This is a genomic window from Gordonia sp. AC31, from assembly GCF_031844505.1.
GTDB lineage: Bacteria > Actinomycetota > Actinomycetes > Mycobacteriales > Mycobacteriaceae > Gordonia > Gordonia hongkongensis.
This window is the reverse complement of record NZ_JAUZVK010000007.1, coordinates 173,015-230,685: the sequence shown is the minus strand read 5'-3', so window position 1 is coordinate 230,685 and position 57,671 is coordinate 173,015. Positions and strand designations below refer to the sequence as shown.

The window sequence follows — 57,671 nt, the reverse complement described above, 5'->3', positions numbered from 1 at the left end:
CGCAGCGAGGTTGGCGATCTCCCGCTCGCGCGACGTCAACGGCAACGGTTGCGCGGCCGAGATCAGCGCCGGCGTCCGCAGGCCACCGCACTGCGACGCGAGTCGGTTCGCCACCGCGGCCGACGCCACGGTCGCGGACCGTCTGCCCGCCGCGTCGTGCAGGACACTGGCCTGCGCGGCCGCGTCCGCGGCGGACAGGCACACCCCGGAGTCCTCGAACGCCGTCGAGCACAGATCGAGTTCGACCGCATCACCGTCGCGGAGGGCCGCGGCGTGGCGCGCGTACAGATCCGAGAGCGGACCGTCGACGCGCTCGGCCAGTTCGGTGAGCCGGTCGGCGACGCCGCCGTCCCCGAACCGGGCGGCGGTGTGCAGGGCCTCGGCCTCCACCGCGAACTGACCGGCGGCACGGGCGGATGTGGCCGCGGAGTGCGCGAGTTCGACGGCGGGCGTGACGGTTCCGGCGGCCGCCGACTGCCAGGCCGCCGCGATGGCGAGCATGGGCCCGAAGACGGCCACATGCTTGCCGGAACGTTTCCGCGCCTTGGCCAGCGCGGCCGCGGCACGATCGGCCTGTCCCAGCGCACTCAGGGCCTGCACCAGGAAGATGTGGGCCGGGAAGTTCCACGACTCGGAGAACCGGCCACTGTCGAGGATGGCGAGGGTCTGCTCCATCCGCCGGGTCACCGAGGCGCACGATCCGCGGGCGAGTTCGACTGCGGCGACGAGTATTCCGGACATCGCCCAGCCCAGGTACTGCGCGGTCTGCGCGGCGGACACGAAACGCCCCGCGGCACCGTCCGCGTCGTCGAGTCGGCCGGTGAGGGTCAGCGCGAGGGTCTCGCCGAAACCGGTGGGGAACCGGAGCAATCCGTCCACCTCGACCTCGCGCGAGTGTTCGGCCAGCGCCCCGACCTCCGCTCCCCGACCGGCGACCGCACGGGCGAGGCTGCCACCGAAGACCGCCCACTCCACCGCCCACGGCAGCGCCCTGGATTCGGCGAGGACGGTGTCGGACAGCGTGATCGCCTCGTCGATCCGGTTCTCGAAGAGGGCGCACGCCGAGGCGATTCCGGTGACGATCGGCGTGAGTGCCGGGTGGGTGACCCGCTCGGTCAGCAACCGCAGGATCTCGTCGGCCCGATCAGCGTCGCCCAGAGCCCAGAACGTGTTGCCGATGATCGAATTGCCCCACAGCACGAGTCGACCCTCGTCGAGATCGTCGGGCGAGAAGCGGGACAGGATGTCCCGCGCCTCGTCCGGATGCCCCTGCCACATGACCGCCCGCGCGAGCAACTCGGCCTCCTCGAGTCCACCGCCCTCGTCGAGCGCCGCCCGCGCGAATCGTTCGCCGAGCGGCGTCTGCGCGAGGTTCAGGGCATCGCGTGCGGCGGTCCGTACCAGCGCGAGGTCGATCTCCACGTCGCTCTCGATCGCGAGATCGGCGAGCCGAATCCGCTCGGCCGGGGTGTTCGTGGGCCGTGACTGCAACGCCTCGACGAGCCGGCCGCGCAGCCGCCGCGACGACACGAGACCCAGGCGGCGCCGGATCACCTCACCGAACAGCGGATGGTGGAAGGCGACGTCGAGACGCCGCCCGTCGCGGGTGATGCGCACCAGCCCGGCGATCTCCGCCTCTTCGACGGCTTCTTCGCCGGCGAGCTCGGCGAGGACGTCGATGTCGAGGGGTTCGCACAGACTGAGGTATTTGAGGGCCCCGAGAACCGGCGCGTCGAGTTGCTCGATCCGCCCCTCGAGCAGCGATGCGAGCTCCGAGGTGATGGCGGCGCGTCCGCGTAGCTGCCACACGCCGTTGACCTGCCGCAGCGTGTCGGCCTGCCGCGCACCGTCGACGAGATGCCGTAGGAACAGGGCGTTCCCACCGGAGGCCTCCCACATGAGATCGGCCGAATGCTCCTCGAGCTGCCCGCCGAGCACCGACTCGATGAGGTCGACGCTCTGCTCTTTGGTGAACGGCGACAACGTGATCCGCGTGAGGTGATTGTCCTTCCACAGCGAGGTCACCGCATCCGGGACGGTCTCGCCGCTGCGGACCGTCGCGACGATGTGCACCGCACGGTCGATCGCGAGCTGATGCAGCAGTGTCGCCGACAGTTCGTCGAGCAGGTGGGCGTCGTCGACCCCGATCACGACATCGCCGTCGGCGAGGAGCGATTCACGGGCCGCCGCAAGGTAGGTGACCGGATCGCTCGACGTCGCCGGACCGACGAGATGCGCGAACACACCGAGCGGGATCGAGCGCGCGGACTCGGTGCCCGCCACCCAGCGCACCCCGGTCGGCAACTCGGCGGTGACGTGCCGGGCGAGGGTCGTCTTGCCCACGCCCGAGTCACCGGTCAGGACCACCCCACAGCCGGTCGTCTCACCCCTGAGGGCCGCCTGGATCGTGCGGAACTCCCGATCGCGCTCGACGAGCGGCCAATTCGTGGACATAACCGCGAATTCTAGTCTGCTGGGCCCTACAATGGGCCGCCCGGAAGCACCAATGTGGTCCGACCGGATGGCCCTGTCGACACGCGGCCAATCCCGGATTTGACATCGGCGGAAGAAAATCCGCGAACTACGCATCCCGGGCATTGGTCACGGCCACTGCCGCCGCCAGCAACACGATCGTGAAGCCCGCGAAGTAGGCCAACGAACCGTAGGCGTTCCAGTGGAACGTGTCGCTCCCGCCGGCGAGGAAGTTCCACCCGTTCAGGAACGGCAAGAACGACACGATGTGCTCGCCCACCCGCGGGAGCACCGACACGATGCGCTCGAGGGCCAGCATCCAGACGAGCACGATCGCCACCGCACCGGCCGAATGCCGCACCAACGCACCCACCGCGAGGCCGATCAGCGCGCACAGCATCGCGAAAACCGGCGTCCCCCAGAGATGCCGGACGGTCTCGGGTCCGGTCAGCGAGACTCCGACGCCGGCGAGCACCTGCGCCGCCACGACCGCGACGACGGACACGATGGCCACCACCGCGAACGAGAGTCCGCCGAACACGACCGCTTTCGCGAGGAGGACCTGTGGCCGACGCGGGATCGCCGCGAACGTCGGTCGGATCGTGCCGAAGCGATATTCGGTGGTGACGCCCAGGATCGCCATGATCGCGAGCACCGCGACCCCGAACTGGTTGACGCCGAGCAGGAAGTCGTCGGTCAGGGTGTCGGTCTCACCGGGACTGCCGTAGGAACCGCCGGCGATGGCGCCGAGCAGCACCGCGAAGCCCAGGCCCAGCACCACGACGACGCCGAGGCACCAGTACGGCGACCGGGTGCTGGCGAGTTTGATCCGTTCGGCGTTGATCGCGGCGATCACCGGTTCACTCCCCCGTGGTTCCCGACGGCCCGGTTGTGGGCGTCGGGGTCGTGGACGGCGCGGTTGTCGACGGCGGTGTAGTCGACGGCGTGCGCCGTCATCGACATGAAGACCTCTTCCAGTGACGCCGACTCGGCGGCGAGTTCGTGCAGGGTGATGCCCGCGGCGGCGGCGAGGTCGCCGACCCGATCGGTCGTGGTGTCCGGCACGCGCATCACCGGGCGCCCGTGGGCATCCGGGTCACCCGGCGCGGGATTCAGCCCCGCCGACGCGAGCGCGGCATGCAACTGTTCGAGCTGCGGGCCGCGCACCCGCACCGACTGCCGTGCCCGCCCGGTGAACTCCGCCACCGAACAGTCGGCGATCAGCCGGCCCCGCCCGATGACGACGAGATGGTCTGCGGTGAGCGACATCTCGGTGAGCAGATGGCTCGACACCAACACCGTCCGCCCCTCCGCGGCGAGCTTGCGCATGAACCCGCGGATCCACACGATGCCCTCCGGGTCGAGGCCGTTGACCGGCTCGTCGAACAGCAGTGTGTGCGGGTCGCCGATCAGGGCACCCGCCAGCCCGAGCCGCTGCGACATACCGAGCGAGAAGCCGCCGGCGCGCTTCTTGGCCACCGAGGTGAGCCCGACCGTCTCGAGCACCTCGTCGACGCGGGCGGCCGGGATCCGGTTGCTCGCCGCGAGCCACCGCAAGTGGGACCGCGCACTGCGATTGGGATGCACCCACCGGGCGTCGAGCAGCGCACCGACCTGCCGCAGCGGATGCTCGAGGTCCCGGTAGCGCTGCCCGTTGATCGTCGCCGTGCCCGATGTCGAACGGTCGAGTCCGAGCATCATCCGCATGGTCGTCGACTTACCCGCACCGTTGGGGCCCAGGAAACCGGTGACCCGTCCCGGCCCCACCTCGAAGGTGAGGTCGTCGACCGCGCGTTGACCGCCGAAGTCCTTCGTCAGATTCGCTACCTGCAACACGACTCGACCATAGCCGCCGAACCCCGAGCGGCCCGGTCTGTCATTCGGACGGCCTGCCGCGGGACCGCGGGTCAGTCCCGGTCGCGCCCGGGTGAGGACGCGTGCGCCCAGAAACGCTTGGGGATCCGGCCCGCACGCGCGGCCAGGCGGCCCGCGGTCACCGCGTGCCGCATCGCCGTCGCCATCAGTTCAGGGTTCTCCGCCCGGGTCACGGCGGTGGCCAGAAGCACGCCGTCGCAACCGAGTTCCATCGCCAGGGCCGCGTCGCTCGCCGTGCCGATGCCCGCGTCGAGAATGACCGGCAGCGGGTCGTCGAAGCGGGTGTGGCAGTCGTCGACGATCATCTCGATGTTGTGCGGGTTGAGGATTCCGAGTCCGGTCCCGATGGGCGATCCGAGGGGCATCACCGCCGCCACCCCGAGATCGGCGAGTCGCGCGGCCAGGACCGGATCGTCGTTGGTGTAGGCCAGCACGACGAAACCGTCGGCCACCAGTGCGGCCGCGGCGTCGACGAGTTCGATGGCGTCGGGCATCAGGGTGCGTTCGTCGGCGACCACCTCGAGCTTCACCCAGTCGGTCTCGAACGCCTCGCGCGCCAGCTGGGCGGTCAGGACCGCCTCGGCGGTGGTGTGACAGCCCGCGGTGTTGGGCAGGACGGCGATGTCGAGCCGGCGCAGCAGATCGAAGACCCCGGTGCCCGAGGCCGCGTCGACGCGCCGAACCGCGACGGTGGTCAGCTCGGTCCCCGACGCGACCAGCGCGCGTTCCAGGGTCGCGAGATTCGACGCGCCGCCGGTACCGGTGATGAGTCGCGACGAGAAGTCGCGACCGGCGATGCGCAGATGGTCCGCATCCGGGATCGTCTCGTCGCCGGACTTCTGCTCGGTCCGCGAGGCGTCGGGCTTCAGATCGGCGAGGTCAGCCACCCTGCACCGCCGTGACGATCTCGACGACGGCACCGTCGGTCATCGTGTGCCGGTCCCAGCGGCCGCGCGGGACGACCGCGCCGTCCACCGCGACCGCGATCCCCCGGTCCGGCAACCCCAGCCCGGTGACGACGTCGCGCACCGACGTGTCGGCGCCGACGTCGACGCTCTTGCCGTTGACGGTGATGCTGGCGGTGATACTCATTCCTCTGCTCCTTCCAGAATCGACAACACGCGGGCGGCGGTGCCCGGGGCGAGGACGATCCCGTTGCGCCCGTGCCCGGTCGCCACGACCGTTCGTGTGTCCACACGGGTGACGATCGGCAATCCGTCCGCGGTGCACGGCCGCAGACCGGCCCCCGCTTCGGTCAGTTCGTAGGTCCGCAGCCCGGGGAAGACCTCGATCGCGTCGGCGAGCAGATCCGCGACCCCGCCGGCCTGCGGCGCGCGGTCGGCCGTCCCCTCGGCCTCGTACTGGGTGGCGCCGACGACGACTCCGTCCTCGCGCGGCACCAGGTACACGGCCCGCCCGTGGAGGCGTGCCCGGACGACGTGACCGGGCGGCGGCACCGACCAGCGCGTGCGGTGCAGGCGGAGGATCTCCCCCTTCGCCGCATGCAGGTCCACACCCGGCCAGAGGGCCGCGGTGCCCAGTCCAGCGGCGAGCAGGATCTGGGTGTCGGAACCGAGGTCGTCGAGGTCGGCCAGGGATTCGACGCGCGCGGAGACCAACTCGGCACCCGCCGACGTCGCGGCGGCGCGCAACGCCTCGAGCAGCCGCCGGTTGTCGACGGACCACTCGCCGACCGCGCGGTAGCCACCGACCAGTCGAGAGCTCAGCGACGGTTCCAGGGTCCGGATGTCGCGGCCGGTCACCGACTGCAGCGCGGCATCGGTGGCGGGCTGCCCGGCCCAGACGAAATCGGCGAGATGCCGCAGGTATTCGATGTCGGTGGCCGAGGCCGCGACGAACAGCGAGTCGGTGGCGGTGACGACACCCGGGTCGTCGAGCCGCTTCACGAGCGCCGGCCACAGCCGGACCGATTCGACCGACAGGGCCAGGGACGCGTCCTCGCCGGGATGACCCTCGCCGAGTGAACCGAGCATGCCGCCGGCGACCCAGGACGCGCGCTCGTCGGTGCCGGCGTCGAGGACGCGAACCCGCCATCCGGCGTCGGCCGCGGTGAGCGCACAGGTCAGCCCGATGACACCGCCCCCGACGACCGTCAGGGCGCGGTGGGCAGGGCGCTGCGGTGGGGAATCCACGCTGGGAATCACCTTCCTTCGCCGGAATGACCCGGATCAGGTTCGACGGTCAGCGGAATCTGTCCGCACTCTCAGCCCGGCCGATCCGGACTCCCGTGTGTTCGTGCGATCCACCCTACGCCGGGGCGTCGGGGGTCCGGTTAGCCTGGTCGGCGTGACGACCCCGAACCGCACCAGCTCCGCGTCGACGGACCCCGGCTCCGCGACGGACCGTCGCCGGCGGCTCTCCACGGCCCGCCTGTACCTGTGCACCGACGCCCGGCGCGAACGCGGTGATCTGCTCGACTTCGTCGACGCGGCGCTCGCGGGCGGCGTCGACATCGTGCAGCTGCGCGACAAGAACTCGCCGGGCGAGCGCGAATTCGGGACCCTGGAGGCGGGCGAGGAACTCGAGATCCTCGCGGGCATGCGGACGGTCGCCGACGCGCACGGTGCCCTGCTGGCGGTCAACGACCGCGCCGACATCGCGGCGCTCTCCGGGGCCGATGTCCTGCACGTCGGACAGGGCGACCTGTCGCCGTCGGCGGCCCGCCGGATCGTCGGACCGGACGTCGTCATCGGCGCCTCGACCCACGACCCCGAGCAGGCTGCCGCCGCGATCGCCGACGACGACGTCGACTACTTCTGCGTCGGTCCGTGCTGGACCACCCCCACCAAACCGGGCCGCGCCGCCGCCGGCCTCGACCTCGTGTCCTCCACTGCCGCAACACAATCAGCCAAGCCGTGGTTCGCCATCGGCGGAATCGACGCCGGCCGCGTCGGGGAGGTCACCGCGCTCGGGGCGCGGCGCATCGTCGTCGTGCGGGCCATCACCGCGGCCGATGACCCGGCCGCCGCAGCCACCGACCTCGCCGGGATGCTCTAGCGGTTCCCCTGGCGGAAACACGTTTGCCCGGTCGGTGTCGCGGGTCTATGGTGGACCGATCATGTTGTGCATCACGAGCGTTCTCGTAACCCGCCGCAGCGGGGTCTGAATCTGACCGACCCCCCGCTGCGGGTCGGTTGCGCTCTCCAGTCGGTCATCCGTTCTTCGACCGAAATCGGTTTTCGAGATGCACCCTCTTCATCTACCTCGTCGATCCTGTTCGTGGACCGAGCGCGACGACCGGCACGACGGCGACCAGTTCGCCGCACGTTTCGGCCGCCCGCTTCCCCCTGGGATGCACGAGGAGGCCGCCGGGATGACCTGGCAGGAATTCACCGACGAGTACTCCCGTGGCGGCACGATCCGGCTGGGCTCCTTCTCTGCCGTCCCGTACTCGGGCGACCTGGTCGAGTGCCGCGCGACGCTCGCGATCGCCGACCGCATCATGTCCCGCAGCGCCGTCGCCGCCGGCCCCGTCGGTGCGATGACCTCGATCCTCTACGACGTCGGCGCCCCGGTTCAGATCGTCCGGCTGCACCAGCGGGTCGTCGACGGCATGGTCACGACGTTCCTGCTGTGCGAGCACGACGGCCGGCAGGCCTGGGCCGTCGGTGAGGGCGCGAGCAGCGACGAGGCGAACGTCCACGCGCTGGTCGCCGGGGCGAACCGACTGCTGGAGTCCGACCGCGCCGGGGTGTGACCCCGGGCTCCTCAGGGAACGGGGCCTCAGCTCTGCGGATCGAGCATCGCGATCCGGTCGCGGAGGACGGGCCACGCGACTCCGAACGCGGGGTGCAGTGGGAGTTGATCGACGCGCTTCTCGTCGACCCATCGCAGTTCCGTGGATTCGAAGTTGGCGACCGTGCGGACCGGCGAGTCCGTCTCGGCGATGACCGTCGTGTAGGTCCATCCGCCGGGCGCCTCGAGGGTGACGACCGCTGCGACGACGCGCAGGTCGTCGGCGGTGATCCCGGCTTCCTCCTCGGCCTCGCGGATCGCGGTGTCGATGGCACCCTCGTGCGAGTCGCGGGCCCCGCCGGGCAGCGCCCACGTGCCGCCCTGATGCGACCACGCGGCGCGGTGTTGGAGGAGCACCCCGGTCGATCCGTCCGGCAGCGGCGCCCGCAGCAGCAGACCTGCCGCGCCGTGGATACCCCAGTATCGAGAACCGTCGGGATCGATCACCCAGCCGTCGCCGTCGCCGCGCACCACGCCTCCTCGCATCCCGGTCGCCCCGACCGGGTGCCTCCACCGTAAGTGAGATGCGCAACACCTGCCAGGGAGACCGCGAAGCCCTCTCATCGCGGCTCGGAACCTCGAGGTGCCGTCGGCGAGCACCCGGCACGCGCGAACCGCCGAGGTCGGCGGCGCGGCGCCGGTCGACTCGGGAGGAACCCGGCACGATGACATAGGGTGAAACACGCACGACCCGGTGAACGATGACCCAGATGACACAACCCTGACGTTGATCGCCCGGTCACGCGAATCCGGAACGGGGAACCGGTGACCGTAGGACCGCACCGGAGACGATCCAGCGTTTGAGAAGGGATCAGGTAGGTGACCGGCGACGCGTCCTCCGTGCGGACGGCGCTGACGCGTGGCGGTCGCACGATCCGTCCGGCACAGGCCTCACCCCCGATCCGCCAGGTGCTCGCCGACCGACGCGAACTCGTCGCCACCGCCCGGGAACGCGCCCAGTCCCCGTTCCAGACCCTGCGCCACTTCGCCGTCACGACCCCCGGCAAGCTGATCATCATCTGCGGAATCCTGGCGCTCGGCTGTCTGAGCACCGGCCTGTACGCCTCGACGGTCCTGGAGGACCGCACCCAGACCCTGCAGCGCCTCATCGATCGGACCGAACCGCTCGCCGAGGCCGCGCAGGTTCTCTACAGCTCGCTGTCGATCGCCGATGCGTCGGCGAACGCGGCCTTCATCTCCGGCGGACTGGAGACCCCCGATCTGCGGCAGCGCTACTCCGACGCGCTCGCGACGGCGTCGTCGTCGCTGATCCTGGCCACCGGTACCTCCAGCGAACCCGGTTCCGGCATGGTGTCGGACCGAGCCGAGCAGGCGGTCAGCGCCGATCTCGAGACCCTGTCCACCTCGATCCCGGTCTACAGCGGACTCATCGAGACGGCGCGGACGAACAACCGGCTCGGCAACCCGGTGGGATCGGCGTATCTCGGCCAGGCGTCGTCGATGATGCAGGACCAGATCCTCCCGGCCGCCCAGCGCCTCTACGAACGGCGATCGATGGCCATCGCCGACCCCCAGCAGACCCTCACCCGTCCACCCTGGACCGTGTACGCGCCGCTGCTGTTCCTGCTCGCCGCGCTTGTCCTGACGTCGCGCTACCTGGCGCGGCGGACCCGGCGGCGGTTCAACATCGGCATCGTGGCGGCCATCTTCGCCCTCAGCGTCGGGACCCTGTGGTTGCTCGCCTCCGGTCTGATGTCGGTGGCCGCCACCAGCGACGCCCGCACCGAGGGCGCCGACCCGCTCCGCGACCTGACCGCCGCCCGGATCCTCACCCAGCAGGCGCGGTCGGCCGAGACGCTCTCGCTCATCCGCCGCGGCGATCAGGGCGGTCTCGAGCGCAGCTTCTCCGCGGCGACCAGCGAGATCGGCAACATCGTCGACGACGTCCGCGAGGGCACCGAAGACGGCGACAGCGCGGTCACCGGCGAACAACTGGACACGGTCACGGCGGCGCTGACCGAGTGGCGCCGCACCGACGCCGCGGTCCGCCGCTACATCCAGACCGGCAACTTCGGTCTCGCGCGCCTGCACACCGTCGGCGACGGACCGGACAGTTCGGCGCGCGCCTACACCGCGGTGGACACCGCGCTGGTCGATGCGATCACGACTGCCCGGAACTCCTTCCGGGACGACATCAACACCGCGCAACGGGTCCTCGGGTTCACCGGCACCGGCATCCTGCTGCTCACCGTCTTCGCCGGCGTCGCGGTCGTGGGCGGTCTCATCCCGCGCATCCGGGAGTACCGATGACCGTCCCCTCGCCTCGCCGCCTGCTGACCGTCGTGGTCCTGCTCGCGCTCACCGGCCTCGTCGCCACCGGCTGCGTGCGTTTCCCCGCACCCGACTCACCCCCACCGACGGCGACCGCCGGGCAACCGATGCTGCCCGGCGTCCAGTTCGACGTGCCCGTCGAACCGCCGCCGAGTTCCGAGGCCTGCAACGCGACCCTGACCCTGCGGCCGCCCGCCCAGATGCCGCCGCCTGCTCAGATGCCGATCAATTCGACGATGGCCGGCATCCTCGAGCGGGGCCGGCTCATCGTGGGGCTCGACATCGGGTCCAACCTGTTCAGCTTCCGCGATCCGATCACCGGCGACATCCAGGGCTTCGACGTCGACATCGCGCACGAGATCGCCGGCGCCATCTTCGGCGACGACCGCCGCGTCGAGTTCCAGGTGCTGAGCTCGGCGCAGCGGATCGACGCCCTGCGGGACATGACGGTCGATCTGGTGATCAAGACGATGAGCATCACCTGCGACCGGTTGCGCGACATCAGTTTCTCGGCTCCTTATTACGTCGCGTCCCAGCGCATCCTGTCGTTCCGGAACTCGAACGTGACCGGTCCGGCGCAGCTCGCCCACAAGCGGGTCTGCGCCGCGCGCGGGACCACCTCGATCGGTCGTATCCAGGCCATCCAGCCCCGAGCCAAGATCGTCAGCACGACGACCTGGGCCGATTGTCTGGTCCTGATGCAGCAGGGTCAGATCGACGCGGCGACCACCGACGACGCGATCCTCGCCGGTCTCGCCGCGCAGGATCCGTGGTTGCGGGTCGTCGGCCCCAGCCTCGGCGAGGAGTTCTACGGCGTCGGGATTCCCAAGGGCCAGGACGACATGATCCGGTTCGTCAACGGCGTGCTCGAGCGCATCCGGGTGACCGGCCGCTGGCAGGAGATCCGGGACCGGTGGCTGTCCATCCTCGACAGTGGGTACGGCGCTCCCCAGCCGTACTACCGGGACTGATCCCCATGGACGACGCGGCCCGAAACGATCACGACACAGACGACGTCACCCACGGCGAACGGGGCGACGACCTCGGCACCCAGCGGGTCTCGCTCGACGCCCTGCTCGGCGACGACGACACCGGCCTCGACGGTCCCGGCCCGGGCGGTGGCCGTCCCGGTGGTGAGGACGCGGAGACGACCGCGAAGGTGGTCGACGTCGGCACCCAGCGGGCCGACCTGGCGGCGCTGACCGAGGGCCCCGACGACATGGACGACACCACCGACCCCCGGCCCGGCCGACGCACCGACCCGGATGTCGGAACCCAGGCCGTCGCACCGGTGTTCACCGTGGGGGTCGACCCCGACGACCGGACCGACCGCGTCGAACGGCAACCTCCGGCCGTGCCCCTTCCGGAACCCGACTCGGGTCCGCTCGGTCGGCGTCTGGTTCCGCGGCGTCGGCCGCCGGTGCACGAGCGACGGCTCGGCAGCGGCCTTGTCGAGATGCCGAAGATCACCGACATCGAGCCCGAGGACGCCGTCATCGACGACCCGGTGATCGCCGACAGCAAGCGGTTCTGCTGGCGCTGCGGCAAACCTGTCGGTCGAGCCGAGGGCGAGGGCGCCGGTCCCCCGACCGGCGACTGCGGCAACTGCGGCGCCCGGTACTCCTTCGTCCCGGGACTGGCTCCCGGAACATTGGTCGCCGACCAGTACGAGATCGCCGGCGCCATCGCCCACGGCGGCCTCGGCTGGATCTACCTGGCCATCGACCGCAATGTGAGCGACCGGCCCGTCGTCCTCAAAGGCCTGCTGAATTCCTCGGATTCGGAGGCGCAGCGCGTCGCGGTCGCGGAACGGCAGTTCCTGGCCTCGGTCAACCATCCCGGGATCGTCAAGATCTACAATTTCGTCGAGCACGTCGACGACGATGACCGCTTCGGTTACATCGTGATGGAGTACATCGGCGGCCAGACGCTCAAACAGATCACCGCGGGCGATCCGGACAACTCCCTGCTGTCGGTGGAGCAGGGCCTGGCCTACATCCTGGAAGTGCTTCTCGCCGTGGGCTATCTGCACTCGGTCGGCCTGGTCTACAACGACGTGAAACCCGAGAACATCATGGTCGGCAGCGACGAGGTGAAGCTGATCGATCTCGGCGCCGTCTCGCCGATCAACGGCTACGGGCACCTGTACGGCACGCCCGGGTTCCAGGCACCGGAGATCGTCAAGACCGGACCGCAGATCGCGACCGACATCTACAGCATCGGACGCACCCTCGCAGTCCTGACCGTGCCGATGGAGATGCGGAACGGACGCTACGTCGACGGTCTGCCGGCCGCGTCGAAAACGCCTGTCTTCCGCAACAATCCGTCGTACTACCGCCTCCTGCAACGCGCCACCGCCCCCGACCCGGCCGATCGGTTCGTCTCCGCGGAGGAGATGAGCACCCAGGTGCTGAATGTGTTGCGCGAGACGGTCGCCGTGCACACGGGGGTCCCGCGGCCCGCGCTGTCCACGGTCTTCACCCCGCAGCGCTCGACGTTCGGCACCGACCTGATGCTCGCGCCGGTCGACGGCTTCTTCGACCCCGATCAGGCGGCGTTCTACGACCCGGTGGACATCGCCAACGCTCTGCCCGTCCCGCTGGTCAACCCCCTCGACCCGGCGGCGAGTCTGCTCACCTCGGCGGCGCTGTCCGACCCTCGACAGACCCTGGATTCCATCAACACCGCCCGGGCAGAGGGTTTCGCCTCGCTCTTCGGCGGCCGGCCGGTCAAGAACGCTCACCCGTCGCGGGAGATCGACCTCGCCGAGGCCCGCGCGCATCTGCAGCTCGACGACGTCGACACCGCGCTCGCCCTTCTCCAGGAAGTCCGCGCCCACCACGGTGATTCGTGGCGGGTCGAGTGGTACATGGGCATCTGCGCGTTGATGAACGACGAACCCGAACTGGCCTACGAGCGCTTCGACGAGGTCCTCGGTGCGATGCCGGGCGAGGTCGCGCCCAAGCTCGCCGTCGCCGGTACCGCCGAACTCATCGGCCGCTGGCTGGCCGACGAGAAGGGTCCGGCGAAGTCTGCCGAGAAGATCGCCAAACTGTATGACGTTGCGCAACATCACTATCACGATCTGTGGCTGACCGATCACAGCATCGTGACCGCCGCGTTCGGTCTGGCCCGGCTCGCCGTGGCGGCCGGTGACATCGATGCCGCGATCCAGCCGCTCGACGAGGTGCCGGCCACCAGCCGCCACTTCAACACCGCGCGCGCGACGGCGATCATCGCGCTCGTGCACGGCCGACCCACCTCGCAGGTGACCCGCGAGCAGATCGTCGAGGCCGCACGACGTCTCGAGCAGATCCCGGACACCGAACCGCGCAAGGCCCGGATGCTGCTCATCGTGCTGGGCACCGCGCTGGGCTGGATCCACGACAATCCCGACGACGCCAAGCAGGACAACGAACCCTCGACGCTGCTCGGCTTCCCGTTCACCGAGTACGGCATTCGCACCGGCACCGAACGTTCGCTGCGCCAACTGGCCCGCCTGACCCGCACCAACCGGGACCACCGGTTCATGCTCGTCGACCTCGCCAACTACGTCCGGCCGAATACGTTGTTCTAGGGCTATCCGAAGAACGTCCCTGTTGCGTTGCGCACGAGCGGGTCTTCGCCGAGGAGCTCCGCGAGGTGGGCCTCGACCGGTGATGGACGGGTGCTGCGACGCACGCGCAGTGGCGGTCGGACGTCGATGACGTGGCTGGTTTTCAGCCATGAGCGGCGCGCTTGATCGCCGGGCCCCCTGCTCCCTGCGGAGCTTGCGGAAGGCGCGTCAGCCCGGTTTCCTGAGGAGCGCCCGGAGCTTGCGGAGGGCGCGTCACGAAGGGTCGGGCGCGTCTGACCGCCGGGCCGGGTTGGTGGTCCGTGGATCTCGTCGCGCACGGTGTTCAGGTGTTCAGCGAACCGCCGCGGTATGTCGGGTCGGCGGTTCAGGCGACCGGGATTGGGTGGGGCGCCGGGTTCGGCGTTCAATCGCCAGACGCAGCGGCCTTCATCAGGTCCAGAGCGCTCGATGTGGGTGGTGTACTGGCCGGGATTGTCGCCGACCATCCGGTTGTGGCGCGGGCAGGCGGGTGCGAGGTCGTCGATGTCGGTGAGACCGCCCTTGGCCCAATCTTTGTGGGCGTGATGAAGCTCGATGTGGGTGGCGGGCTGATCGCAGCCGGGCGCCGAACACACTTCCCCGTCGGGACGGGCGAAGGAGACGAGGCGCTGTTCGCGGGTGGCCAGACGTCTGCCCCGCCCGAAGTGCAGCGGCACAGCGGTGGCGTCTTTGAAGATCGCCAACCACGGCTGGACGTCACCGGCCATCGCGATCAAGTCCCGGATGGGAAGTAGGGTGCCGGTGGCGGTGGTCGCGAGTCCGGCTTCGCGGACGAGGTCGGAGAGGTCGGCTTTGACGATCAGCTGGACGGGCAGGCCGCGATGCGAGGTGCCGAGTGCGCCGTCGGCGAAACCGGCGGCCAGTGCGGCGTCGAGCGCGTCGTGATTGGACTGGGCGGGGGTGCGTCCGTCGCGATCGGCGGCGGCGGTGAGGGCGTCGGGGTCGGCGGTGCCGGCCGGGCCTTGGGGCGACTGGGGGTCGTCGGGGTTGTTGAGCCCGGGTTTGCCCCAGACAGCGAACATCATGGTGAGCCGGGCGGCGAGTGCGGGAGTGAGGGTGCCCGAGATCTTGGCGGTGCCATCGGCGCGTTGCCGACCGATCCACAGGCCGCGGCGTCGTTTCTGGTCGGTGTCGTCGGCCAGGGTGCCGTCGGGATCGAGGTGGGCAAGCAACCGCGAGCCGAGCTGGGCGATCTCGGCAGGGGTGTGGGCTTCGGCGATCTCGGCCATCTGCCGCTCGGCGGCGACTTTCACGTCGTGTTCGACAGCATGCGGAATCTGGTCGAGGACATCGATGACGGCCTGGACGTGCCCGGTTCCCACGGATCCGGTGGCGAAAGCTTTTGCCAGCGTCGGGCGTTCGGGTTCGAGACGGTCGCCGTTGAGGCAAGTCAGCGCGGCGGTGGCGTTCAGCTGCTTGCGTCGACGCATCGGGTTGGAGATCCGCAGCCGGTGGGTCATGAACTGCATCAGAGTGCGGCAGCCGGTCTTGCGGGGCAGATCCCGAGCCTCGATTTCGGCGACTTGCCGGTCGCCGGCGTAAGTGGTTCGCGCGATCGCGCGTTCGGTAGCGGCGGCGACTTCAATCAGTTCTTCGTCGGTGCACGGGGACAAGTCGACGGTCTGCAGTTTGTCGAGGGTCGCGTGCAGCTCGGCCACCAACTCGACGGCGCGCGGTTGCGGCGTTATTGATTCGTCAGACATTGTCACCCCCCGGAGACGTTTGCACGAATACATGATCGAGTGTAACGGCTATGCCGCTGGGGTGCAATGGTTTTCGTTGACCATCCGCAGAGCTCATCTTGTCGGTGGCGCGTGATAAGGGCAACCGCAACTCGAACTATGCTGCGTCTTGTCACTTATCCGGTTGCCTCCCAACGCAGCCATCCTGCCTAACAATCCGCGGTGCCGACCCTTCTTCGGAGCCGGAATGTCGACCTCCGAGTACGCGGTCGGGACGATGCCAACGCGCCAACAGGCTGGGCCCCACCTACCGGCCGGCACAACAGCCACCACCCACTCCAAACCGGTGCGTCCTTCGTGAGCTCGCTCAGCGGCCCGCGCCGTCAGCACAACCTTCAGCGGGACGCACGGACCTCAAACCCGACCACCGCCGCCGACTGCCGTGCGATGGCCAACTCCTCATTGGTCGGAACGACGAGCACGTCCACCGCGCTGTCGTCGGCCGAGATGCGTCGAGCCTCCTTGCCACGCTGAGCGTTTCGCTCGTCATCGACGATGATCCCGAACCCTTCCAACCCCGCCAGCGCACGGGCGCGGACGACTGCGGAGTTCTCCCCCACCCCGGCCGTGAAAGTGATGGCATCGACGTGGCCGAGGGCGAACGCGTACGCACCGAGGTAGCGGCGCAGACGGTGGATGTAGACGTCAAAGGCGCGTCGGGCGGCGTCGTCACCGTTGTCCATCAATTCGGTGATCGCGCGGAAGTCGTTCTCGCCGCACAGACCTCGAAGTCCCGAACGCTTGTTGAGCAGCGTGTCGATCTCGTCGACGGACAGGTTCGCCACCCGGTTCAGATGCAGGACCAGCCCGGGGTCGAGGTCACCGCTGCGGGTTCCCATCACCAGTCCCTCGAGCGGGGTCATACCCATCGACGTGTCGATCGGCTGCCCGCCCGCGATGGCCGACGCCGACGCGCCGTTGCCCAGGTGCAGCACGATCTGGTTCAGCGACGCCGGGTCGCGGTCGAGGAACTCGGCCACCCGGCCGGAGACGTATTCGTGGCTGGTGCCGTGAAAACCGTAGCGGCGGATGGCATGTTCGTCGGCGACCGCACGGTCGATCGCGTATGTCGCCGACGCGTCGGGGAGCCCATGGAAGAACGCGGTGTCGAACACGGCTACCGAGGGGACGTCGGGGAGCAACTCCCGAGCCGCCAGGATGCCGACCAGGTTGGCCGGATTGTGCAGCGGCGCCAGCGGGGAGATCCGCTCGATCTCCGAGATCACCTCGGGGGTCACCACCGTCGGCTCGTAGAACGACCGGCCACCGTGCACCACCCGATGCCCGACCGCACTCAGTCCCGCGTCGGCCAGATCGGTTCCGTTGTCGGCGAAGAAGCGCTCCGCCCGTCGGACCGCGGCGAGGTGATCGTCGAGTTCCAGTGTCTCGGTGACGGTCTCACCGTTCTGCTCGTGCGTCATCGACGAACCGGAGTCGCCGATCCGCTCCGCGATGCCCTCCGCGATCACCATGCCGTCCGCCGGTTGCACAAGTTGATATTTCAGCGACGACGAGCCGGCGTTGAGCACCAGCACCGCACCCGACGCCCCGCTCATCGGGGACCCTCGGCCTCGGCGGAGGCGGCGTTCTCGGCGAGTGGGTCCACGCCCTCCTGCTGGGCCTGGATCGCGGTGATGGCGACCGTGTTCACGATGTCCGAGACGAGGGCGCCGCGGCTCAGGTCGTTGATCGGCTTGTTCAAGCCCTGCAGCACCGGGCCGATCGCGACCGCCCCCGCGCTCCGCTGCACCGCCTTGTACGTGTTGTTGCCCGTGTTGAGGTCGGGAAAGATCAGCACGGTCGCACGGCCGGCCACCGGCGAGTCGGGCATCTTGGTCTTCGCCACCGAGGGTTCCACCGCGGCGTCGTACTGGATCGGCCCCTCGACCAGCAGATCGGGTTGCCGCTCGCGCACGAGTTCGGTTGCGGTCTTGACCTTCTCGACGTCGGCGCCCGATCCGGACGTCCCGGTCGAGTACGACAGCATCGCGACCCGGGGATCGATACCGAAGGCCGCGGACGTCTGCGCCGAGGAGATGGCAATGTCGGCGAGCTGTTCGTCGGACGGATCCGGGACGATGGCGCAGTCGCCGTACGCGAGCACCTTGTCGGCCAGGCACATGAAGAACACGCTCGACACGGTGGACACACCCGGTTTGGTCTTGATGATCTCGAAGGCCGGCCGGATCGTGTGGGCCGTGGTGTGCGACGCCCCCGACACCATCCCGTCGGCGCGCCCGGTGTGCACCATCATCGTGCCGAAATACGACACGTCACGCATCTTCTCCTGGGCCCGTTCCAGATCCATACCCTTGTGCTTGCGCAGCTCGGTGTAGATCCGGGCGAACTCGTCGAGATACTCCGACTCGGCCGGGTCGATGACCGTGACGTCGGAGAGGTCGAGTCCGAGTTCGATGGAACGCTCGCGCACCGCTTCGGGATCACCGAGCAGAGTGAGGTCGGCAACGCTGCGCCGCGCAAGCCTGTTGGCGGCCCGCAGGATCCGGTCATCGTCGCCCTCCGGTAACACGATGTGCTTTCGGTCGGCGCGCGCACGGGAGATCAGGCGGTACTCGAACATCTGCGGCGTCACCACGGTCGGCGTCGACACGTTGAGGTTGCGCATGACCTTCTCGGGGTCGACATGGGTCTCCATCATCGCCAGTGCGGCCTCGATCTTGTGTACCGAGCCCACCCCCACCTTGCCGCGCGTGTGAGCGGCGGTACGCGCGGTGTCGTAGGTGCCCTGCGGGCAGCTGATGATCGGCAGGGTCGGCTTCAACCCGCTCACCAGCGCCTCGATCATCGGGTGCGGTTTGAGTCCGCCGTTGAGGATGATGCCGGCGAGACGCGGGAAACCCTGTGCGGTGTTGGCGTTCACGAGTGCCAGGAGAACATCCGACCGGTCGGCGGGCGTGATGACCACGGTGCCGTCGGTGAGCCGCTCCAGGATGTGCTCGACGGTCATGCCACCGACCATCACCCGGAGCGCCTCGCGGTCGAGCAATTCCTCGTCACCGCTGTACATCGTCGCGCCGAGCGCCTCCTTGAGCTCCCCCATCGTGGGGGCGAAGAGCACCGGCTCCTCGGGTAGGCACAGCGCCGGAATCCCGGTGCTGCGCAACTGGTCCCGGATCTCGTCGAGGCGGTCGGGGTCGCACCGGTTGGCAACCAGGGCGACGGGGGTGGCATGGGCAGCGGTCACCTCGGCGATCAGCCCCTCGGCCAGACCGTGCATCTCTTCCGGCGACCGGTCGATCGCCTTGATCGCCAACACCATCGGCGCCGACAGATTCGCGGCGATCCGGGCGTTGTAGCTCAGCTCCGACGGGGTGCCGACGTCGGTGTAATCCGAACCGACGATGACCACGCGGTCGCAGCGGGACTGGATGGCGTGGAAGCGCGCGACGATCTCGGCGACCGCACCTTCGGGATCGTTGTGCACCTCCTCGTAGGTGACACCGAGACAGTCCTCGTACGGGAGGTCGGCGGATTCGTAGTCGAGGAGGAGATCGAGGATCGGATCACGATCCTCCGCGGCCGTCCGCGAGATCGGACGGAACACCCCGACCCGCCCGCCGGTCGCCGACAGCAGGGCCAGCAACCCCAGCGCGACGATGGACTTACCGGTCTCGCCTTCGGCCGAGGCGATGTAGATGCTGGTCGTGGGGTCGGCGACGATCTGATCCGCGCTCGCGGGTCCGTCGGCGTCGGCGGTCTGGACTCTATCCGTGGCCATGCGCCCCAGCATAGTGGCGGACGGACCGGGCAACCCCGGTCCCGGAGTCGGGCGTCAGAGGAGAATACCCGGATTGCACACACCGTCGGGATCGAGCGACGCCTTGACCGACCGCAACGCGTCCAGGGCCAGGGGCCCGATCTCGTCGTGGTACGCGTCACGGTGATCCCGCCCGACCGCGTGATGATGGGTGATGCTGGCACCGGACGCCCGGATCGCGGAATTGGCCGCGACTTTCGCCGCCCCCCACTGCGCCAGCGGGTCGTCGGCGAACGGTGCGACGACCGTGAAGTACAGCGAGGCACCCGACGCGTAGACGTGACTCACGTGGCACATGATCAGCGGCGGCGTACCCGAGGCAGTGAGCGAGTCCGTCAGCGCGGCCGTCACCGCGGCGCGCACGTCGTGCAGCCGCGACCAGAACGCGACGGTCTCGAGCGTCTCGACCAACACCCCGGCATCGAGCAACGGGTCGCGAAGGTACGGTCCCGCGAAACGTCCTGTCCGCCAGGCCTCTCCGGGACCCTCCCCCAGCGCCCCGCCACCGGCGTCGATCAACACCGACGATGCCGCATCGCGTCGCCGCGCCACCTCGTCGGCCGCACCCTCGTACCCGGCGACGACCAGACACCCGCCGCCATCGCCATCGCCATCGCCATCACCATCGCCCTCACCGCTCCCGGCGCCGGCGTCATCCGGCCCGCTCGCTTCGCTCCCGGCGCCGGCGGGATCAGCGAGATTCAACGCCGTCTCCACCTCGTCGGACAGCCGGAGCACCGTCGGCAGCGGACCGTCCTGGGCCAGCCGACGGAGAGCGGTCGCGCCCTCGGCGAACGAGGCGAACCGCCAGGCGTCGAAGACGCGGGCCGTCGGGGCCGGGCGGATACGGATCTGCACGCTCGTGATGACCCCGAACACGCCCTCCGACCCGAGGACCAGCTGACGCAGGTCGGGTCCGGCCGCCGACCGCGGCGCGGTACCGAGTTCGACGGTTCCGCGCGGAGTCGCCAACACGAGGCCCTCGACCATCTCGTCGAAGCGCCCGTATCCGGCCGACGACTGGCCGGCCGAGCGAGTGGCGGCATAGCCACCGATCCCGGCGCCCTCATAGGACTGCGGAAAATGACCGATGGTCCAACCCTTCTCGCGCAGGAGCGCCTCGGCCGCGGGTCCGCGCAGACCGGCCTGCAGGGTCGCCGTCCGGGAGATCTCGTCGATCTCCACCACGCGGTCGAGGCGGCGAAGGTCGAGACTGATCACGCCGGCGAGTCCGGCGCGGTCCGGCGTCAACCCACCCACCACGGATGTCCCGCCGGTGAACGGCACCACCGCGATCCGTCGCTCCGAACACACCCGCAGGATCGCGACCACTTCGTCGTGGTCGCCCGGGTACACGACGAGGTCGGGCGCGTCGTCGGCGTCACCCGCGCGCAACCGCAGGATGTCCGGGGTGGAGTACCCGCGCGTGTGCTGCACCCGTGCCGCGTCCGCGTCGGAGACGTGGTCGGCGCCGACGACCGCCGAAATATCCTCGCGGACAGCAACATCGACCGTCGACCGAGCCGGCGAGATGGTGTCCGGGTCGACGCCGGCGGCGGCTTCCCGGTCCCCGGCCAGAGCTGCTGCGGCGCCGGGCAGCTCGGCGGTGCGCGCCGGGTCTCCCCACCGCGGGCGGAGCATCCCCACGACGGGGATCGCGGTTTCGTCGGACATGTGCTCACCGGTCATCGGACCGGGCCCGGCCGGTTGCCGCCCGTCGGCGCGCCACCGCTCTCGGTGTCGTCTCGGACGATCGCCCGCACGACCAGTTCGGCGATCTGCTCGTCACTCAGGAAGCTGTCGGGGATGAGCATGAGGGAGTAGATGGTGCGCACGAGGAACTCCGCGGCCCCCCGCGGGGTGGGGAACAGCTGGTCCCCGATCTCGGGTTCCAGATCGGGCAGGGCCTCCGACACGATCTGATGGATGAGCGTGGGCCCGGCCGAATCGTTGGTGGCGACGAGCGCGCGGACCACTTCCTCCGGCTCCTTGCGCAGCACGTACTGCAACGCGTCGTGGTTGCGGATGTAGGGCAGCACGTTCACCACCTGCGCGTGGATCTTGCCCGCGGCGTCGGGCGCGGTCGCCGACCACTCGATCAACTTGACCCGCAGCAGCGACACCTCGCGTTCCACGATGGCCGTGACCAGCGCTTCGCGGCCGCCGAACATCCGGTAGGCGGTCGCCCGCGCCACCCCGGCGTGCCGGGCCACCGACGTCAGACTCAGCGTCTTGGCCCCGAACCGGGACACCAGCCCGACTCCGACATCCACCATGCGGTCACGATCCATGCGAAAACCGTAGCGAATCAGGATGCGGCGGGAACCGTCGTGGTGGTCGTCGTGGTCACGGCGCGCTCCGGTGCGGCGTCCTCGGTGGTCGGAGGTGTCGTGGTGATCCCGGCGGAATCATCCGGTTCGGATGACGTCGAGGGCGCCGACGGGACAGGCGCCGGTGACGTACGGCGGACCGAAGGCGTCGTCCGCGCCGGCTCCGGCGTCTCGGCGCGCGCGGTGATCGTGGTCTGCCGGTCCACGCGGTCGGCGCCCGCACCGCCGCCGAGGCAATGGACGACGAAGGTCCTCGGCACATTCGGATACACCGACGCCGTGAGGGCCCCACGCGACCCCGGCCCCATCGTGGTGGCGGCGGTGGGGTGGACCGCGCCGCTCGGTGTGAGGGTGCATTCCACCGCCGGATTGCGCGTCGCATTGTTGTAGAGACCGATCTGCAACCGGGTCCCGTCGACGCGGTACGAACACCCGGGGATCGGTCCGGAACCGGTGAGCGGTCCGCAGTTCACACTGGGCGACGCCGCGGGCGACTCCGAGTCGACAGCCAGAAGCGTTGTCGCCGTGGCGAAAGTCAGCGATCCGCCGATGGCGAGGCCGGCGACGAACTTGCGCATGGCGATGTCTCCTCGGTTGCGGTCGTGCCGGAAACGCGTCGTATATCGGAGGGCGTCATCGTCGGCGACGACACGTCCAGGCTACGCGCCGACCGGCCCGTACGCGGCCTCATCGGCAGCAACCGCCGGGCGATGGCGACCCCACCGAGACAGAGGAGTCCCCCGACGATGCCGACGCCGGTGGGCAACTCGTCGAGCAGCGCCCACGACAGGACGATGACGATCGCGGGGACCACGAGGGTGGTGGCCGCCATCGCACTCGCGTCGGTGCGGGCCAGCGCATAGGCCCACGTGGAGAACGCGATCGCGGTCGGCCCGACCCCGAGGTAGATCACCGCCCAGATCGCCCCCGACTCGGCGCCGGACAGCTCGGTGACGGCGACGGGGGCGAAGGGCGCGGTGGCCACGAGACCGGCGACCGCACCGAGCCAGGTCGCGGTCAGCGCGTCGACGCTGCGTAGGGCCGATTTTTGGATCAGCACACCGGTCGCGTAGAGAACCGCCGCGGCGACCCCGAGCACGATGCCGAGCCAGTCGGCGTGCGCGTCCGCGGTGGCGGACCCGCCGGCGGCGATCAGCACCACACCGGCGAAGGCGATCGTCATACCGATCACGAGGTGACGCGGGAACCCTTCTCCGAGAAAGAGTCCCGCGGCGACGGCCACGAGGATCGGTGCCAGGTTCACCAGCAGCGCCGCGGTCCCGGCGTCGAGGTGACGTTCGGCCCAGTTCAACAGGACGGTGTAACCCGCGAACCAGGCGACCCCGTACGCCGTCACCTGTGCGAGCGCACGGCCGCGCGGTAGCAGCGGACGGGCCGGCGCCCCGGTTGTCCGTGCGCGCAGACGTACCACCATCACGATGAGCGTCAGCGGGATCACCGCCGCCAGCAACCGCAGGAACGCCATGGAACCCGGCGAGAACGTGTCACCGAGCGCGCGGATGCCGATGAACGCCGACGCCCACAGCACGACGGTGACGACGGCGGCCAGAGCCGGCAGGGCGGTGGCGGACCCAGCCGATGCCGGTGTCGGGCGCGAGGACATGTGTTCCAGATTCACTCATCCGGCACTTCAGGACAAGTGAATACTTGTTCCGAACAGTTCAGCGCCGCTGCACAGTCGCCGCGGTATCGTCGCCCCATGGTCGACATCCACCGCCTCCGGGTTCTGCGCTCGGTCATCGGCGAGCAGTCCATCGGCGGAGCCGCGGCCTCGCTCGGATTCACGCCGTCAGCGGTCAGCCAGCACATTGCCACCCTGCAGCGCGAGACCGGGTTGTCGCTGGTGGAGCGGGACGGTCGCGGCATCGTGCCCACCGAGGCCGGCACCATCCTGGCCCGCGAGTCCGACACCGTCTTCGAGCAGATCGCCCGTATCGACGGTCTGATCTCGGAGCTGCGCGACGGCCGACTCGGTCAGCTGCGCATCAACTACTTCGCCTCGGCGGGCGCCACCTGGATCCCGCCGATCGTCGCCACCATCTCGCGCGAGTTCCCCGGATTGCGACTGGATCTCCGCCTCATCGAGCTGATGGGCCCGTCGTCGGCGGCACCCGACATCGAGATCTATGTCGAGGACAGTCAACGCCCGTCCGCGGACGTGGCCGGGTTCGTCGGACGCCGGCTGACCACCGACCCGTATTCCGCTGTCGTACCCGTGGATTCAGCATGGGCGGCGCTGGAGTCGGTGACCCTGCGCGAGCTCTCCCAGGTGCCGTGGGTCGACAACGACGTGGCGCGGGGCCCCTGCCGGCAGGCAGTACTCGACGCATGTACGTCGGTCGGTTTCGTACCCGACTTCAGTGTCGAGACCCAGGACTACCCGACCGCGATACGGTTCGTCGCGGCCGGGGTCGGACTCACCGTCGTCCCCCGGCTCGCGCTCGTCGACCTGCCGCCCGGCGTCACGGCAGTTCCCATCGTCGACCCGACGCCCGCACGCGAGGTGCGGGTCCGGGTACGACAGAGCGGACTCGACCTGCCGCCCGTCCAACGGGTGCTCGAGATGCTCGACGCCGCGGTCGCGCAGGGTTTTTCGTGATCAGCCGAGCTTACGTAGGCGCGGTGCGAGGTCGCGTTCGAAGTTCTCCAGGAACCGCTGCTGGTCGTGGCCGGGGGCGTGGAAGACGAGGTGGTTGAGCCCGGCGTCGGTGTAGAACTTGACCTTCTCGACGGCCTCGTCGGGGTCGGAGGAGACGATCCACCGCTTGGCGACCTGTTCGATCGGGAGCTCGTCGGCCAGCCGCTCCATCTCGGTCGAGCTGTTGACGCTGTGTTTCTGCTCCGGGGTCAGCGACAGCGGGGCCCAGAACCGGGTGTTCTCCAGCGCCAGTTCGGGATCGGGATCGTAGGAGATCTTGATCTCGATCATCTTGTCGATGGTGTCGACATCGCGCTCGGCCTTTGCCGCACCCTCGGCGACCGCGGGTAGCAGCTTCTCGGTGTAGAGCTCGGGCCCCTTGCCCGAGGTACAGATGAAACCGTCCCCGGCACGGCCCGCGTAGCGTGCGACCACCGGCCCACCGGCGGCGACGTAGACCGGGATCGGTTGCTCGGGAATGTCATACATGTAGGCGCCCTGCGTGTGGTAGTACTCGCCGTCGAAGTTGACCTCTTCGCCGGTCCACAGTTCGCGCATGAGTTTGATCGACTCGCGCAGGCGCGCGAAGCGTTCCTTGAACTCCGGCCACTCTCCCTGGAAACCGGTCGCGTACTCGTTGAGCGCTTCGCCGGTGCCGACACCGAGCATGATGCGTCCGGGGTAGAGGCAGCCCATCGTGGCGAAGGCCTGCGCGATGACCGCGGGGTTGTAGCGGAAGGTCGGGGTCATGACCGAGGTGCCGATCTGCACGCGCTTGGTGCGCTCGCCGACCGCCGCCATCCAGGCCAGCGAGAACGGGGCGTGGCCGCCGTTGTGCCGCCAGGGCTGGAAGTGATCGCTCACCGCAACCGAATCCATCCCGTGCTCTTCGGCCGCGACCGCGATCTCCACCAGCTCGCGCGGATCGAACTGCTCCGCCGATGCCTTGAAACCGAGCTTGAGTTCTGCCATGTCCATCGCTCCTTTGCCACCGGCCCTCACCCGCCGGCGCGGGCCGGTCTGCGGAGTCGGCCCAATCGTCGTGTGACCTCGCATACCAACGTAGAGCATGCGGACAGACGCCGACGTCGGGAGCCGGACGGGACCTCAGCCGGCCGGTGGCGGGCCAGCACATCCGCACTCGGGATTCCTCCCGCAGCGAACAAGCTGGACCTCAAGTTGGGTTTAAGTTCTACCGTGGACGGCATGAGTATGCAGTCCGTGGCCTGGGACATGATGTACAAGTCCTCCACCCAGCCCAGCAGCAAGCGATTGCGGGGCGACCGCCGGGTGACACTTCGCCGTATCGGTGGGTTCGCCCGACCGCACCGACGCCGGATCGGATGGTTCCTCCTGCTGTCGGTCTTCACCGCGGTGCTGACCGTCGTGACCCCGCTGTTGGCGGGTCGCGTCGTCAACCTCATCACCGAGAGCGGGTCGGAGATGATGATCGTCGGACTCGCGGTCGCCATCGCGCTGATCGCCGTCGCCGAGGCCGCCGCGGGAATCGGGGTCCGGTGGCTGTCGGCGAACATCGGGGAGGGTCTCATTCTCGACCTACGGCGAGCTGTCTTCGACCACGTGCAGCGGATGCCGATCGCGTTCTTCACCCGCACCCGCACCGGGGCCCTGGTGAGCCGACTCAACAACGACGTCATCGGCGCCCAGCGGGCATTCAGCGACACCTTGTCCGGCGTCGTGTCCAACATCGTCACCCTCACCCTGACGCTGGGCGTCATGATCGCGATCAGCTGGCAGATCACGTTGCTGGCGCTGATCCTGCTGCCGGTCTTCGTGATACCGGCGCGACGGATGGGCCGGCGCATGGCCGCGCTCTCCCGCGAGGCCGCCGAGCACAACGCCCGCATGTCCACGCAGATGACCGAGCGCTTCTCCGCCCCCGGCGCCACGCTGGTGAAACTGTTCGGGCGCCCCGATCTCGAGTCGCGCGAGTTCGCCGACCGCGCCGACCGGGTCCGCGACATCGGCGTACGGCGGTCGATGTTGCAGGCGTACTTCATGACGACGCTGATGCTGGTGTCGGCGCTGGCCCTCGCCCTGGTCTACGGGCTCGGCGGATGGCTTGCGGTACAGGATCATCTGTCCGCGGGCGCGGTCGTCTCACTGGCCCTGTTGCTCACCCGGATGTACGCGCCGCTCACGGCCCTGGCGAACGCACGCGTCGAGATCATGAGCGCCCTGGTCAGTTTCGAGCGCGTCTTCGAGGTCCTGGACCTACAACCCCTCATCGCCGACGCACCCGACGCCATCCCGGTGCCCGGCACCGACAGCGGGCGGCCCGTGCCGGTGTCCGTCCGATTCGACGACGTGTCCTTCGCCTATCCGGCGGCGGACAAGGTGTCGCTGGCATCGCTGGAAGAGGTTGCCCAACTCGACAATCGGGCCGGCACGACGGTCCTGCACCATGTCGACCTCGATGTCCCGGCCGGCAGCATGGTTGCTCTCGTGGGCAGTTCCGGTGCCGGCAAGTCGACCATCGCGAGTCTCGCGACCCGCCTCTACGACGTCGACGAGGGCTCGATCCAGCTGGCCGGAGTCGACATTCGGAAACTGCAGACCGCATCGGTCCACCGAACCGTCGGTCTCGTCACCCAGGACGGCCACCTCTTCCACGACACCATCCGGGCGAATCTCATGCTCGCCCAGCCGAACACGTCCGATGACGAGATCTGGGACGCACTGCGACGGGCTCGGCTCGACGAGCTGGTCGGCTCGCTGCCCGACGGACTAGACACCGTCGTCGGCGAACGCGGTTACCGGCTGTCCGGCGGTGAGCGCCAACGCATGACGATCGCCCGCCTGCTGCTCGCACAACCGTCGGTGGTCATCCTCGACGAGGCGACCGCGCATCTCGACTCGACGTCGGAGGCGGCGGTCCAGGCGGCGCTCGGCGAGGCCCTCGAGGGACGGACCTCGATCGTCATCGCGCACCGGCTGTCGACGATCCGGGCCGCCGACGAGATCGTCGTGCTCGAAGCCGGGCGTGTCGTCGAACGCGGTGATCACCCGACGCTCCTGGCACGCAACGGACGCTATGCCGAGCTCTACCGAACGCAGTTCGCCGAGGACGACCCCGAGGACTCGGATTCGCTGACGGCGTGACCCTTCGTGACGCGGCCTCCGCAAGCTCCGCCCAACCATTGCTCCCTGAGGAGGCCGGAGCTTGCGGAGGCCGTCACGAAGGGTCCTGGTGAGATGCGTCGCCAAGCCCTTCGTGGCTCGTCGCTAGCGCTCCTCGCACCTCAGGGAGCAGAGGGAAGGCGTCGCTAGCGCTCCTCGCACCTCAGGGAGCATAGGGAGGGCGTCGCTTGCGCTCCTCGCACCTCAGGGAGCAATGGATATGTCGTTCTCTCGGATCAGGAAGCGGGGGTGAGTTCAGTCGTCGAGGTCGTCGAAGTTGTCGATCAGGCCGCGGCGCCGGGGGCGATCGTCGGTGTCCTTGACCCGTTCACCGAGGCGGCGGCGGAGCTGCATGGCGATCAGCACGACGTTCACGACGACCACGGCGATCCCGACGACCACCCAGAACCACCGGCCGTTCTGCCACCAGCCGACCGTCAGCCAGCCGATGCAGAAGATGAGGATGGTCGCGCCGACGATGGTCAGCGTCATCGAGAACGTCTGCGCGCTCCGCGAGAAGTCGGGGCCGGTGGTCACGATGATCTCCTGCAGTGGTGGACAGCTGATGGTCGCGGCCGCCGACATGGGCAGCGTGCCGTTGTGGAGCGCAGGTCAGGACTGGATCACCATGGCAACCGCGACGAGGACGGCCACCACCACTATCGCAGCGACCACAAGCATGACCTGCGTCGGCCCCGGCATCTCGCCACCGGAGGTCAGCGCTCGCGTGGTCCGTCGCCACCGCCAGGCCCCGAGAACCGCCAGCGAGGCACCGAGTCCGACCATCACGACGCCGAGCGTGATGTCGACCATCGGCGTCGTCTCGTCGGGAGCGAGGTAGACCACCGCGATACCGGCCGCCATGAAGCCGAGTGCGGTCCGGACCCAGGCGAGCAGCGTTCGTTCGGCGGCGAGGGTGAATCGGGCGTCCACTGCGCCTGGCGGTCTGGTCTCCAGCTCGTCGGCGTACGACTGCCCCGGGTTCACCGCATCCGGAGTCGCCGGGTTCGGGGCACTCACCCCGTCAGCCGGCCCGTTTGCCCGTTCGCTCGTCAGTGCTCTTGCCCTCTCGGATCGCTTCGGCGGCGAAGGCCGCGGTCACCTCGACCGCGTCCAGGGTCTCCGGGTGGCGGGCGCTCAACACCGGGAAGGCGTGCACCTGCCATGCGTAGAGGTGCGCCACGGCCGTGACGCCCGCAGCGTCGAGCGACTCGACGAGGTCGATGACGTCGGGCTCGAGCATCTCACCTTCGGCCGCGACCAGCACGGTCGGCGGGAACGAGGTGAGATCGGCGTCGGCGATGCGGCGCACGCCGGTCAGCTGGACGGGCCCCTGATCGAACTGGGGCGCCAACCGGGCCATCTTCGACTTGGGCAGATAGGCGTCGGATCGACTCGAACGGTCCGGGTGGACCCCCAGGTCCATGTCGAGGAGCGGCGAGAACCCGATCAGCGCCGTGGGTGTGGGCAGGCCGCGGGCTGCGGCGGCCTCGACCACCTTCGCGGCCAGGAAACCGCCGGCCGAGTCACCGGCGACGATCACCCGTCGGAAGCCACGCTCGTTGATCAGCTCCGCGTAGGCGTCGACCGCGTCCACGACGGACGTCCCGACACCGGCCTTCGGCAGCTGCCGGTACTCGAGTGCGAACACCGGCACCGCACACGCCCGCGCCATCCGCGCGGCGATCGATCGGTGGGTGCCGAGCCCGCAGACCACGAAGGCCCCGCCGTGCAGGTAGAGCATCGCGGTGTCGCCGTCCCGGCGGGACGGTCCGACCGGCATGATCAGCTCGGCGGGCCGCCCGGCGAGGACCAGCTGCTCACGGACCACGCCGCGGGGTTTGGGTCCAACGGCAAAGATGCGGTCGATGAGGAACAGCCCCGCCAGCCCCTGCTTGTTGACCGGCCACAGCGCCAGGGTCGGTTTCAGCAGCGCACGCGCACCGAACCAGATGGGGAACGACCGCAGGCTCGGCCGACGGTGATGAACGATGGGCATCAGATTCCTCCTGTGCCCGAACGTACACCCCGGGAGCGTCCGTTTCAGTCCGTTCGTCGGGGTCGCCGTTCATGGTGTCGAGGTCGTTCGGTCACCTTCGTCGGCTATATTCTCGGACTCGTGACCAGATCGCGGATGCGCCCGGCAGGTGCCGTTTAGGTGCCCATTCCACCTCAATTCCTCCTGTCTGCACAGGCAGACCCGCCGCGCACCCTCTGCGACGTGCTCACCGCCACCGCGCGTGCACACCCGGATGCCGCGGCCATCGACGACGGCGAGATGACCCTCACCTACGGCCAGTTGCTGGCCGTGGTCCGCCGCACGGTCGCACGTCTCGGCGAGGTCGGCGTCGGGCGGGGAAGCCGGGTCGGCATCCGGATGCCGTCGGGGTCGCGGGACCTGTACGTCGCGATCCTGGCGACCCTCTATGCCGGCGCCGCGTATGTGCCGGTCGACGCCGACGACCCGGACGAACGCGCCGAGCTCGTCTTCGGCGAGGCCGAGGTCGACGCCATCGTCGACGCCGACGGACCCCGTTCGACGAAACCGGCGTCGACGCCCGCGCAATCTCCTGCCCGCCCCACACCCGACGACGACGCGTGGATCATCTTCACCTCCGGTTCCACCGGCAAGCCGAAGGGCGTCGCGGTCACCCACCGCAACGCGGCGGCGTTCGTCGACGCCGAGGCGGCCATGTTCCTGCCGGACGCCCCGATCGGCCCGCACGACCGTGTCCTGGCCGGACTGTCGGTCGCGTTCGACGCCTCGTGCGAGGAGATGTGGCTGGCGTGGCGCAACGGCGCGTGCCTGGTGCCCGCACCGCGCTCGCTGGTCCGCAGCGGCATGGACCTCGGTCCGTGGTTGGTGGCGCGCGACATCACGATCGTGTCGACGGTTCCCACGCTGGCATCCCTGTGGCCGCCGGAGGCGCTGGAAGCCGTGCGGCTGTTGATCTTCGGCGGCGAGGCCTGCCCGCCCGAGCTCGCCGACCGGCTCGCCGTCACAGGTCGCGAGGTGTGGAACACCTACGGCCCCACCGAGGCGACGGTCGTGGCGTGCGCCGCCCCGCTGGGCGGCGACGGCCCGGTCCGTATCGGATTGCCGCTGCGCGGTTGGGATCTCGCGGTCGTCGATGCCCAGGGCCAACCGGTGGCCGAAGGCGAGGTCGGCGAACTGGTTATCGGCGGCGTCGGCCTGGCGCGCTACCTCGATCCCGCGAAGGACGCGGAGAAGTACGCACCGATGCCCACGCTCGGCTGGGAACGCGCCTATCGCAGTGGCGATCTCGTGCGCCTGGACACCGCCGGCCTGTTGTTCATGGGCCGCGCCGACGACCAGGTGAAGGTCGGCGGACGGCGCATCGAACTCGGCGAGATCGACAACGCTCTGCAGAACCTGCCCGGCGTGAGCGGAGCCGCAGCCGCGGTCCGCAAGTCCGCGGCCGGCAACAGTCTGCTCGTCGGCTATCTCGTGTCGGCCGATCCCGGCTTCGACGTCGCCGAGGCGCACGCCGAGCTGCGGCGACAGCTGCCCGCCGCGATGGTCCCCACCCTCGCCCTCGTCGACGAATTGCCTACGCGCACTTCGGGAAAGGTTGATCGTGATGCGCTGCCCTGGCCCCTGCCGGGCAGCGACAGACCAGTGGATGACGACGTTGAACTCAGCGAGACCGAACTGTGGCTGGCGCAGCTGTGGACCGACGTCCTCGGCATGACCGTCTCCAGCCCGGACGTCGACTTCTTTGCCGAGGGCGGTGGATCACTGGCCGCGGCCCAGCTCGTCACCGCGGTGCGGGAACGCTACCCCGACATCTCGGTGGCCGATCTCTACGACCGTCCGCGCCTCGGGTCCATGGCCGAGATGCTCGACGCCCGCCGCCCGACGACGAGCATCGATGAACGCCTCGTCGAACCGACCCCACGCTCGGCCGGGCTGGCGCAGCTCCTGCTGACCATCCCGCTGACGACGCTCACCGGATTGCAGTGGGCCACATGGCTCGGTGTGGCGAACAACGTGGCGCTGCTCGTCGCCGACCGGATGGATCGCACGGTCGAGTGGCTGGTCGAGATCAACTGGTGGGTCCTGCTCGCGGCGTTCCTGATCTTCATCACCCCGCCCGGTCGCATGTGCATCGCGGCGCTCGGTGCGCGGGTGCTCCTCGCCGGGGTCGCTCCGGGCGTTCATCCGCGGGGCGGGAGCGTCCACGTCCGGCTTTGGGTGGCCGAGCGACTCCTCGACGCCAGCGGTGCCGCCAACCTGTCCGGTGCGCCGTGGATGATCTACCTCGCGCGGGCTCTCGGTGCGTCGATCGGGCGCGGCGTCGACCTGCACACCATCCCGCCGGTGACCGGACTGCTCACGGTCGGGGACGGCGCGTCCGTCGAACCCGAGGTCGACATCTCCGGATGGTGGATCGACGGCGACGACGTCCACATCGGCGAGATCGCCATCAAACGCGGCGCGTCGATCGGTGCCCGGTCGACGCTCACCCCTGGTGCGGTCGTCGGACGTGACGCGGTCGTCGCCCCGGGTTCGGCGGTGTTCGGCCGGGTCAAGGCCCGGCAGCACTGGGCCGGGTCGCCCGCGGTGAAGATCGGCAAGGCCGAGCATCCCTGGCCCGACCACCGGCCCCCGCGGGCGACGTGGTGGGTACCGATCTACGGACTGTCGTCGTTGGGGCTCGCCGCCATCCCCCTGCTCTCGCTCGCCTCCGGCCTGGCCGTCATCGGCGCCTGGGCGCTGACCGCGGACCGGTTGCGCGACGTCGGGATCCGGGCGCTGATCCTGTTACCCGTGGCCACCGTCACGAGCCTGTTCGTGTTCGCGGCGATCACCGCGGTCCTGGTCCGGCTCGCCTCGATCGGGCTCCACACCGGGTATCACCCGGTCCGGTCCCGCGTCGGCTGGCAGGTCTGGATCACCGAACGCCTTCTCGACGCGGCCCGCACCTATCTGTTCCCGCTGTATGCCAGCCTGCTGACCCCGACGTGGTTCCGCATCCTCGGCGCGAAGGTCGGTGAGGGAACCGAGATCTCGACCGCGCTCGTGCTCCCCAAGTTCACCACGATCGGCGACGGCGCCTTCCTCGCCGACGACACGATGGTCGCGTCGTACGAACTCGGTGGCGGCTGGCTGCACATCGACGAGGCGAAGATCGGCAAGCGCTCCTTCCTCGGCAACTCCGGCATGACCGGCCCCGGGCGCAAGGTCCCCAAGAACGGTCTGGTGGCCGTGCTGTCGGCGACGCCCGACCGGGCCAAGTCGGGCTCGAGTTGGCTGGGCAGCCCACCGGTCCGCCTGCGCCGCACCGCCGCCGAGATCGACACCTCACGCACCTTCGACCCGCCGGCGACGCTCAAGGTCGCCCGAGCACTCATCGAGACACTGCGCCTGGTGCCCGTCATGGTGTCGTTCGGACTCGGCGTCGGACTGCTGCTCGCGCTGCAGTATGTGGCCGTCCATGAGCACTACGGGGTCGCGGCAGCGGTGAGCGGTCTGCTCCTGCTGGTCGTCGGCGCGATCGCCTGCGTCACCGCAGCGGCGGCGAAATGGCTGGTCGTCGGCCGCATCACGGTGAGCGAACATCCGCTGTGGAGTTCGTTCGTGTGGCGGAACGAGCTGTCCGACGCCTTCGTCGAGACAGTGGCGGCTCCGTGGTTCGCCAACGCCGCGACCGGCACGCCGATCCTCAACCTGTGGCTGCGGATGCTCGGCGCCAAGATCGGCCGCGGCGTCTGGTGCGAGACCTACTGGCTGCCCGAGGCCGACCTCGTCACCCTCGGCGACGGCGCGACCGTGCAGCGCGGCTGCGTCGTGCAGACCCACCTGTTCCACGATCGGGTCATGGCCATCGACCGCGTCACGCTCGGGGCCGGCGCGACCCTCGGCCCGCACTGCGTCGCCCTACCGGCGTCCGGACTCGGCGACTCGGCGACCGTCGGACCGGCATCGCTGGTCATGCGCGGCGATGTGGTCCCGGCCCACACCCGCTGGCAGGGGAACCCCATCGCTCCCTGGCCGCGCTGATCTCCAGCTGGTCGAGCAGCGTCGACCGAGCGCAGCGAGGGGTTTCGACAAGCTCAACCGGCAGGAGGGGTCGAGGCCACCTGTCAGACTGCGGGCTCCCCGGTGGCCGGCTGCTCGACCTTCTTGGGCAGCGTGAGCAGCGTGGCGATCGACAGCGCGACGAGCATGATGCCGCCGACCCAGGCCAGCACCTCGAGCGAGAACGCGGGCAACACCATCATCACGATGCCCGCGATGATCGCGATGATGCCGGAGAGGATCAGGAACCAGGTGGGTGCGTGCCCGGACTTGGTGATCGCGGCGTACAGGTCGGCGACTCCCTGGAAGATCCAGCCGATGCCGATGAACACGGCCAGCAGCCACACGGCATCGCCGGGACTGAACAGCGCGATCACGCCGGCCAGCAGCACGATCGCGCCGACGATGCCGAGCATCACCCGGACCCCGGTGCTCAGGAACGACGCCGCGAACGCCTGATAGATGCGGAAGATGCCGGCGATGATCAGCGAGATCGCGAACAGGATGGCGAGGACGACGATGGTCGGCCCCGGCCACAGGATCGCGACGACCCCGATCACGATGCCGACGATCGACGTGATGATGAGTGCCGTGCGGACAGCACCGACCAGTTCGTCGGGGAAGTGCTTGGTGTACACCGTGGCGAAAGTCATGGTGGGAGGTTATCCGGCACAGCAGGATCCGGCGCGCTATTCGCTCAGGAGCGGCACAAACCCGACCGCATCGCCGACGCAGATGAACAGCGGGGTAACAAGTAACGATGACCAACATCGCGTTCTTCGAGCCGATCTCCGACACCGGCCGGCCCGACGCCGGTCTCCGATACCGGCCGACACCCTTCGCCGCCAGCCTGTGGGCGCCCGGCACCCTGAACGGTCCGGCGGTGTGCGGCCTCGCCGCGCGGGCGGTCGAGACCGAGTTCGGTGATGATGACTTCGTTCCCGCCCGGTGCACCATCGACCTCTTCAAGGCCGCGCGCGACATCGTCACCTCGACACGGGTCCGAATCGTCCGGTCGGGCGGACGAATCCGGGTCGTCGACGTCGACGTGGTCCAACACCCCGAAGGCGCAGATGAGGTGCTCGTCGCGCGCGGCACGACGGTGTTCCTGCGCACCTCGACCAACCCGCCCGGGCAGCGGTGGCATCGCCCCGCGGACGCGGTCACCTTCCACCCACCCGAGACCGCCTCCGACGACGACCTGTCCCCCCGGTTCGCCTCCGATGCCGCAGACGACACCGTCGGCGAATGGGAGCGCGACATGGGCAATCACCAGAACGGGCACCGCAAACGGATGTGGTCGCGGGCCGCACCCATCGTGGCGGGCGAGAAGCTCACCCCGTTCCAGCGGGCGGTCGTCAGCGCCGAATCCGCGAGCCTGGTGTCGAACTGGGGCACCACCGGCATCGGATTCATCAACTGCGATCTGACCGTCGCCCTGAGCCGTCTGCCGTCGGGTGAGCGGGTCGGGGTCGAGGCCGATGTCCACATCGAGGACGACGGCGTCTCGGTCAGCAACGCCGGACTCTACGATGCCGACGGCATGTTCGGGACCGCGCTCGTGACCGCGGTGAACAATGCCGCCGCGCAGATCGACTTCACCACCGTGGACACCTCGGAGCGCTATCGCGAAGCCTGAGTTCGCCACGACTGTTCGCGGTGGTCGGGCACCGTAGCGGACCTCACACATATCTCTCAGGTCTTGATAAGGTCACGGCCATGACACGGCGCCTCGCACGGCTCTTCCTGGGTCTTGTCGTCACCTTGCTCGCTCTGGCCCTGACTACGACCCTGGCCGCCTCACCCGCCCACGCCGCCCGCTACGCCAACGGTCCGGCGACCATCGTCAACCGATTGACGGGGCCGTTCGCGATGAACGACACCATCGGACGGTTCAACATCGTGGGTACCGATCTCGGTGTCATGTGGGACAACGGCCGAGGTGAGATCCTCACGGCGTTCGGTGACACCCAGTCGTTCAACGGGTGGTCCCTCCTGTACGGCGAGCTCTACTACTGGCGGTCCAACGTCCTGCTGCGCAGCACGGACCGCCACCTGGCCGACGGCATGACGTTCACCTCGCACGCCGGCCGGCCGGGTCATGCCAAGCGCCTGCTCAAGCCGAACGTCCGCCGCGAGATCACGATCATCCCGACCGCCGGCGTGGCCGCCAACGGCAAGCAGTACATGACCGTGATGTCGGTCAAACGGTGGGATTCGCCCGGCATCTGGACCACCAACTGGGCGGGCCTAGTCTCCTCCACCGACAACGGCGAGAACTGGCGCTCGGTCGGTGCGTTCCGCCCCAATGGCGGCGGCAACAAGAAATTCCAGATGGGCGCCTTCCTGAAGGTCGGCAAGACCGTCTACTACTACGGCACACCCGACGGCCGTTGGGGCGGTGTCTACCTCGCGCGCGTCGACGAGAAGGACATCGAGAATCTCGGCAAGTGGCAGTACTTCTCGTACGGCCGTTGGGTTTCGAACAACCCCGACGCCGCCACCCCGGTGATGGGCGCCCCGACGGGCGAGATGTCGGTCCAGTGGAACGACTATCTGGGCAAGTACATCTCGTTGGCGAGCCAGGACGTCGGCGTGACGCTGCGCACCGCCGACAAACCCTGGGGCCCATGGACTTCCGGTGAGATCGTCGCACCCTCGGTGGACCCGTACACGGGTTACGCGCCGTACATCCACCCGTGGTCGAAGGGCAGCACCCTCTACTTCACCTACTCGGTCTCCATCGGCTATCAGGTGTACCTCATGCGTCTGCCGCTGCGGCGCGGCTGATCTCGACCACTGCCTCGGGGCGGTTGCCCCGAGGCTGCCGATGATCAACTGGCGGCGATGGTGAGCACGACCAGCGGGATGGGGCGGTCGACCTTGGACTGGAAGTCCGCCAGCAGTGGGTTGTTGGCCAGCACCCAGGCTGCGAACTCGTCGTAGTCCTCGCCTTCGAGCACCTTGCCGGTCCCCTGATGCGTATTGTTTCGGAACTCGATCATGACCTGTGGATTCGCCCTGATGTTGTACCACCATGCCGGGTACTTGACGTCGATGAACGAGCTCACGTACATGATGTCGTCGCGGTGACAGGGCCCCAGTGGAACCGTGTGCGCCTTCCCGCTCTTGGCCCCGGTGGTGGTGAGCAGGATGAGGTCCGCGCCCGCGTAAGCGCCGCCCACCTTGCCCGCGCTCTCCCGAAACTCCTTGATCACATCATCGTTCCAGTTGGCGATGCCACCCTCTTGATCCCACGCCTGGTTCCACGGCGCGTTCGGATCGTCGTAGTCGGTGATGATGGCCTGATCGGGTTGTCCTGCTGTCGATTCGGTTTCACTCATGATCCGAGTGTGTCGTCGAGTTAGGACAGTTACGGTCCTAACTCAGATCGCTACGAAAACTCGTTCTGCCGCCTGTCGGTAGGTGACCCGCCGACACGTCGGGGCGGTTGACGTCCGTTTCCGGACCCAACCGCCCCGGCGCCTTCTGTTGGTGCTCAGCTCTGGCCGAGCATCCCCTTCATCTGGTCGATCTCGGCCTGCTGGGTCCGCTTGACCTCTAGGGCAAGGGTTTTCGTCGCGGGGTCGACGCCGTCGGCGAGTACCGCATCGGCCATCGCGATGGCGCCCTCGTGGTGCCGGATCATGCCCTCGAGCCAGAGCCGGTCGAACTCGGGACCGCGTGCGTCCCGCAAGGCGGTCATCTGGTCTGGGCTGAGCATGCCCGGCATCGCGGAGTGACCACCGTGGCCCATGTTCTCGTGGCCGTCGTCGAGGCCGTCGGTACTGACTCCCCAACTCTCCAGACGGTTCTCCATCTGCTCGATCTCGGCGTCCTGGGCCTTCTCGATCGTCGACGCGAGGGCGATCAGCTCCGCATTGTCCGTCCGGCCCTCGACGAGTTCGGCCATCTCCACGGCCTGGTCATGGTGTCCGATCATCGTCGAGGTGAACTCGACGTCGGCCTCGTTGTGAGTGGCCGACGCCGGAGCTTGCGTCGCCACCGATGCCGAGGTGTTGGCGGAGGTGGCGTCGCTCGCCGTTTCGTCGGGTGAGCAACCGGCGACCGCGATGAGTGCCGCCGCGGCCAGGCCGATCCCTGCCGCCGTCCGGATACGGCGCCGAGATGTGTTGTGTACGTACATGAGTGCATTCCTTGCTGCTGTCGGAGTTCCCGGCGGGCGCGACGCCGGCCGAGAGGGAGGAGAGATGACGACACGACGGACCGAGCGGTCCGCGGAGGTCAACTCAGCAGCGGATCACCTGTAGTTGCAGATGGGAGTACATGGCCCACGGCGGCGGACGACCCAGGATCGTCGTCCGACGGCGAGCGGTGTCGACGATCCGCGGAAACGCCGCAAGCGACCAGAGCAGGAGAACGAGAACCACGGCCGGAAGATCGACGCCCGCCGCACGGATGAACACGCAGTCGTGCGAGTGCTCACCGCAGTCGTCGGTTCCGGTCATCTTCGGGGCTGACGTCATCGTCGACGATGCCGTGAGCGCCGAATGCTCCGCATGGTGGGACATCCCGCTCTCGCCGTGTAATTCCGGCCCGCTCGCTCCGCTCCCGGCGCCGCCACCGGAAGGCCCGCCATGACCCGACACCACCGTGTGCATGAGCATCACGGCGAGAGCGAGCACGAGAACGAGTGCGCGGCGCCGTACGACGGCGCCACGACCGGTTCTGCGGCGGCGGCTCACGGTGCCAGGTTACGAGGTCAGGATGCCGTCGTCGACGCCCTGGCGTCATCGGGACGCCGATCGTCTCCCGACTCCGACGCTGCATCCTCGGCGGCTCGGCGTCGTTGTCGTGGGATCAAGATCTTGCGATCGATGATCTGGTAGGTCGCGACCACCGCGGCGGCCAGCAGCCACCCGAGCACGATGTCGAAGATGTAGTGCTCGGCGGTGTACACCAGGGCGAACGCCATCGCGAGGGCGTAGCCCATGAACAGTGTCTTGCCGAGCGCCTTCACCCGCGGCCACATGAAGAGCGCGAGGAGCATCGTCAGACCCGCGTGCAGCGACGGGATCGCGGCCACCAGGTTGGACTTGCCCTGCCCGACCTCGACGAGGTTCGACGCCGCATGGATGTTGAGGTACCCCCAGCCGCGAGCCGAGATCCGTTCGACGTAGGGGTTGGCGTCCGGATACTCGTTGTCCAGCGTCCCGAGCAGACCGCCGGGCTCCTCGGCCTCGGGCGAGTACATGCAGATCGGGTCACGCGGGAAGTCCTGGACCTCGGCCGCGGTGCATCGCGCGGCGGCCCACGGCGGGGCGCCCGGGACGAGGGTGTAACCGACCAGGGCGAGGAAGGTCGTCGCCACGAAACACGCCGCGTAGCGTCGCCAGGCGGCGCGGTCCTTCAGCCACAACACGGCCGCGACCGCGTACGGGATGATGAAGTACGACATGTAGACGATGCTGACGATGACCTCCCACCAGGGCGGACTCGCCTGCTTGAGGTGCTCCTGCAGCCATGCCGTGGGATTGACCCCGCCGGTCAGCCAAGCATCGAAATCGATCGCCAGATGCCAGTGGGTGGGCATGTCGACGATGCGCGCGACGTCCCGGGTCCAGTCGTAGAGGATCAGGATCAGCGCGAACGGCGCCCAGTCGATGAGGATCGTGATGAACTTGCGCCGGCCGATACAGGCAGCCGCGAGTCCCAGACACATCAGGATGATCAGGCGCGTGCGGTCGAAGGCCAGACCGTAGAGGGCGACGTGCACCGCCATCAGCACGATCCAGGCGCCGATCGCGATGCGCCGGACCATCGTCAGATCGCGACGGCTCTCGGGATCGGCTTCCATCTCGGCGGCGGCGGCCAGGTCGTCGAGGATCGGTTCCACACCCGCGCGCCCGGTGTCGTCGCGGTCGGTGTCCTCACGACCGGTGACCACCACGGAGTCCTTGGTGTCGGAGGTGGTCGTCTCGGCGCTCTCGCGCTCGTCGCGCTTGGAGGGTCTGCCCGGCTGCGGGACGCCCACCGTCTCGTCGACACTCACCCGACACAACCCCGCCCGTCACACCCCGCAGGGCAACCACCCACTTAAACTGCCGTCAGTGTAATGGCCATCTGTTGTTCGCGAGCCAAGCCGACGGCCAGGCATGTCGGATTTGAGCATTTCCGGCGCCGCGACCCAGGGCGAGGGGTCTCCGCCAGCGGTTTTCGCCGGACACCTCGCCGATCAGGGTGTTGTGGATCACACTGGAGGGCGTCGATCCCCTGAAGGAGGTCTCGGTGCCCAATCGCTACCTGCGCTACGGCGACCAGCGCTACATCATCAACAAGGAGGCGGAGGCCCGTCTCAACCGCACCCTCGACGCGGTGTACGCCGACGGAACCCGCGGTCACGAGTGGCTGAACCTCTATCACGACAGCGCGGCACCGTGTCGACTCCTCATCGCACCCGGAGTCCCGATCACCATCGAGACCGAGCCCTGTCTGGGCGACTGATCTCCCGTCGCCGCGGAGAGCCGGTTGGACGAAGCAGGTGACCGCCCCGGCGTGTCCCCGTGATCCATGACGACGGGCGCGTCCGCGTGTCAGGGCGGGCCACTATCGTTGTCGCATGCGCATCGGAGCCCATCTTCGCGAGGACGCCGACCCCTTGGCCACTGCCGCCGAGCTCGGGATCGATGTCTTCCAGATGTTCGTCACGGACCCTCAGAGCTGGAAGAAGCCGCAGCCGAACCCGCGCGCGGCGGAGTTCCGTGAGTCCGACATCGACGTCGTCGTGCACTCGAGCTACCAGATCAACGTCGCCAGTCTGAACAACCGGCTGCGGATGCCGTCGCGCAAGGCCGTCGAGCAGCAGGCCGCGGCCGCCGCCGAACTCGGCGCCTTCGGGCTCGTCGTCCACGGCGGGCATCTGCGCGACGGGGAGGACAGCGCCGAGGGATTCGCCAACTGGCGCAAGCTGTTCGACCGCCAGGCCGACAAGGGCGGCTTCGGCGTCCCGATCCTCATCGAGAACACCGCGGGCGGCGACCACGCGATGGCACGCACGCTCGAGTCCATCGACCGTCTGTGGGAGGCGGTCGGCGACTTCGACCAGGCCGGCTTCTGCCTCGACACCTGCCACGCCTGGGCCGGCGGCGAGGATCTCGTCGGACTCGTCGAGCGCGTCCGTCAGATCACCGGCCGGATCGATCTCGTGCACCTCAACAACTCTCGCGACGAGTTCGACTCGGGCCGCGACCGACACGCCAACCTCGCGTCGGGCCACATCGACCCCGAGGTGCTCGTCGCCGTCGCCGAAGCGGCGGGCGCACCGGTCATCCTGGAGACACCCGGCGACGGCATCCCCGACGATCTCGAGTACCTGCGCTCGGCGCTATAAGACGTCGATCACGACAGATTCCAGGCGGGCGCCGGCGGAGTCACCGGGTATGCGGCGACGTTCATGACGACCGTCCCGTCGCAGGGCCCGCCGTCGATCGTGGTCCGCCACACGCCCTTCAGCGTGCCGTCGCCCTGCGGGGTGTAGGTCGCGATCGACGTCGCCGGGCGCCACACCTTCGGCACACCCGCGCCCTGCCAGCAGTCCCATTCCCAGTCATAGCGATGCACCCAGGATCCTGCCTCCCAGGTGTAACGCGGCGGCTGCGGCAGCGTCGGATTCGCGGGTTTCGGCCCGTCGATCACCGTCGCCACGCACGTACCGCCGTCGCACGATGTCCTGAAGGTGTAGTCGTCGGAGAAGTCCGGCTCCGCCTGCCGGGCCGCCAGGCTCGTTCCCGTCTTCGAGGCGGCGAACCGCTTCAACGAATACACGCCGTCCCACGAGGGCGTCGCCGCGGCGTCTGCCGGCGCGACAGCCAGAAGTCCGGCGGCCAGGGCGACGATCGAGATCACGACGCTCACGAAACCTGTCGCGCCGAGACGTGCGGGTCCGATCACCAGTCTGCGCATTCGTTCATTGGAACGTACTCGCGGTTCCTGCGCCGGCGTTGCGGATTTCTCGGCGCTCCGGGTGCACCAACCGGCGCAGATCACACATCTTCCGATTGATCCGGCGGGGATATGGGGCTACTCTTGGGTTACCGACGAGTAACATAGCTCGGACCGAACAGCCCCTCATCCGGCCGGTACGCGCACAACCGTGAGCGATCGGACCGGGTCGAGGACGCCATCGCAGACGGCCACACCAGACAAGGAACAACCATGGGCCATTACAAGAGCAACATGCGCGACCTGCAGTTCAATCTCTTCGAACTGTTCGAGCTCGACAAGGTACTGGAGTCCGGCGACTTCGGGGACCTCGACCACGAGACAGCCGTCGACATGCTGCGCGAGGTCCGTGCGCTGGCCGAGGGCCCGATCGCCGAGTCCTTCGTCGACGCCGACCGCAATCCCCCGGTCTTCGACCCCGACGAGCACACCGTCACGATCCCCGAGTCGTTCAAGAAGTCGTACAACGCCCTGGTCGAGGGCGGCTGGGACAAGATCGGCATCGCCGAGGAGCTCGGCGGCCTGCCGGCCCCGCGCTCGCTGTACTGGGCCATCGGCGAGATGATCCTCGGCGCCAACCCGCCCGTGTTCATGTACGCCGCCGGCGCGGGCTTCGCGAACATCTTCTACAACAACGGCACCGACGAGCAGAAGAAGTGGGCCGCCATCTGCTCCGAGCGCGGCTGGGGCGCCACCATGGTGCTGACCGAGCCCGACGCCGGTTCCGACGTGGGCGCCGGACGCACCAAGGCCGTGCAGCAGGAAGACGGTTCCTGGCACATCGACGGTGTGAAGCGATTCATCACCTCGGCCGATCAGGACATGACCGAGAACATCTTCCACCTGGTGCTCGCCCGCCCCGAAGGCGCCGGCCCGGGCACCAAGGGTCTGTCGCTGTTCTTCGTACCCAAGTACCACTTCGACTTCGAGACCGGCGAACTCGGCGAGCGCAACGGCGTCTTCGTCACCAACGTCGAGCACAAGATGGGCATCAAGGCGTCCGCCACCTGTGAGGTCACCTTCGGACAGCACGGCACCCCCGCCAAGGGCTGGCTCGTCGGCGACGTCCACAAGGGCATCGCGCAGATGTTCGAGGTCATCGAGCACGCGCGAATGATGGTGGGCACCAAGGCCATCTCGACCCTGTCGACCGGTTACCTGAACGCGCTCGAGTACGCCAAGGAGCGCATCCAGGGTGCGGACATGACCCAGATGACCGACAAGGCCGCACCGCGCGTGTCGATCACCCACCACCCCGATGTGCGTCGTTCGCTGATGACCCAGAAGGCCTACGCCGAAGGTCTGCGCGCGATCTACCTCTACACCGCGTCGCACCAGGACACCGCCGCCGCGAAGATCGTGTCCGGCGCCGATCCCGACATGGCCCACCGCGTGAACGATCTGCTGCTCCCGATCGTCAAGGGCGTCGGCTCCGAGCGCGCCTACGGCACCCTCGGTCACGAGTCGCTGCAGACGCTCGGCGGGTCGGGATTCCTCCAGGACTACCCGATCGAGCAGTACATCCGTGACTCGAAGATCGACTCGCTGTACGAGGGGACCACGGCGATCCAGGCCCAGGACTTCTTCTTCCGCAAGATCATCCGCGACAAGGGCCAGGCTCTCGCGCACGTCGCCGGGCAGATCCAGAGCTTCATCGACTCCGAGGCGGGCAACGGCCGGCTGAAGACCGAGCGGGCACTGCTGAAGACGGCGCTCGACGACGTGCAGGCGATGGCTGCCTCGCTGACCAACGATCTGATGGCGGCACAGGAGAACTCGGCCGAGCTGTACAAGGTCGGACTCGGTTCGGTCCGCTTCCTGATGGCCGTCGGCGACCTGCTCATCGGCTGGCTGCTCCTCCGCCAGGCCGAGGTCGCCCTCGCCGCTCTCGACAACGGGGCCTCCGACGCCGACAAGTCCTTCTACGAGGGAAAGGTCGCCGTGGCGAGCTTCTTCGCGAAGAACATGCTCCCGCTACTCACCTCGGTTCGCGTCACCGTCGAGAACATCGACAATGACATCATGGAGCTCGACGAAGCGGCCTTCTGAGACAAATCAGAGTCAGACGGAAGGCCGCCCGCCGAGGGACATCATGGAACTCGACGAAGTGGCCTTCTGAGCCCGACCCTTCTGAGCCCGACCAAACCGAGAACTCCCACCGGCGAATCCGCCGGTGGGAGTTCTTCTTTGCGTCGAGTCGGCGCACATCGCGGCTCAGACCCCGCGGTGCGGCATCGTCACTCGATCACGCTGAAGCAGTAACCGACCGGGCGCGGTTTCTCCGCGAAGTAGGTCCCGTCCGAGTCGGGACATTCGGGCTCCCCCGCGGCCTTGGTGTCCACGCGGATGTTCGTTCCGCCGGAAACCGGCGACCCACAGTCGATCTCACGAATGTCGGCGAGCGCGGTACCACCGGTCGCGGACGGGATGTAGTAACAACGACCCTCCTGGTACACCGGCGCCAGACAGAGCGCGCCCTCCTCGCCCGCGACCCAGTAGCGCGAGTAGTTGGGACCGCAGAGCCCTTGCGTGATGGACTTCTCCGCGACGACGTAGTGGAAGTCGGTGTCGCCGCAGGACACCTCGTCGGCCTTGAGGGTCTCCGGCTCCGCCGTCACGACGATGCACTCGCCGGCGTCGACGTCACTGGTGTCGGTGACCCCACCTCCCTGCGCCGACGACACCAGCACCCGCGCCACGCCACCGGCGATCACGATCAAGAGCAGCACCCCGACGATTCCCAGCGCGACCCACAGACCGGTGCGCTTCTTCTTCGGTGGCGGCGGGAACGGCGGCCCGGGCGGGTACATCCCGCCCGGCATCGGGCCCGGGTACTGGGGCCGACCGCCGTAGGGCACCTGGTTCGGCGGCGGTGCGCCGCAGGGCTGGTTCGGTGGCGGGTACCCGCCGTTCGGCGGGTACTGCCCGGGTTGCGGTTGTGGCCCGAATCGCGGGTCCCCCGGCTGATATGGCGAGTTGGTCACGCGCGAAGACTACCGCCACCTGCCGCCACGTCCAGGGCACCGATGAACCTCGACTCGACTGATGGACTTCGATCGAAGTCCATCAGTCGAGGTGAGGTTCGCCGGTCGGGCGGCAGTACGGGTGAGCGGACCGTTCAGTCGAGGAGAGTGATGCAGTAACCGGTGGGAGTCGGTTTCGGCACGTAGTACTGCCCTTGGGCAGGCTCACAGGTGGGTTCCCGCGAGATCTTCGTGTCGACGCGGAAGTTGGTTGCACCAGGCTTCAACACCGGCCTGCCACAGTCGATCTCTCGAATCTCACCGAGTGCATTCCCACCGACCGCGCTCGGCTCGTAGTAGCACCGGGCCTGTTGATATACCTGCGCCACGCAGAGGACCTCCGTTGTACCCGGCCGTGCGTTCACAAACCAGAACAACGAGTACTCCGGTCCGCAGTTCGATTCGTTGACCACCTTGTCCGCCACCACGAAGTGGAAGTCTTTCGTTGCACAGGGCACTCGCTCCGCGCTGAGGTACCCGTCGCTGGGTGACAGCTGGATGCACTCACCGACGGCGACGTCATCGCTGTCGAACAGCCTGGGGCTGGACGGTAGTGACTCCATGAACCGGTTCAACCCGAAGGCCCCGACCGCGAAAACCACAAGACCGACAACACCGAGCGAAACCCACAACCAGGTGCGCTTCTTCTTCCGCTGCGGCGGCGGGAACGGCGGGCCTGGTGAGTACATGCCTCCCGGCATCGGACCGCCGTAGGGAGGCGGCGCCGCGTACGACCGGTTCGACGGATAGAAGCCCGGGTGCGGAGGATAGTGCCCGGGTGGGGGTTGTGGTCCGACTCGCGGGTCCCCCGACTGATATGGCGAATTGGTCACGCGCGAACACTATCCCGAATCCCCCGATCACGGACTTTCGTATCCACCTGTCGATCCGTGCCCGATGGGGCATCGGCGTATCGAGTCACCGACGAACCTCAGCTCGAATGATGGACTTCGATCGAGGTCCATCAGTCGAGCTGAGGTTCGTCAGTGGGGCGCGGTGACCGGATGGCGGCCCAGGCGTCGTTAATTCGTCTGCGGCTCAGGCATCCCTTCCCGACCGCACCCGCTCAACCACATCCGCATAGAAGGTGGTGGTCAGGAGAACCATGGCCGTCACGAATCCACCCTCGCTGCCAGACCGTTTCGACCCCATGGACGACTCCATGGTCACCGTGAACTCGCGGATGTCGCGGCCGTCGGTAGGCATGACAGAGGTCGCGTCTGCGCGAATGTCCTTCAGCAGCGCCGCGGTCGACTCGACCCGACTTCCCGCGTGATGCGCCGTGATCCGCAGATCGTCGGGCGCGCCGGAAAGTTGACGGACCAGCCAGTTGATCTTGGTCTGCGTTCGCCCTGACCGCGGGGCTGCGGTTTTCAACGAGCAGCCGATCCGCCCGCGGCCAAGGTCTGCGTGCATCGCCACCGGTCCAGCCGCTCCGGATACTCGCAACAACGCGAAGAGCTCCCCCGAATCGGCCAGTTATCGAGCGCGGCTGACCGAATCGACTCGACTCGCCGGGGCTTGTGCAGTCACGCGCTGCCCGGTCAGTGCGCTGAGCCGGAGCGCGACGTGGCGGGCCAGACGATCGAATCGGTCGCACACGTCCGACGTCGAGTCGTCCGACGCGCCGACGGTCTTGTTCTTGACCGCTTCCGGATCTTGACCCACTGCTTGCCCATGTCGTCGAAGGTCCGCATACCGGACTGGCTGTCGGCGGCGTACCAGAGGAGTTCCTCGAGAAGACGAGCTCGCACCCTGTCGTCGACGCCGACATGCTCGTGCACGATCATTGCCTCGGCGAGGACCTCCTCCCACGAAAGATGTTTCAGCACAGTGTTCTTCGGGGGCCGACCCTCGACAGCGAAAGGGTGGAGATCTGGGGAGGCCATCAGGTCGCCGCTGATCGTGATCACTGCGTCGAACGACTTCGCCTTGGCCAGTTTGAGGTAAGTTCCGACCTGATCCCCGGTCAGCTCCGCCCGGCCGGTTTTCACTTCGACAAGTGCTCGCCACACCTTGCTACCGCGACTTACCTTGATCAGTCCATCCGGGCGCACATCCTCACCCGACATCGAGAATCGAACTTCGGTGAATGCTTCGATACGTCCTCGCGGCGCTCCGGTCTGGCTGAGGACCGCGCGGCCGAACTCGGGGACCGTCTCCATCGTGGCCAACAGAATGGACGTCGTGCGCATCTCTTGTTCGGCGGCCGACTTGATGCCTGCAGATGGAAAAAGGCGCGCCCGCTTCCACTCCGACTCAACCTGTCGAGGTAGATATGCCAGAGTTCTCGACGCCCAGTCTTTCGGCAACGGCGCCGGGCGTCGTTTCCGACCGATCGAGACCTTTGTACCGGGCTCACTCAGTGAAGGCGCGGTTTCTTGCACGGCGTCATCGGCACCCGGCACTCCGGTGTCGGCGGCAAGAGCCGCCTCGGCCGAACTCTTCTCAGGGACCGACCCGGCAACGTTCTGTTCCGTGTCCTCACCAGTCGAATCCAGGCTGCCGTCGACAGACTCCGAGTCGTCGACTTCGATCCCATGGTCGGAAACCAGGGCCTCGAGTCCTCCGTCGTAACCCTGACCGACGGCTCGGATCTTCCAGGCATCGTTGCGTCGGTATATCTCGCCGAAGATCAGCGCGCGTTCCGAAGACAGACCTTCCATTGCGTGTACGACGAACGGAGCATCTGGCTCGTCTGCATGGCGACGTACATGTTGACGAGCTCGGCGTCTCCGAAGCTCGCATCCGTCCGAGGGTCCGTGCTGGCCGTGACCATTATTCGCGCGACCGAATCGGGTATGCGCGCGAGATCGACCTCCACGGCATCTTTCTGACTGAACGAACTGCCGTCCGGGTCCTGCTGATGCACCTCGTGCGAGACCAGCCGTACAGCGCCTCCCACCCCCGTGGGCTGGTTGTAGAAGATCAGGTCGTCATTGGACCGCACTTGACCGTCGTCACCAAGAATGAGGATGCCGGCGTCGAGTCCGATCTCCTTGCCCGCAGCCGCTTCGGTCTGGATGACGACCACCAGCCGCGGTGAGTTTTCGCCGGCGACTTCGTCGACGGATACGTTTCCACCCTTGGACAGCTCACGAAGCTCCACCTCGCCTACCTATTGGCAACACCTTGGTCAGCGTGTGGCAAATCGGACAAGTGGGTCGAATTCGAGGCTCATTCAACTGATCGGAGGATCGGTCCCGCACACTCTCGGGCGAGGAGATCAGACCGCCTTCTTCCGCTTCCGCTGCCCGGCCCGGGCGGATACCGCGGCGCCGAGGAGGATCATCCGCATGGTGCGCTCGGCGGCGTCGGCGAGGAGCTTCTCTCCGTTGGCGACCGCCTCCGACAACGGCATCGGTACCGTGATGATCGATGCGATCGCCCCGATCCCCACGTCGTGGACGGCGGGCGCACCGTGCCCGAGCGAACCCGCAAGCGCGACAACGGGCACACCCCGCAACTGGGCGCGGCGGGCCACCTCCGCGGGCACCTTGCCGCGAGGGGTCTGGAAGTCGATCGAACCCTCTGCGGTGATCACCAGATCCGCCTTGCCGATCCGATGGTCGAGATCGATCCCGGACAGCCCGGAATCGAGTAGTGCGTCGAACCGCGACCGCAGTTTCCCGCCGGCTGCCGCCAGGCCCGCACCTAGTCCACCCGACGCGCCGGACCCGGCCCCCTGCCGATAGTCGATGTCGGCCAGCCCATCCCGCTGCAGTATGTCCGCCCAGACGTCGAGCGCCGCCGACAGCGAGTCGACCTGTGCGGGCGTCGCCCCCTTCTGCGGCCCGAAGACGCGGGCGACGCCGCTCGGTCCGCAGAGGACGTTGTGCGGGTTGCCCGCGACCACCACCTCGGTCTCACGCAACCGCGGATGCAGGCCGGTGAGATCCAGCGACGCCGCGCGCGCCAGTTCGTTTCCGCCGCGACCGATCTCGTCACCGTCATGGTCCAGGACGCGCGCACCGAGCGCCTGGAGCGCACCCGCGCCGCCGTCGCATGTGCCCGAGTCGCCGCAGCCGACGAGAATCGCCGACACCCCCGCGTCGAGGGCCGCGGCAATCAGTTGTCCCACTCCGTAAGTGGTGGTGGCGCCGGGATCTCGCTGCCCCGCCGGAACGAGTGCCAATCCAGCTGCGGCGGCCATCTCGACGACGCCGATGCGGTTCCGACCGACGCCGACCTCGGCCCAGTGCGACTGCACCGGCTCACCGGTGGGACCGCGGACGGTCAGCTCGTGGAGCCGCCCGTTGCCCGCGGCCGCCAGGATGCGTGCCGTTCCCTCCCCGCCGTCCGCGATCGGTGCGATGTCGACGCGCACCCCGGGGAGCGTGCGCCGCACCCCCGCGGCGATGGCGGTCGCCACCGACACGGCGTCGAGGCTCTCCTTGAAACCACTCGGGGCGACCAGGATTCGTTGCGGAACTCGGACAGACATCGGCACTCCTGTTGATCTATCGGACAAGGTCTTGATGAGGAGACGGGAACTCGCACCCGGAGGCACATTCGGGACAGTCGCGGCGATGCGACGGTCAGGACGAGAGCAGGGGCAGACCCAGGTAGGGCCAGACCCAGAACGCGAAGATGATGAGCAGCACCAGCGACACCGGCGCGAGCAGCGCCGACATCGTGAGCAGATGTCGGGGTTCGTAACCGGGGACGTCGTCGCTCGCCGCGAACATGGCGACCGGTTTGGCCGAGCTGGTGAGGGTGATGCAGAACCCGGCGGCCGCGGTGGACAGGAAGGCCGCGGCGACGGGGTCGACCCCGACGGCCGGGGCGGTCACCACGATGATCGGGATCAGTACCGCCGAACGGGCCGAACGGGATTGGATCACCAGATGCGCGAGCAGCGAGACGATCGCCGCGACGACGACGAACACCATCGCCGCCGCCGGCCCGGTCTCGGCGATGGACCCGAAAGCCTGATCCGCCAGCCACTCCGCGGCACCACTGGAGTTGAGCGCCATCCCCAGCGCGAGGGTGGCGGCCATGAACAGCAGGAGCGTCCACGGGACGGTCTTCAGCGCCGCGCCCAGCGTCGTCGCGCCGACCGCCGGCGCCGACGCGGCCAGCGCGCCGAGCACCGCGACGATGGCCGGGTCGACACCGTGCAGCGGTTCTGAACACCACAGCGCCACAACGAGTCCGAGGATGCCGGACACCCGTCGTTGTGCAGACGTGAGCGGGCCGGAGGTCGCCGTCCCGGTCGTCGCGAGAGCGGTCGGCGGCACGCACAGCGGACGTGCCCGCTCGGCGCGATCGGTCATCAACCACAGTGCCGACTCGGCCGCGAGGTGCGACCACACGAGCGCCAGGGGGATGCCGAGGACCGCCCAGTGCAGGAATCCGATACCGCCACCGGTTGCGGCCGAGACGATCTCGACGGTGATGAGGTGCGCACCGGCACCCAGAAGCGATCCCACCGCCGAGAAGAGGATCACCATCGGGAAGACCAGCGCGAGGCAGAGCACCAGGCGCGGTCGGTCACGCAGGACCGCGGCGAGCGCGAGAAATATCGGAAGAGCAAGGGCCGCACGGCCGGACGTCGCCGGGATCGCGAACGTGGTCAGCAACAGGGCCGCGGTGATCAGATGGACCAACTGACGAGGCGTCCGGGCCCGGCGGACGACCCGCGCCGACACACGAGCCGACAGACCTGACGCCGTGACCGCGGCTGCGATCACGAAAGCACCGATCAGCAACCAGATCACGCCGGAGCCGAGCGTGCCCGCGAAGGTGTTGGCGTCGATGATGCCGAAGACCACCAGAGCGATACCGCCACCCAGCGCGACATAGGTGTCATCAAGCGGCGAGAAGATCCACGCCCACACCGCGATCAGGAAGACGAGGAGGGTGACAACGGCGTCGAACGGCAACTCCCCGGTCCACCCGGCATGTCCGACGAACGCGCCGGCGCCGAGAACGACGACGAGACCGGCTGCCGCCCACGGGGACAGCACGCTGCCGACGGCGTCGAGGAGGGGGCGCCGCGGCGGCGATGACGGCGTCACCGTGCGCACCGGTGGACGCGTCGCGTACATCGTCACCGGCCCCGGGTGTCCCGGGCCTCGGTCGATCGTGTGCGGAACGTTCATGGCGACCACTCTGCGGTGCCGGCGTGACACCTTCATGAGGCGCGAATGAAAGTTCTTTCACGGAAAGAACCGGTGAACAGACGGCAAACCCACCACCGGATCGGGCCGGTGGTGGGTCTGCGCGGTTACCCCAGTGGTGTGTCGGATCTACTTCGGTGGCATCCGGATGCCGCCGTCGACGCGGATGACCTCCGCGTTCATGTAGCTGTTGGTGACCAGCTCGACGACCATCGAGGCGAGCTCGTCGGGCGCACCCAGGCGATGCGGGAACAGGACCGACTCGCCGAGCTTGGCCTTGAACGCCTCGGCCGCTTCGCCTTCACCGTAGATCGGGGTGTCGATCAGACCGGGGGCGATGGTGTTGACGCGGATGCCGACCGCGGCCAGGTCGCGCGCGACCGGGAGGGTCATGCCGACGACGCCGCCCTTGGACGACGAGTACGACGCCTGGCCGATCTGGCCGTCGAAGGCTGCGACGCTGGCCATGTTGACGATCGCGCCGCGCTCACCGTGGCCGTCGAGCGGCTCGTTGCGGCTCATGGCGGTGGCCGCGAGACGGATGCAGTCGAAGGTGCCGATCAGGTTGATCGCGATGACCTTCTTGTAGGCGTCGAGGTTGTGGGCCGACCCGAACTCACCGTCGCGACCGATGGTGCGCTGTGCCCAGCCGATGCCGGCCGAGTTGACCAGCGCACGCAGCGGGCCGAGTTCGGTGGCCGCGTTGACGGCGGCTTCGATCTGTTCGGTCGAGGTCACGTCGACGGCGACGAACTGTCCGCCGATCTCCTTGGCGAGTTCCTCGCCCTTGTCCGCGTTCAGGTCGGCGACGATGACCTTTGCACCCTTGGCCGCCAGCTGGCGAGCCGCAGCCGCGCCGATGCCGGACGCGCCACCCGTGACGATTGCACTAGCTCCATTGATATCCACGCCCCGGAGCCTATCGAGCGTTCTATCGCTCGGTAAAGCCCTTCGGGGAAACACCCCGCATCGAAATCCTCCACATCAGATCACCCCGCGCCGAACCACCCGGGGTCAGACGCACTTCACGATGGGTTCGGGCGCGTAGCGGACGGTGCGGGTGGACCGATCGATCTCCCGTCCGGTACGCGCGTCCTTGATGATCCGGGTGTCCGACGCCGTGAAACCCTTGCTCCCGCTGCTCGGGATGCAGTCGTCCCCGCGCGGAACGCGGACTCGCGGCGGATCGGTGGGGGCAACCCGCTCACCCGTGACCGACTCGACCTCGAACGCCTTCGTTCCCCAGAGCCGAACCGTCACCGACGACGGCGACCAGGCGGTCTCGATCAGCACGCCGTGCCGCGTGTTGTTGCGGAACTTCAGGTCGATGGCACCCTCGAACACGGTCGCCTCCCGCGCCTCCGGGTACCGCGAGATGTAATACGCGTGCTCGGTGTGATCGACGTCCTCGAGCCCGGCGAAATACGTCGCGTTGTACAGGGTCGTCGCGAACTGGGAGATCCCGCCGCCGACCGCGTTCGACGCCCGACCATGGTCGATGATCGTCGACTCCACGTACCCCTGCTCTGAACCGCGCGGCCCGGTGTGCCCGTTGAGCGAAAACACCTTTCCGGGCAGGACGAGGGCCCCGTCGACCTCGGCGGCGACGAGCCGGATGTTCTCCCCGGAAGCGCTCGAGAAGCCACCGGTGGTGTACTCGCTGATCAGTTCGGTGACCCCGAGCTTGCGCGCGGCATCGGTCGTGAGCTTCGGCTCGACGTCGTCGTAGACGACCTCGACCCTGCGATCGCCACCGTCGGCCGCCGCACTCGTGGCGACGGCGGCGAGGGTCTTCGGCCAGTTGATCGCGGCGCCGTCGACGCCCGGCACCACCTGCGGACGGCCGGACGCCAGACTGAACGTCGCGCTGACGGGGGCCCGTTGCGAGGCGTCGAGGTCGGGGGCGAGGATCTCGCGCCCCACCTTCTCGTCGGCTCGGGGAGTGAGCCCGCCGCGGCCGTCGGGCCCGAAGGTCACCATCGACGCCAGGTCTCCCGCGGGCACCTCGACCGTCCGTTTGCGGCGGTCCACGAGACTCACGGGAGCCGCGACCACCCGTTCGGCCGGTCCGGCGACGGTCGCGGCCACGACCTCGGCGCTCACCGTCGGCGAGAAGGGTTCCATGGGCAGGTCGACGGGGGCGCCGTCCAGCCAACGGTCGACGAGGGTCGCGGCGGCAGCGTCTCGCGCGATGCGTTCACCCTTGGCGGGCTGATACCCGACGGGCTCGGTGCCGTCGTAGTGCACACCACCCTCGACCGCGGCCTTCTCGAGTGACGCGCGCTGGGCGTCGAGCGCCGCGTTCATCGCCGTCCGATCCAGCGTGACGACCGGCTCGACGTCGAAGTCGCGGCCGAACAGCGCGGCCAGACGGACGAGCGGATTGCGCGGTTGCTCGAGGAGACGAGCCCGCGTCGCATCGGCGTCGTATGTGAGTCCCAGCTCGGCGGGCGCGACCTCGGCCGAGCCCTCCGGCGTCCGCAAGACGACCGGTTGTCGCGAGCGCGCCGTCAGCTCGTCGAGTACGGAGGTGAGTTCGGCGGAGTTCCGACCGCCCGCATCGATACCGCCGACGACGGCGTTGCGTGGGGAATCGGAGCGGGTGGCCACGAACTCCGCGGCGAGGACGAGCGTGATCACGGCGACGACGGCGAGCACGGCGCGTAGCGCGGATCGTGCTCGGCGAGAGCCTGGGGTCACAACTCCATCCATCGGGGCTGGCAGCTCGGCGGGCTGACGACTTACCAATCAGGGGGTGGCCGCAGAACTACGGTCGGGAAAGCAGGCGCTCCGGCCGAGCTGTCGGGTCGGGGGTCTGACAGCGCAGCCGGAGCTATAGACATATTTACGCTACTTTTCGGCCGGAGGCATCCCCGGACGGCCGATTCTGTCGAATATGTGACGAAGTACCCCGATTCGTCCCACGAAAGTGAGACGGATCGGCCGATCAGTCGCCGATCCGTCTCACTTACCGGGATTCCAGCTCTCGATGATGTCCGCTTCGGGTCGTCAGCCCTCGATGATCGCGGTGACGCCCTGGCCGCCCGCGGCACAGATCGAGATCAGCGCGCGACCGCCGCCGTTCTCCTTGATCTGCTTGGCCGCCTGCGCGACGATCCGGCCGCCGGTCGCCGCGAAGGGGTGACCCGCCGCGAGCGACGAACCGTGGACGTTGAGCTTGCTGCGGTCGATCGAACCCAGTGCCGAGTCGAGGCCGAGGCGCTCCTTGCAGTACTCCTCGGACTCCCAGGCCTGCAGGGTCGCGAGGACCACCGACGCGAAGGCCTCGTGGATCTCGTAGAAGTCGAAGTCCTGCAGTGTGAGCCCGTTGCGGGCGAGCAGACGCGGCACCGCGTAGGTCGGGGCCATGAGCAGCCCGTCCGGACCGTTGACGTAGTCGACCGCCGCGGTCTCGCTGTCCACGAAGTAGGCGAGCACCGGCAGTCCGCGGTCGGCGGCCCACTCATCGCTGGCGAGCAGCACGGTCGACGCACCGTCGGTGAGGGGCGTCGAGTTGCCCGCGGTCATCGTCGCGTCGCCGAGCGAGACACCGAAGACCGGCTTGAGCTTGGCGAGCTTCTCCGCGGTGGAGTCGCCGCGCAGGTTCTGGTCGCGGGTCAGGCCCAGGAACGGGGTGATGAGGTCGTCGAAGAAGCCGGCGTCGTAGGCGGCCGCCATGTTCTGGTGGCTGCGGGCGGCCAACTCGTCCTGGTCGGCGCGCTTGATGCCGAACTCCTTGGCGGTGACGGCTGCGTGCTCGCCCATCGACATGCCCGTGCGGGGCTCGCCGTTGCGCGGGATCTCGATGCCGAGCTTCGTCAGCAGCTTCGCGGCGCCGAGGATCTGGTCCTTGGTGCTCCGCGCGCGATTGACCTCGAGCAGCTGACGACGCAGGCCCTCGCCCACGGCGATCGGTGCGTCGGACGTCGTGTCGACGCCACCGCCGATCGCGGCGTCGTAGCGGCCGCGGGCGATGCCGTCGGCGACCGTCGTGATGGCCTGCAGTCCGGTGCCGCAGGCCTGCTGGATGTCGAAGGCAGGGGTGTACGGCGACAACGCCGAACCGAGCACCGACTCGCGGATGAGATTGAAATCACGGGCGTGCTTGAGCACGGCGCCGCCGGCGACCATGCCGAGCTGCTCGCCCTGCAGGTTGAAGCGGCTCACCAGGCCGTCGAGCGCGGCGGTGAACATCTCCTGGTTGCCGACCTTCGCGTACGCCTTGTCCTGGCGTGCGAACGGGATGCGGTTGCCGCCCAGGATCGCGACGGGACGATCGCTGCGGGTCTTCGGCTTGCTGGTGGGGTTGGACTGTTCGGCCACGTCGATCTCCCAAGGGTCGGGTGCGGTATCTATAGCGTATTCTTACTCATCAGTAAGTTCGTTGTCGAACGACAGTCAGAGGAGATCAACGTGGCCGCCAACGGAAACACTGGCCTGTACTCGAGCTTCGTCCATTCCGCGCCCGGCGCATTCATCGCCAAGCAGGCCGGATTGCCCGTCCCGCCGCCGCTGCGCCGATACAAGGCCTCCGAGCCGCCGCTGCCCGGTCCGGTTCTGCTCGGCGGGTCCGGCCGGCTCGTCGAACCGCTTCGGGAGATGCTCTCGACCGAGGACTACGACCTCATCCAGAACGCCACGACGGGTCGCAGCGCCGACAAGTTCGGCGGACTCGTCTTCGATGCGACGGGCATCACCTCTCCCGGCGAGCTACGTCAGCTCTTCGAGTTCTTCCAGCCCGCGATGCGATCGACCGCCGCCTGCGCACGATTCCTCGTCATCGGCACCACGCCGGAACTGATCACCGACCCCTCCGAGCGCGTCGCGCAGCGCGCCCTCGAGGGCTTCACCCGCTCGCTGGGCAAGGAACTCCTGAAGGGTTCCACCGTCCAGCTCGTCTACGTCTCCCCCGACGCCAAGACCGGGCTGACCGGCCTCGAGTCGACCGTCCGCTTCGTGCTGTCGGCGAAGTCGGCCTTCGTCGACGCCCAGGTGATCCGGGTCGGCGGTGCCGACGCGACCGCTCCGAAGAACTGGGACCGCCCGCTCGAGGGCAAGGTCGCCGTCGTCACCGGCGCCGCACGCGGCATCGGTGCGACGATCGCCGAGGTCCTGTCCCGCGACGGCGCCCACGTGATCGCGGCCGACGTCCCGCAAGCAGGTGACGCGCTGTCGGAGACCGCGAACAAGGTCGGCGGCACCGCCTTCCCGCTCGACGTCACCGCGGCCGACGCCGGCGCCAAACTCGCCGAACACGCCCTCGAGCGCCACGGCGGCATCGACATCATCGTCAACAACGCCGGCATCACCCGCGACAAGCTGCTCGCCAACATGGACGACGCCCGCTGGGACGCGGTCATCGCGGTCAACCTCATCGCGCCGCAGACCCTCGTCGAGACCTTGCTCGAGAAGGGCGCACTGCGCGAGGGCGGCGCCGTCGTCGACGTGTCGTCGATCGCCGGCATCGCGGGCAATCGCGGTCAGACCAACTACGGCGCCTCGAAGGCCGGTGTGATCGGTCTCGTCGACGCCTACGCGCCGATCCTGGCCGAGAAGGGCATCACCATCAACGCGGTGGCACCCGGCTTCATCGAGACCAAGATGACCGCGGCCATCCCGCTCGCCACCCGTGAGGCCGGGCGACTGATGAGTTCGCTACAGCAGGGCGGCGAGACCGTCGACGTCGCCGAGACCGTCGCCTACTTCGCCAACCCGGCGAGCAATGCCATCACCGGCAACGTGGTCCGCGTCTGCGGCCAGGGATTCCTGGGGGCCTGATGGCAAAGACGATCACCCTCCCCGCCGCCCCCGGTACCGCCGAGCTGTACGGCAAGGCCGTCACCGCGCTGCTGCCCGGCATCGGCAAGCCGCCGCGTGTTCCGGCCGACGCGACCGCACCGGACACCCGTTACCGGATCGACGGCGTGCGGGTGGACTCGGCTGCGCTGCAGGCGTATTGCCACGCGACCGGGCAGCGGTTCGGCGACACCCTGCCGCTGACGTACCCGTTCGTGCTGCAGTTCCCGGTCGTCATGAAGCTCATGACGTCCGACGAATTCCCCTTCGGCGCCGTCGGTTCGGTGCACATGACGAACACCATCGAACGCACGCGACCCATCGGCGTCGGTGAGCCGCTGGACATCGTCACGCACGCCCAGAACCTTCGCGAGCACCGCAAGGGCATCCTCATCGACGTGGTGAGCGAGATCCGCGTCGGGTCCGAGCTGGTAACCGCCCAGACGGCGACCTTCCTGAAGCAGCAGCGCACCAGACTGTCCGACGAGCCGCGGGGTCCTGAACCGAAGTCGAAGACCCCGCCGCCGCCGGACGCCATCCTGGCCGTCGACCTCAAGCGGATCCGCGAGTACGCCGCAGCCTCGGGCGACCGCAACCCGATCCACATGGGCAACCTGCCGGCGAAGGCATTCGGCTTCCCCAAGGCGATCGCCCACGGGATGTGGAGTGCCGCAGCAGCTGTCGCGAACGTGGAGGCGCAGCTGCCCGACGCGGTCACCTACGACGTCAGGTTCGGCAAGCCGATCCTGTTACCGGCCAAGGTGAACCTCTACACCCGCCGCATCGACGGCAAGGGGAACTTCGACATCGCGATCCGCGACCGTCGCAAGGGTTTCCCGCACCTCACCGCGACGACTCGGGAGGGCTGAGGGCGGCCCCGCGTTTCCGGGAACTCGACCGAGCCGGGCCTGCCGAAACTTGGCAGGCCCGGCTCCCTCGTTCGGCACGGAACCTTCCGTACTCAAGAACACCAACACCGGACCTTCTTTACGAAAACTAATGAGCATTTACATCGACCAGCGTTTGACTCATACTCGACAAACACCGACTTATGTGGCGCAGAA

Annotated in this window: 49 protein-coding genes and 1 riboswitch (1 of these 50 cut by a window edge); of the genes, 15 read left to right on the top strand and 34 right to left on the bottom strand. The window is 68.5% G+C overall.

The window, feature by feature from the left end:
• From Q9R39_RS11265 to thiO, 6 genes are all read right to left on the bottom strand, one after another.
• On the bottom strand, window positions 1-2,454 hold the 5' portion of the coding sequence (locus Q9R39_RS11265) for a LuxR C-terminal-related transcriptional regulator (protein ID WP_211539771.1). 153 nt of this gene lie to the left of the window's left edge; the window shows 2,454 of its 2,607 coding nt (coding positions 1-2,454); it begins with the start codon at window positions 2,452-2,454; the stop codon falls past the left edge of the window.
• Between the two features lie 127 nt (window positions 2,455-2,581).
• A complete protein-coding gene (locus Q9R39_RS11260) occupies window positions 2,582-3,328 on the bottom strand; it encodes an ABC transporter permease (protein WP_068970954.1) in 747 nt (248 codons plus the stop codon).
• Window positions 3,325-4,308 (bottom strand): ABC transporter ATP-binding protein, encoded by a 984-nt coding sequence (locus Q9R39_RS11255; RefSeq protein ID WP_280360241.1) that lies wholly within the window; start codon window positions 4,306-4,308, stop codon window positions 3,325-3,327. Before Q9R39_RS11255 ends, Q9R39_RS11260 begins: the two co-directional genes overlap by 4 nt.
• Window positions 4,309-4,379: 71 nt before the next feature.
• Complete coding sequence (locus Q9R39_RS11250) at window positions 4,380-5,168, bottom strand: thiazole synthase (RefSeq protein ID WP_280361828.1); 789 nt, start codon at window positions 5,166-5,168, stop codon at window positions 4,380-4,382.
• A gap of 58 nt (window positions 5,169-5,226) precedes the next feature.
• On the bottom strand, window positions 5,227-5,439 hold the full coding sequence (gene thiS, locus Q9R39_RS11245) for a sulfur carrier protein ThiS (RefSeq protein ID WP_058249608.1): 213 nt from the start codon (window positions 5,437-5,439) through the stop codon (window positions 5,227-5,229).
• Complete coding sequence (gene thiO / locus Q9R39_RS11240) at window positions 5,436-6,500, bottom strand: glycine oxidase ThiO (RefSeq protein WP_211539770.1); 1,065 nt, start codon at window positions 6,498-6,500, stop codon at window positions 5,436-5,438. The genes thiS and thiO overlap by 4 nt, the downstream gene beginning before the upstream one ends.
• Window positions 6,496-6,607: riboswitch (TPP riboswitch) on the bottom strand. (Overlaps the previous gene by 5 nt.)
• Before the next feature lie 47 nt (window positions 6,608-6,654).
• On the opposite strand from thiO, the gene thiE reads away from it, so the two are divergent.
• Both thiE and Q9R39_RS11230 read left to right on the top strand, forming a co-directional pair.
• Window positions 6,655-7,365, top strand: coding sequence for a thiamine phosphate synthase (gene thiE / locus Q9R39_RS11235; RefSeq protein ID WP_311277507.1), 711 nt, complete (start codon window positions 6,655-6,657; stop codon window positions 7,363-7,365).
• Between the two features lie 316 nt (window positions 7,366-7,681).
• The gene (locus Q9R39_RS11230; protein WP_269552691.1) at window positions 7,682-8,065 is read left to right on the top strand and encodes a hypothetical protein; all 384 of its coding nucleotides are present in this window, start codon (window positions 7,682-7,684) and stop codon (window positions 8,063-8,065) included.
• A 26-nt stretch (window positions 8,066-8,091) separates the two neighbouring features.
• Here the strand turns inward: Q9R39_RS11230 and Q9R39_RS11225 are convergent, their stop codons facing one another.
• Window positions 8,092-8,574, bottom strand: coding sequence for an NUDIX hydrolase (locus Q9R39_RS11225; protein ID WP_311277506.1), 483 nt, complete (start codon window positions 8,572-8,574; stop codon window positions 8,092-8,094).
• A 348-nt stretch (window positions 8,575-8,922) separates the two neighbouring features.
• Between Q9R39_RS11225 and Q9R39_RS11220 the strand changes: the two genes are divergently transcribed.
• Genes Q9R39_RS11220 through Q9R39_RS11210 form a run of 3 tightly spaced genes read left to right on the top strand, consistent with a single transcriptional unit; the run spans window position 8,923 to window position 13,972 of the window.
• Complete coding sequence (locus Q9R39_RS11220; RefSeq protein ID WP_058249606.1) at window positions 8,923-10,374, top strand: hypothetical protein; 1,452 nt, start codon at window positions 8,923-8,925, stop codon at window positions 10,372-10,374.
• Window positions 10,371-11,366: a glutamate ABC transporter substrate-binding protein gene (locus Q9R39_RS11215; protein ID WP_165629477.1), complete on the top strand. Its 996-nt coding sequence runs from the start codon at window positions 10,371-10,373 to the stop codon at window positions 11,364-11,366. The genes Q9R39_RS11220 and Q9R39_RS11215 overlap by 4 nt, the downstream gene beginning before the upstream one ends.
• A gap of 5 nt (window positions 11,367-11,371) precedes the next feature.
• Complete coding sequence (locus tag Q9R39_RS11210; RefSeq protein ID WP_078113227.1) at window positions 11,372-13,972, top strand: serine/threonine-protein kinase; 2,601 nt, start codon at window positions 11,372-11,374, stop codon at window positions 13,970-13,972.
• Window positions 13,973-13,974: 2 nt separating this feature from the next.
• Here Q9R39_RS11210 and Q9R39_RS11205 read toward each other — a convergent pair whose 3' ends face one another.
• The 7 genes from Q9R39_RS11205 to Q9R39_RS11175 all read right to left on the bottom strand — a co-directional run bounded on the left by Q9R39_RS11205 (window position 13,975) and on the right by Q9R39_RS11175 (window position 23,485).
• Window positions 13,975-15,714, bottom strand: a complete 1,740-nt coding sequence (locus tag Q9R39_RS11205; protein WP_311277505.1) for a DUF222 domain-containing protein — start codon at window positions 15,712-15,714, stop codon at window positions 13,975-13,977.
• A 374-nt stretch (window positions 15,715-16,088) separates the two neighbouring features.
• Entirely contained in the window at window positions 16,089-17,309 is a 1,221-nt protein-coding gene (locus Q9R39_RS11200; protein WP_311277504.1) for an acetate kinase, read from the bottom strand.
• Window positions 17,306-19,504, bottom strand: a complete 2,199-nt coding sequence (gene pta / locus Q9R39_RS11195; RefSeq protein ID WP_247450420.1) for a phosphate acetyltransferase — start codon at window positions 19,502-19,504, stop codon at window positions 17,306-17,308. The genes Q9R39_RS11200 and pta overlap by 4 nt, the downstream gene beginning before the upstream one ends.
• 42 nt (window positions 19,505-19,546) lie before the next feature.
• Window positions 19,547-21,205, bottom strand: a complete 1,659-nt coding sequence (locus Q9R39_RS11190; RefSeq protein WP_277243507.1) for an FAD-binding oxidoreductase — start codon at window positions 21,203-21,205, stop codon at window positions 19,547-19,549.
• An 11-nt stretch (window positions 21,206-21,216) separates the two neighbouring features.
• Entirely contained in the window at window positions 21,217-21,822 is a 606-nt protein-coding gene (locus Q9R39_RS11185) for a TetR/AcrR family transcriptional regulator (RefSeq protein WP_065630369.1), read from the bottom strand.
• A 17-nt stretch (window positions 21,823-21,839) separates the two neighbouring features.
• On the bottom strand, window positions 21,840-22,439 hold the full coding sequence (locus Q9R39_RS11180; protein ID WP_211539490.1) for a hypothetical protein: 600 nt from the start codon (window positions 22,437-22,439) through the stop codon (window positions 21,840-21,842).
• Window positions 22,397-23,485 carry a DMT family transporter gene (locus tag Q9R39_RS11175; RefSeq protein WP_311277503.1) on the bottom strand — a complete coding sequence of 363 codons (1,089 nt, stop codon included), beginning with the start codon at window positions 23,483-23,485 and terminating at the stop codon, window positions 22,397-22,399. Before Q9R39_RS11175 ends, Q9R39_RS11180 begins: the two co-directional genes overlap by 43 nt.
• 96 nt (window positions 23,486-23,581) lie before the next feature.
• On the opposite strand from Q9R39_RS11175, the gene Q9R39_RS11170 reads away from it, so the two are divergent.
• Window positions 23,582-24,481: a LysR family transcriptional regulator gene (locus Q9R39_RS11170; RefSeq protein ID WP_311277502.1), complete on the top strand. Its 900-nt coding sequence runs from the start codon at window positions 23,582-23,584 to the stop codon at window positions 24,479-24,481.
• On the opposite strand, the gene fgd is transcribed toward Q9R39_RS11170, so the two are convergent.
• Window positions 24,482-25,492: a glucose-6-phosphate dehydrogenase (coenzyme-F420) gene (fgd, locus tag Q9R39_RS11165; RefSeq protein WP_065630452.1), complete on the bottom strand. Its 1,011-nt coding sequence runs from the start codon at window positions 25,490-25,492 to the stop codon at window positions 24,482-24,484.
• 234 nt (window positions 25,493-25,726) lie between these two features.
• Between fgd and Q9R39_RS11160 the strand changes: the two genes are divergently transcribed.
• Window positions 25,727-27,643 carry an ABC transporter ATP-binding protein gene (locus Q9R39_RS11160; RefSeq protein WP_311277501.1) on the top strand — a complete coding sequence of 639 codons (1,917 nt, stop codon included), beginning with the start codon at window positions 25,727-25,729 and terminating at the stop codon, window positions 27,641-27,643.
• Between the two features lie 273 nt (window positions 27,644-27,916).
• On the opposite strand, the gene Q9R39_RS11155 is transcribed toward Q9R39_RS11160, so the two are convergent.
• From Q9R39_RS11155 to Q9R39_RS11145, 3 genes are all read right to left on the bottom strand, one after another.
• The gene (locus tag Q9R39_RS11155; RefSeq protein ID WP_311277500.1) at window positions 27,917-28,198 is read right to left on the bottom strand and encodes a hypothetical protein; all 282 of its coding nucleotides are present in this window, start codon (window positions 28,196-28,198) and stop codon (window positions 27,917-27,919) included.
• Between the two features lie 75 nt (window positions 28,199-28,273).
• A complete protein-coding gene (locus Q9R39_RS11150) occupies window positions 28,274-28,681 on the bottom strand; it encodes a YidH family protein (protein ID WP_068972081.1) in 408 nt (135 codons plus the stop codon).
• A gap of 4 nt (window positions 28,682-28,685) precedes the next feature.
• Window positions 28,686-29,660, bottom strand: coding sequence for an alpha/beta hydrolase (locus tag Q9R39_RS11145; protein WP_288814981.1), 975 nt, complete (start codon window positions 29,658-29,660; stop codon window positions 28,686-28,688).
• 159 nt (window positions 29,661-29,819) lie between these two features.
• Between Q9R39_RS11145 and Q9R39_RS11140 the strand changes: the two genes are divergently transcribed.
• Window positions 29,820-33,686: a Pls/PosA family non-ribosomal peptide synthetase gene (locus Q9R39_RS11140; protein WP_311277499.1), complete on the top strand. Its 3,867-nt coding sequence runs from the start codon at window positions 29,820-29,822 to the stop codon at window positions 33,684-33,686.
• An 83-nt stretch (window positions 33,687-33,769) separates the two neighbouring features.
• Here Q9R39_RS11140 and Q9R39_RS11135 read toward each other — a convergent pair whose 3' ends face one another.
• Window positions 33,770-34,357 carry an HdeD family acid-resistance protein gene (locus Q9R39_RS11135; RefSeq protein ID WP_165629465.1) on the bottom strand — a complete coding sequence of 196 codons (588 nt, stop codon included), beginning with the start codon at window positions 34,355-34,357 and terminating at the stop codon, window positions 33,770-33,772.
• A 107-nt stretch (window positions 34,358-34,464) separates the two neighbouring features.
• Between Q9R39_RS11135 and Q9R39_RS11130 the strand changes: the two genes are divergently transcribed.
• Window positions 34,465-35,343, top strand: a complete 879-nt coding sequence (locus Q9R39_RS11130) for a thioesterase family protein (RefSeq protein WP_259937397.1) — start codon at window positions 34,465-34,467, stop codon at window positions 35,341-35,343.
• An 80-nt stretch (window positions 35,344-35,423) separates the two neighbouring features.
• Window positions 35,424-36,494, top strand: coding sequence for a DUF4185 domain-containing protein (locus Q9R39_RS11125; RefSeq protein ID WP_311277498.1), 1,071 nt, complete (start codon window positions 35,424-35,426; stop codon window positions 36,492-36,494).
• A 44-nt stretch (window positions 36,495-36,538) separates the two neighbouring features.
• Here Q9R39_RS11125 and Q9R39_RS11120 read toward each other — a convergent pair whose 3' ends face one another.
• The 4 genes from Q9R39_RS11120 to Q9R39_RS11105 all read right to left on the bottom strand — a co-directional run bounded on the left by Q9R39_RS11120 (window position 36,539) and on the right by Q9R39_RS11105 (window position 39,717).
• A complete protein-coding gene (locus Q9R39_RS11120) occupies window positions 36,539-37,048 on the bottom strand; it encodes a nitroreductase/quinone reductase family protein (RefSeq protein WP_311277497.1) in 510 nt (169 codons plus the stop codon).
• A 155-nt stretch (window positions 37,049-37,203) separates the two neighbouring features.
• Window positions 37,204-37,851, bottom strand: a complete 648-nt coding sequence (locus Q9R39_RS11115; protein WP_311277496.1) for a DUF305 domain-containing protein — start codon at window positions 37,849-37,851, stop codon at window positions 37,204-37,206.
• A gap of 103 nt (window positions 37,852-37,954) precedes the next feature.
• Window positions 37,955-38,410 (bottom strand): hypothetical protein, encoded by a 456-nt coding sequence (locus Q9R39_RS11110; protein ID WP_058252209.1) that lies wholly within the window; start codon window positions 38,408-38,410, stop codon window positions 37,955-37,957.
• A 17-nt stretch (window positions 38,411-38,427) separates the two neighbouring features.
• Complete coding sequence (locus Q9R39_RS11105; protein ID WP_396275657.1) at window positions 38,428-39,717, bottom strand: phosphatase PAP2 family protein; 1,290 nt, start codon at window positions 39,715-39,717, stop codon at window positions 38,428-38,430.
• Window positions 39,718-39,953: 236 nt separating this feature from the next.
• On the opposite strand from Q9R39_RS11105, the gene Q9R39_RS11100 reads away from it, so the two are divergent.
• Together Q9R39_RS11100 and Q9R39_RS11095 are read left to right on the top strand one after the other, a co-directional pair.
• Window positions 39,954-40,169: a hypothetical protein gene (locus Q9R39_RS11100; RefSeq protein ID WP_058252309.1), complete on the top strand. Its 216-nt coding sequence runs from the start codon at window positions 39,954-39,956 to the stop codon at window positions 40,167-40,169.
• Window positions 40,170-40,284: 115 nt separating this feature from the next.
• Window positions 40,285-41,055, top strand: coding sequence for a deoxyribonuclease IV (locus Q9R39_RS11095; RefSeq protein WP_068971224.1), 771 nt, complete (start codon window positions 40,285-40,287; stop codon window positions 41,053-41,055).
• Window positions 41,056-41,063: 8 nt separating this feature from the next.
• Here the strand turns inward: Q9R39_RS11095 and Q9R39_RS11090 are convergent, their stop codons facing one another.
• Window positions 41,064-41,627: a hypothetical protein gene (locus Q9R39_RS11090; protein WP_311277495.1), complete on the bottom strand. Its 564-nt coding sequence runs from the start codon at window positions 41,625-41,627 to the stop codon at window positions 41,064-41,066.
• 252 nt (window positions 41,628-41,879) lie between these two features.
• Here Q9R39_RS11090 and Q9R39_RS11085 point away from each other — a divergent pair, with 252 nt between their 5' ends.
• A complete protein-coding gene (locus Q9R39_RS11085; protein WP_311277493.1) occupies window positions 41,880-43,715 on the top strand; it encodes an acyl-CoA dehydrogenase in 1,836 nt (611 codons plus the stop codon).
• Window positions 43,716-43,903: 188 nt separating this feature from the next.
• On the opposite strand, the gene Q9R39_RS11080 is transcribed toward Q9R39_RS11085, so the two are convergent.
• From Q9R39_RS11080 to Q9R39_RS11035, 10 genes are all read right to left on the bottom strand, one after another.
• Window positions 43,904-44,650, bottom strand: a complete 747-nt coding sequence (locus tag Q9R39_RS11080; RefSeq protein WP_311277492.1) for a hypothetical protein — start codon at window positions 44,648-44,650, stop codon at window positions 43,904-43,906.
• A gap of 134 nt (window positions 44,651-44,784) precedes the next feature.
• The gene (locus tag Q9R39_RS11075; RefSeq protein WP_311277491.1) at window positions 44,785-45,378 is read right to left on the bottom strand and encodes a hypothetical protein; all 594 of its coding nucleotides are present in this window, start codon (window positions 45,376-45,378) and stop codon (window positions 44,785-44,787) included.
• A 349-nt stretch (window positions 45,379-45,727) separates the two neighbouring features.
• The gene (locus tag Q9R39_RS11070; RefSeq protein ID WP_311277490.1) at window positions 45,728-46,111 is read right to left on the bottom strand and encodes a hypothetical protein; all 384 of its coding nucleotides are present in this window, start codon (window positions 46,109-46,111) and stop codon (window positions 45,728-45,730) included.
• Between the two features lie 122 nt (window positions 46,112-46,233).
• On the bottom strand, window positions 46,234-47,355 hold the full coding sequence (locus Q9R39_RS11065; protein WP_311277489.1) for a TerD family protein: 1,122 nt from the start codon (window positions 47,353-47,355) through the stop codon (window positions 46,234-46,236).
• Entirely contained in the window at window positions 47,325-47,798 is a 474-nt protein-coding gene (locus tag Q9R39_RS11060; RefSeq protein WP_311277488.1) for a TerD family protein, read from the bottom strand. Before Q9R39_RS11060 ends, Q9R39_RS11065 begins: the two co-directional genes overlap by 31 nt.
• 117 nt (window positions 47,799-47,915) lie before the next feature.
• Entirely contained in the window at window positions 47,916-49,133 is a 1,218-nt protein-coding gene (locus Q9R39_RS11055) for a glycerate kinase (RefSeq protein ID WP_311277487.1), read from the bottom strand.
• 94 nt (window positions 49,134-49,227) lie between these two features.
• The gene (locus tag Q9R39_RS11050) at window positions 49,228-50,793 is read right to left on the bottom strand and encodes an SLC13 family permease (RefSeq protein WP_311277486.1); all 1,566 of its coding nucleotides are present in this window, start codon (window positions 50,791-50,793) and stop codon (window positions 49,228-49,230) included.
• Window positions 50,794-50,940: 147 nt separating this feature from the next.
• Window positions 50,941-51,720 carry an SDR family NAD(P)-dependent oxidoreductase gene (locus Q9R39_RS11045; protein ID WP_058252218.1) on the bottom strand — a complete coding sequence of 260 codons (780 nt, stop codon included), beginning with the start codon at window positions 51,718-51,720 and terminating at the stop codon, window positions 50,941-50,943.
• A gap of 105 nt (window positions 51,721-51,825) precedes the next feature.
• A complete protein-coding gene (locus Q9R39_RS11040) occupies window positions 51,826-53,523 on the bottom strand; it encodes a VanW family protein (protein ID WP_311277485.1) in 1,698 nt (565 codons plus the stop codon).
• 297 nt (window positions 53,524-53,820) lie between these two features.
• Window positions 53,821-55,134 carry an acetyl-CoA C-acetyltransferase gene (locus Q9R39_RS11035; protein WP_259935855.1) on the bottom strand — a complete coding sequence of 438 codons (1,314 nt, stop codon included), beginning with the start codon at window positions 55,132-55,134 and terminating at the stop codon, window positions 53,821-53,823.
• A 90-nt stretch (window positions 55,135-55,224) separates the two neighbouring features.
• Between Q9R39_RS11035 and Q9R39_RS11030 the strand changes: the two genes are divergently transcribed.
• Window positions 55,225-56,589, top strand: a complete 1,365-nt coding sequence (locus tag Q9R39_RS11030; protein ID WP_265968515.1) for a 3-oxoacyl-ACP reductase — start codon at window positions 55,225-55,227, stop codon at window positions 56,587-56,589.
• A complete protein-coding gene (locus Q9R39_RS11025; protein ID WP_265968516.1) occupies window positions 56,589-57,476 on the top strand; it encodes a MaoC/PaaZ C-terminal domain-containing protein in 888 nt (295 codons plus the stop codon). Before Q9R39_RS11030 ends, Q9R39_RS11025 begins: the two co-directional genes overlap by 1 nt.
• Window positions 57,477-57,671 lie beyond the last annotated feature (195 nt).

What these genes read in the sequence shown, in the direction of transcription:
- Q9R39_RS11130 (WP_259937397.1), top strand. Translation starts at nt 34,465, where the DNA reads ATGACCAACATCGCGTTCTTCGAGCCGATCTCCGACACCGGCCGGCCC.
- Q9R39_RS11210 (WP_078113227.1), top strand. Translation starts at nt 11,372, where the DNA reads ATGGACGACGCGGCCCGAAACGATCACGACACAGACGACGTCACCCAC.
- Q9R39_RS11025 (WP_265968516.1), top strand. Translation starts at nt 56,589, where the DNA reads ATGGCAAAGACGATCACCCTCCCCGCCGCCCCCGGTACCGCCGAGCTG.
- Q9R39_RS11180 (WP_211539490.1), bottom strand. Translation starts at nt 22,439, where the DNA reads ATGCGCAAGTTCGTCGCCGGCCTCGCCATCGGCGGATCGCTGACTTTC.
- Q9R39_RS11190 (WP_277243507.1), bottom strand. Translation starts at nt 21,205, where the DNA reads ATGTCCGACGAAACCGCGATCCCCGTCGTGGGGATGCTCCGCCCGCGG.
- pta (WP_247450420.1), bottom strand. Translation starts at nt 19,504, where the DNA reads ATGCTGGGGCGCATGGCCACGGATAGAGTCCAGACCGCCGACGCCGAC.
- Q9R39_RS11160 (WP_311277501.1), top strand. Translation starts at nt 25,727, where the DNA reads ATGAGTATGCAGTCCGTGGCCTGGGACATGATGTACAAGTCCTCCACC.
- Q9R39_RS11185 (WP_065630369.1), bottom strand. Translation starts at nt 21,822, where the DNA reads ATGGATCGTGACCGCATGGTGGATGTCGGAGTCGGGCTGGTGTCCCGG.
- Q9R39_RS11175 (WP_311277503.1), bottom strand. Translation starts at nt 23,485, where the DNA reads ATGTCCTCGCGCCCGACACCGGCATCGGCTGGGTCCGCCACCGCCCTG.
- Q9R39_RS11085 (WP_311277493.1), top strand. Translation starts at nt 41,880, where the DNA reads ATGGGCCATTACAAGAGCAACATGCGCGACCTGCAGTTCAATCTCTTC.
- Q9R39_RS11065 (WP_311277489.1), bottom strand. Translation starts at nt 47,355, where the DNA reads ATGGAAGGTCTGTCTTCGGAACGCGCGCTGATCTTCGGCGAGATATAC.
- Q9R39_RS11170 (WP_311277502.1), top strand. Translation starts at nt 23,582, where the DNA reads ATGGTCGACATCCACCGCCTCCGGGTTCTGCGCTCGGTCATCGGCGAG.
- thiS (WP_058249608.1), bottom strand. Translation starts at nt 5,439, where the DNA reads ATGAGTATCACCGCCAGCATCACCGTCAACGGCAAGAGCGTCGACGTC.
- Q9R39_RS11200 (WP_311277504.1), bottom strand. Translation starts at nt 17,309, where the DNA reads ATGAGCGGGGCGTCGGGTGCGGTGCTGGTGCTCAACGCCGGCTCGTCG.
- Q9R39_RS11135 (WP_165629465.1), bottom strand. Translation starts at nt 34,357, where the DNA reads ATGACTTTCGCCACGGTGTACACCAAGCACTTCCCCGACGAACTGGTC.
- Q9R39_RS11050 (WP_311277486.1), bottom strand. Translation starts at nt 50,793, where the DNA reads ATGAACGTTCCGCACACGATCGACCGAGGCCCGGGACACCCGGGGCCG.
- Q9R39_RS11115 (WP_311277496.1), bottom strand. Translation starts at nt 37,851, where the DNA reads ATGTACGTACACAACACATCTCGGCGCCGTATCCGGACGGCGGCAGGG.
- Q9R39_RS11215 (WP_165629477.1), top strand. Translation starts at nt 10,371, where the DNA reads ATGACCGTCCCCTCGCCTCGCCGCCTGCTGACCGTCGTGGTCCTGCTC.
- Q9R39_RS11090 (WP_311277495.1), bottom strand. Translation starts at nt 41,627, where the DNA reads ATGCGCAGACTGGTGATCGGACCCGCACGTCTCGGCGCGACAGGTTTC.
- Q9R39_RS11095 (WP_068971224.1), top strand. Translation starts at nt 40,285, where the DNA reads ATGCGCATCGGAGCCCATCTTCGCGAGGACGCCGACCCCTTGGCCACT.
- Q9R39_RS11145 (WP_288814981.1), bottom strand. Translation starts at nt 29,660, where the DNA reads ATGCCCATCGTTCATCACCGTCGGCCGAGCCTGCGGTCGTTCCCCATC.
- Q9R39_RS11230 (WP_269552691.1), top strand. Translation starts at nt 7,682, where the DNA reads ATGACCTGGCAGGAATTCACCGACGAGTACTCCCGTGGCGGCACGATC.
- Q9R39_RS11120 (WP_311277497.1), bottom strand. Translation starts at nt 37,048, where the DNA reads ATGAGTGAAACCGAATCGACAGCAGGACAACCCGATCAGGCCATCATC.
- Q9R39_RS11205 (WP_311277505.1), bottom strand. Translation starts at nt 15,714, where the DNA reads ATGTCTGACGAATCAATAACGCCGCAACCGCGCGCCGTCGAGTTGGTG.
- Q9R39_RS11075 (WP_311277491.1), bottom strand. Translation starts at nt 45,378, where the DNA reads ATGTACTCACCAGGCCCGCCGTTCCCGCCGCCGCAGCGGAAGAAGAAG.
- Q9R39_RS11055 (WP_311277487.1), bottom strand. Translation starts at nt 49,133, where the DNA reads ATGTCTGTCCGAGTTCCGCAACGAATCCTGGTCGCCCCGAGTGGTTTC.
- Q9R39_RS11125 (WP_311277498.1), top strand. Translation starts at nt 35,424, where the DNA reads ATGACACGGCGCCTCGCACGGCTCTTCCTGGGTCTTGTCGTCACCTTG.
- fgd (WP_065630452.1), bottom strand. Translation starts at nt 25,492, where the DNA reads ATGGCAGAACTCAAGCTCGGTTTCAAGGCATCGGCGGAGCAGTTCGAT.
- Q9R39_RS11040 (WP_311277485.1), bottom strand. Translation starts at nt 53,523, where the DNA reads ATGGATGGAGTTGTGACCCCAGGCTCTCGCCGAGCACGATCCGCGCTA.